General features: G+C 65.2%; 43 protein-coding genes and 2 pseudogenes. 17 read left to right on the forward strand and 28 right to left on the reverse strand.

The annotated features are described in order from the left end of the window. Positions 1–857: 857 nt before the first annotated feature. Positions 858–1,886 (forward strand): IS110 family RNA-guided transposase, encoded by a 1,029-nt coding sequence (locus BM397_RS26915; RefSeq protein ID WP_017466959.1) that lies wholly within the window; start codon positions 858–860, stop codon positions 1,884–1,886. Positions 1,887–2,752: 866 nt separating this feature from the next. Here the strand turns inward: BM397_RS26915 and BM397_RS29560 are convergent. The 18 genes from BM397_RS29560 to BM397_RS27005 form a co-directional block, all read right to left on the reverse strand. Next, on the reverse strand, positions 2,753–3,040 hold the full coding sequence (locus BM397_RS29560; protein ID WP_218124940.1) for a copper-binding protein: 288 nt from the start codon (positions 3,038–3,040) through the stop codon (positions 2,753–2,755). Between the two features lie 18 nt (positions 3,041–3,058). Then, complete coding sequence (locus BM397_RS29565; protein WP_218124941.1) at positions 3,059–3,559, reverse strand: cupredoxin domain-containing protein; 501 nt, start codon at positions 3,557–3,559, stop codon at positions 3,059–3,061. A 29-nt stretch (positions 3,560–3,588) separates the two neighbouring features. Next, positions 3,589–4,950 (reverse strand): multicopper oxidase family protein, encoded by a 1,362-nt coding sequence (locus BM397_RS26925; protein WP_092430901.1) that lies wholly within the window; start codon positions 4,948–4,950, stop codon positions 3,589–3,591. Next, a complete protein-coding gene (locus BM397_RS26930; protein ID WP_092430902.1) occupies positions 4,947–6,359 on the reverse strand; it encodes a TolC family protein in 1,413 nt (470 codons plus the stop codon). Before BM397_RS26930 ends, BM397_RS26925 begins: the two co-directional genes overlap by 4 nt. Further along, positions 6,356–6,571, reverse strand: a complete 216-nt coding sequence (locus BM397_RS26935; RefSeq protein WP_092430903.1) for a hypothetical protein — start codon at positions 6,569–6,571, stop codon at positions 6,356–6,358. Before BM397_RS26935 ends, BM397_RS26930 begins: the two co-directional genes overlap by 4 nt. Before the next feature lie 680 nt (positions 6,572–7,251). Further along, the gene (locus BM397_RS26945; RefSeq protein WP_092430954.1) at positions 7,252–8,091 is read right to left on the reverse strand and encodes a DUF6692 family protein; all 840 of its coding nucleotides are present in this window, start codon (positions 8,089–8,091) and stop codon (positions 7,252–7,254) included. 381 nt (positions 8,092–8,472) lie between these two features. Next, complete coding sequence (locus tag BM397_RS26950; RefSeq protein WP_092430906.1) at positions 8,473–9,129, reverse strand: EF-hand domain-containing protein; 657 nt, start codon at positions 9,127–9,129, stop codon at positions 8,473–8,475. A 397-nt stretch (positions 9,130–9,526) separates the two neighbouring features. Further along, complete coding sequence (locus tag BM397_RS26955; protein ID WP_092430907.1) at positions 9,527–9,994, reverse strand: DUF411 domain-containing protein; 468 nt, start codon at positions 9,992–9,994, stop codon at positions 9,527–9,529. A 403-nt stretch (positions 9,995–10,397) separates the two neighbouring features. Continuing rightward, positions 10,398–11,807, reverse strand: a complete 1,410-nt coding sequence (locus tag BM397_RS26960; RefSeq protein ID WP_245696258.1) for a fused MFS/spermidine synthase — start codon at positions 11,805–11,807, stop codon at positions 10,398–10,400. A gap of 80 nt (positions 11,808–11,887) precedes the next feature. Beyond that, positions 11,888–12,418 (reverse strand): DUF6064 family protein, encoded by a 531-nt coding sequence (locus tag BM397_RS26965; protein WP_092430910.1) that lies wholly within the window; start codon positions 12,416–12,418, stop codon positions 11,888–11,890. Positions 12,419–13,088: 670 nt separating this feature from the next. Continuing rightward, on the reverse strand, positions 13,089–13,763 hold the full coding sequence (locus BM397_RS26970) for a GntR family transcriptional regulator (protein WP_092430912.1): 675 nt from the start codon (positions 13,761–13,763) through the stop codon (positions 13,089–13,091). A 79-nt stretch (positions 13,764–13,842) separates the two neighbouring features. After that, positions 13,843–14,631 (reverse strand): HpcH/HpaI aldolase family protein, encoded by a 789-nt coding sequence (locus BM397_RS26975; protein WP_092430913.1) that lies wholly within the window; start codon positions 14,629–14,631, stop codon positions 13,843–13,845. Then, entirely contained in the window at positions 14,628–16,049 is a 1,422-nt protein-coding gene (locus tag BM397_RS26980; RefSeq protein ID WP_092430914.1) for an FAD-binding oxidoreductase, read from the reverse strand. Before BM397_RS26980 ends, BM397_RS26975 begins: the two co-directional genes overlap by 4 nt. Before the next feature lie 103 nt (positions 16,050–16,152). After that, on the reverse strand, positions 16,153–17,169 hold the full coding sequence (locus BM397_RS26985) for a DctP family TRAP transporter solute-binding subunit (protein WP_092430916.1): 1,017 nt from the start codon (positions 17,167–17,169) through the stop codon (positions 16,153–16,155). Between the two features lie 32 nt (positions 17,170–17,201). After that, on the reverse strand, positions 17,202–18,479 hold the full coding sequence (locus tag BM397_RS26990) for a TRAP transporter large permease (RefSeq protein ID WP_092430917.1): 1,278 nt from the start codon (positions 18,477–18,479) through the stop codon (positions 17,202–17,204). Further along, a complete protein-coding gene (locus BM397_RS26995) occupies positions 18,476–18,994 on the reverse strand; it encodes a TRAP transporter small permease (RefSeq protein WP_092430918.1) in 519 nt (172 codons plus the stop codon). Before BM397_RS26995 ends, BM397_RS26990 begins: the two co-directional genes overlap by 4 nt. Continuing rightward, positions 18,991–19,704, reverse strand: coding sequence for an SDR family NAD(P)-dependent oxidoreductase (locus tag BM397_RS27000; RefSeq protein WP_092430920.1), 714 nt, complete (start codon positions 19,702–19,704; stop codon positions 18,991–18,993). Before BM397_RS27000 ends, BM397_RS26995 begins: the two co-directional genes overlap by 4 nt. 10 nt (positions 19,705–19,714) lie before the next feature. Next, entirely contained in the window at positions 19,715–20,572 is an 858-nt protein-coding gene (locus BM397_RS27005; RefSeq protein WP_092430921.1) for an isocitrate lyase/PEP mutase family protein, read from the reverse strand. Between the two features lie 532 nt (positions 20,573–21,104). Here BM397_RS27005 and BM397_RS27010 point away from each other — a divergent pair. Genes BM397_RS27010 through BM397_RS27040 form a run of 7 tightly spaced genes read left to right on the forward strand, consistent with a single transcriptional unit; the run spans position 21,105 to position 27,210 of the window. After that, positions 21,105–21,869 carry a FadR/GntR family transcriptional regulator gene (locus BM397_RS27010; protein ID WP_176806953.1) on the forward strand — a complete coding sequence of 255 codons (765 nt, stop codon included), beginning with the start codon at positions 21,105–21,107 and terminating at the stop codon, positions 21,867–21,869. Positions 21,870–21,883: 14 nt separating this feature from the next. After that, complete coding sequence (locus BM397_RS27015; RefSeq protein WP_092430924.1) at positions 21,884–22,855, forward strand: tripartite tricarboxylate transporter substrate binding protein; 972 nt, start codon at positions 21,884–21,886, stop codon at positions 22,853–22,855. 11 nt (positions 22,856–22,866) lie between these two features. Beyond that, positions 22,867–23,349 (forward strand): tripartite tricarboxylate transporter TctB family protein, encoded by a 483-nt coding sequence (locus BM397_RS27020; RefSeq protein WP_092430925.1) that lies wholly within the window; start codon positions 22,867–22,869, stop codon positions 23,347–23,349. A 10-nt stretch (positions 23,350–23,359) separates the two neighbouring features. Next, positions 23,360–24,889, forward strand: a complete 1,530-nt coding sequence (locus tag BM397_RS27025; protein ID WP_092430926.1) for a tripartite tricarboxylate transporter permease — start codon at positions 23,360–23,362, stop codon at positions 24,887–24,889. After that, a complete protein-coding gene (locus BM397_RS27030) occupies positions 24,889–25,386 on the forward strand; it encodes a 2,4'-dihydroxyacetophenone dioxygenase family protein (RefSeq protein ID WP_245696259.1) in 498 nt (165 codons plus the stop codon). The genes BM397_RS27025 and BM397_RS27030 overlap by 1 nt, the downstream gene beginning before the upstream one ends. A 5-nt stretch (positions 25,387–25,391) precedes the next feature. After that, complete coding sequence (locus BM397_RS27035) at positions 25,392–26,171, forward strand: SDR family NAD(P)-dependent oxidoreductase (protein ID WP_092430928.1); 780 nt, start codon at positions 25,392–25,394, stop codon at positions 26,169–26,171. Between the two features lie 31 nt (positions 26,172–26,202). Then, entirely contained in the window at positions 26,203–27,210 is a 1,008-nt protein-coding gene (locus tag BM397_RS27040; protein WP_092430929.1) for a zinc-dependent alcohol dehydrogenase, read from the forward strand. A gap of 1,044 nt (positions 27,211–28,254) precedes the next feature. Here BM397_RS27040 and mprF read toward each other — a convergent pair. Further along, the gene (gene mprF / locus BM397_RS27045; RefSeq protein ID WP_092430931.1) at positions 28,255–30,870 is read right to left on the reverse strand and encodes a bifunctional lysylphosphatidylglycerol flippase/synthetase MprF; all 2,616 of its coding nucleotides are present in this window, start codon (positions 30,868–30,870) and stop codon (positions 28,255–28,257) included. Between the two features lie 186 nt (positions 30,871–31,056). On the opposite strand from mprF, the gene BM397_RS27050 reads away from it, so the two are divergent. Beyond that, positions 31,057–31,284, forward strand: a complete 228-nt coding sequence (locus BM397_RS27050) for a hypothetical protein (protein WP_092430933.1) — start codon at positions 31,057–31,059, stop codon at positions 31,282–31,284. A gap of 86 nt (positions 31,285–31,370) precedes the next feature. Here the strand turns inward: BM397_RS27050 and BM397_RS27055 are convergent, their stop codons facing one another. The 3 genes from BM397_RS27055 to BM397_RS27065 all read right to left on the reverse strand — a co-directional run bounded on the left by BM397_RS27055 (position 31,371) and on the right by BM397_RS27065 (position 33,796). Next, positions 31,371–32,675 (reverse strand): HAMP domain-containing sensor histidine kinase, encoded by a 1,305-nt coding sequence (locus BM397_RS27055; protein ID WP_092430934.1) that lies wholly within the window; start codon positions 32,673–32,675, stop codon positions 31,371–31,373. Beyond that, positions 32,672–33,343, reverse strand: a complete 672-nt coding sequence (locus BM397_RS27060) for a winged helix-turn-helix domain-containing protein (RefSeq protein WP_092430935.1) — start codon at positions 33,341–33,343, stop codon at positions 32,672–32,674. The genes BM397_RS27055 and BM397_RS27060 overlap by 4 nt, the downstream gene beginning before the upstream one ends. Positions 33,344–33,415: 72 nt before the next feature. Beyond that, the gene (locus tag BM397_RS27065; protein WP_092430937.1) at positions 33,416–33,796 is read right to left on the reverse strand and encodes a PepSY domain-containing protein; all 381 of its coding nucleotides are present in this window, start codon (positions 33,794–33,796) and stop codon (positions 33,416–33,418) included. Positions 33,797–33,849: 53 nt separating this feature from the next. On the opposite strand from BM397_RS27065, the gene BM397_RS27070 reads away from it, so the two are divergent. The 4 genes from BM397_RS27070 to BM397_RS27085 all read left to right on the forward strand — a co-directional run bounded on the left by BM397_RS27070 (position 33,850) and on the right by BM397_RS27085 (position 38,583). After that, on the forward strand, positions 33,850–34,662 hold the full coding sequence (locus tag BM397_RS27070) for a hypothetical protein (protein ID WP_143015453.1): 813 nt from the start codon (positions 33,850–33,852) through the stop codon (positions 34,660–34,662). Next, positions 34,659–35,441: a COG4705 family protein gene (locus BM397_RS27075; protein WP_092430940.1), complete on the forward strand. Its 783-nt coding sequence runs from the start codon at positions 34,659–34,661 to the stop codon at positions 35,439–35,441. The genes BM397_RS27070 and BM397_RS27075 overlap by 4 nt, the downstream gene beginning before the upstream one ends. A gap of 72 nt (positions 35,442–35,513) precedes the next feature. Then, complete coding sequence (locus tag BM397_RS27080) at positions 35,514–37,496, forward strand: bifunctional DedA family/phosphatase PAP2 family protein (RefSeq protein WP_092430942.1); 1,983 nt, start codon at positions 35,514–35,516, stop codon at positions 37,494–37,496. Between the two features lie 37 nt (positions 37,497–37,533). Then, positions 37,534–38,583, forward strand: a complete 1,050-nt coding sequence (locus BM397_RS27085) for a metallophosphoesterase family protein (protein WP_176806955.1) — start codon at positions 37,534–37,536, stop codon at positions 38,581–38,583. A gap of 176 nt (positions 38,584–38,759) precedes the next feature. On the opposite strand, the gene BM397_RS27090 is transcribed toward BM397_RS27085, so the two are convergent. Next, positions 38,760–39,083: a YnfA family protein gene (locus BM397_RS27090; protein ID WP_092430944.1), complete on the reverse strand. Its 324-nt coding sequence runs from the start codon at positions 39,081–39,083 to the stop codon at positions 38,760–38,762. After that, positions 39,083–39,511 carry a MerR family transcriptional regulator gene (locus BM397_RS27095; protein WP_092430945.1) on the reverse strand — a complete coding sequence of 143 codons (429 nt, stop codon included), beginning with the start codon at positions 39,509–39,511 and terminating at the stop codon, positions 39,083–39,085. Before BM397_RS27095 ends, BM397_RS27090 begins: the two co-directional genes overlap by 1 nt. 137 nt (positions 39,512–39,648) lie before the next feature. Between BM397_RS27095 and BM397_RS27100 the strand changes: the two genes are divergently transcribed. The 3 genes from BM397_RS27100 to BM397_RS27110 all read left to right on the forward strand — a co-directional run bounded on the left by BM397_RS27100 (position 39,649) and on the right by BM397_RS27110 (position 43,719). Continuing rightward, positions 39,649–41,934, forward strand: coding sequence for a heavy metal translocating P-type ATPase (locus BM397_RS27100; protein WP_092430947.1), 2,286 nt, complete (start codon positions 39,649–39,651; stop codon positions 41,932–41,934). A 13-nt stretch (positions 41,935–41,947) separates the two neighbouring features. Continuing rightward, complete coding sequence (locus tag BM397_RS27105; protein ID WP_092430948.1) at positions 41,948–42,415, forward strand: DUF411 domain-containing protein; 468 nt, start codon at positions 41,948–41,950, stop codon at positions 42,413–42,415. A 329-nt stretch (positions 42,416–42,744) separates the two neighbouring features. Then, positions 42,745–43,719 (forward strand): calcium/sodium antiporter, encoded by a 975-nt coding sequence (locus BM397_RS27110; protein ID WP_092430950.1) that lies wholly within the window; start codon positions 42,745–42,747, stop codon positions 43,717–43,719. A 4-nt stretch (positions 43,720–43,723) separates the two neighbouring features. Here the strand turns inward: BM397_RS27110 and BM397_RS27115 are convergent, their stop codons facing one another. From BM397_RS27115 to BM397_RS27130, 4 genes and pseudogenes are all read right to left on the reverse strand, one after another. Then, entirely contained in the window at positions 43,724–45,502 is a 1,779-nt protein-coding gene (locus BM397_RS27115; protein ID WP_092430951.1) for an SLC13 family permease, read from the reverse strand. Positions 45,503–45,893: 391 nt separating this feature from the next. Next, the gene (locus tag BM397_RS27120; protein WP_092430952.1) at positions 45,894–46,865 is read right to left on the reverse strand and encodes an HAD family hydrolase; all 972 of its coding nucleotides are present in this window, start codon (positions 46,863–46,865) and stop codon (positions 45,894–45,896) included. Positions 46,866–46,964: 99 nt separating this feature from the next. Further along, positions 46,965–47,477 (reverse strand): annotated as a pseudogene (locus BM397_RS27125) (arylsulfatase); the annotation flags it as partial. A gap of 73 nt (positions 47,478–47,550) precedes the next feature. After that, a pseudogene (locus tag BM397_RS27130) lies at positions 47,551–48,975 on the reverse strand (IS3 family transposase). Between BM397_RS27130 and istB the strand changes: the two are divergent. After that, positions 48,926–49,765 (forward strand): IS21-like element helper ATPase IstB, encoded by an 840-nt coding sequence (istB, locus tag BM397_RS27135; RefSeq protein WP_092430956.1) that lies wholly within the window; start codon positions 48,926–48,928, stop codon positions 49,763–49,765. The pseudogene BM397_RS27130 and the gene istB sit on opposite strands and share 50 nt — an antisense overlap. The last annotated feature ends 187 nt before the right edge of the window (positions 49,766–49,952 follow it).

The following is a 49,952-nucleotide window of genomic DNA, read 5'->3' on the forward strand; positions in this document are numbered from 1 at the left end:
CCCACGCGCTCGGTCCGGCGTTACCCCCCTACTCGCCCCGACGGCATCGCCATGCCATGGTGGGATCGTCGCCTGCTGATCGGATCGATGCCGCGGATGGTCGTTGGCGCCTTTCCTGGCCGCCTACCTAGCACGCAAGAGATCCTGAACGACCGAGGACTGCCTGGCTACCCGCCTGCGCGGGCAACCCGGCGGCCTCAGGCAAGCTAGTGACCCGCGCCCATCGTAGACATCGACATGGCATCAGAACCTGCGCAACATACCAACGAGCGCGGCTCGGAGCATGATCTCAAGGCGATCTTTGCACCCGTTGCCCGAGAAGAGGGGCCCCATACCTCATATGCCCGCGTCGCGCTCACCCTCGGATGCCAGCCGATGCCTGCCCCCGAGGCGAAGAGCTCTCCGTCGTTGCACGGCCCGGTGCGCTCGCACGCCCCAGGCATCGCCCCGCCACCAATTTTCAGATGTCCGGCGACCGAAAGGGTGCGGGGCATAGGGGAACGTCCTCAGCTCTTGCGCGCCATCCGCACCAGATCGGCGCGCTCAAGCTGGCCAAGAAGCCGCTGCCGCAGCGCGACTACGCCATCCTCTTGTAGGTCCGGAAACGCATGTTTTCGGCGGAACAGAGTGGGAGAGGGCGAAGCCCGACCCACGGGCCGGACACGGACAGTCAAAGGATCGAAGACGGGAGTGGTGCGGCCCGCAGCGCGCAGCGCGAGGACACGGCCCCGGCGCAGACGACGCCAAGGGCGGCGCTTGTCTTTTGACTTTCCGGGGCCGGTCTGATGGAGCGGATGCCCCCAACCGGGGGCCGATGTTACCTTGTGCCGGAGGCACTCAATCGGGAGGACATAAAAGTGGACGAACTACACATCGTTGGTATCGATTTGGCAAAACAGACATTCCACCTGCATGGCGCGAAGCAGGATGGAACCGTTCTGTTCCGCAAGAAACTGCCACGCGCTCAAATGACAAAATTTTTCGACCAGCTCGAACCATGCACGATTGCGATGGAAGCTTGTGCAACGGCTCATTTCTGGGGGAGGGAGATGGAGGAACTCGGACACGTAGTTCGATTGATCCCACCCCGCTATGTGAAACCATTTGTCAAACGGCAAAAGAATGATTCAAATGATGCAGAAGCAATCGTTGAGGCCGCCCTCCGCCCGACGATGCGATTTGTATCTGTAAAATCGCCAGATCAGCAATCCCTAGCCGTCGTCTACCGGAGCCGGGACCTTTTGGTTCGACAGAGGACTCAGCTTGTCAATGCGCTTCGTGCACATCTGGCAGAATTTGGCGTCGTGACGGGGAAGGGAATTATTCAAGTAAAAAAACTCGCTGCAATTATTGAAGGCGAGGATTGTCCGCTTCCCGATACTGTCCGGGGTGTAGGAGTGATCTATTTGGAGCAGATCGGTCAATTGACTGATCAAATTCAAGGGCTGGAGGTCACTATCCGAAAAAGCGCCAGACTAGATGCGGTTTCCGTTCAACTTCAAAAGATCCCGGGCGTCGGCCCCATCGGTGTCATGGCCTTAGAAGCCTTTGCTCCCCCAATGCAGTGCTTCCAATCTGGACGAAGTTTTGCAGCTTGGCTCGGGCTCGTCCCCCAACAACACTCTACTGGCGGCAAAGCAAAGTACGGAAGGGCTTCGAAAATGGGACAGGCGGATATACGTAGACATCTTGTGGCGGGCGCCATGTCCGTGATCCATTGGGCAAAGAGCAGGGGCTTTGCGGGAAACACCTGGCTTGAGCGGTTGGTTGGCCGAAAGCCTACCATGGTCGCCGCGATTGCTTTGGCCAACAAAATGGCAAGGACCATCTGGGCCATGCTGTCAACCGGAGAGGAATATCGGATGGGAGGGGTGGCGGCAGCCTAAGCTGCATTCAACACAATCATCCGATATGCAAGGAATGTTGCAGTAGAGTAAGGACAGCGATCAGAGATTGATCAGGGAAACCAGTGCCCAACAGCGAACAATCAAGTTCGAAGGTCTGATTTGGCCCCTGAAGCGTATCTCCATACCGGCCCGCGGACATGAACATAGCCGCATCAACGAGGCCTTACACATGACCGCAACAGATCCAGTTCCTGACCCTACCAAAACAGACCTTGCACCACAGGGGGCATCCACACATGTTGGGCGGACAAACGAACAGAATGATACCAGGGCGGGGGTGAGCGGGCGCCAGCCCGTCGAGCCCCTGCCCTGCCCTTCGGCCCCATGCGAGCCGCGCGCCCCGCGCGGCTCTCCTCAGATCAATCCGCCAGAGCTTTCCAGCCCGCCCCCGGCCGAGGGGACGGGGCGGGCCTTGCAGGCGGCGAGCGGGACGCGCACCCATATCGCGAAGGATGGCGAGCCGGCTTGTGGGAAGGTCTGGCTTGATGCCCGGCCGATGGCGGGGCGGGAGCGGTCAGGGGGCCTCAGGGCGGCGGTGCCATAGAGGCCGCAGAGCGCCGCCCAAGATCAATGCCTGATTTTTGGGCAGGTTAGGCCAGCGCCAATGCTGGAAGGGCCGAGGGAGCTTTTATCCACAGGGCTGCCCACTGCCGCTGCGGATGAAAACCCTGGCACGCCGCGCAACCTTGCCGATTGCGCTTTGATGACGTTCGCCGCGCCCTCGACGAAGGGGTAAAATGCGGACTTTTCCTGCCTTTCGCCGCGCTGCGGCGAATCTTTGTGACGGACCCGTTACATTCTGGCCGAGAATCCCGCGCCGACCAGAGTCGGCGCGGGAGCTATCATCACTGCTGCTCCATCTCGGTGACGGTGAGTTTGCCGTTGACCCGGTCAGCGGTGAACCGGACTTCACTGCCTTCCGCCAGCCCTTCCAACATCGCGGCATCCGCAACCACGAAGACCATCTTCATCGCGGGCATGTCGAGATTTTCCAGGGGACCGTGATCGATGGTCACCTTGCTCCACTTGGTGTCGACCTTGGTCACCGTGCCGGTGCTCATGCCATCGTCGCTCTGGGCGAACGCTGTGGTCGCCGAAAGGACGAGTGCAGCTGCAATCGAAAGAAGTTTCATGGGATGTCTCCGCTTGGATCAGTTGACTGTGAGGGGGCCATGCATGCCGGCTTCGTAATGGCCGGGCAGAAGGCATGCGAATTCGAAGGTGCCGGGTTCGCCGAAGGTCCAGAGGATCTCGGCCTCCTGGCCCGGCTCAAGGCGGACGGAGTTAGGATCGTCGTGCTCCATCTCCGGGAACTTCGCCATAAGTTCCTTGTGCTCAGCATTGGCTGCGGCGGTGTCCATGACGAACTCATGGACTTCTTCGCCGGCGTTGATGATGTGCAGACGCACGGTCTCGCCAGCGGCAAAGTCGAGTTCCTTCTTGTCGAAGACGTAGACGGAGTCCGCGTCGTAGTCCTCGTTCATCACGATCTCGACCGTGCGCGTGGGCTCGCCTTCGGCGGTCGAGCCAAGCGCCATGGCGTGGCCCTTCATCGGGCCATGATCGTCGTCGTGACCACCGGCGTGCTGCCCGGCAGCCGATACGAAGGTGGGCGCGAGCAGGGTCGCGAGTGTGAGTAGTGCTTTCTTCATGAGCTTTGGTCCTCCTGTGCTCGAATAAGTCAGCCCAGCCTCACGCCGCCGCGCGGCGTGAGAAGGGTTTTGGGGCTGGTGTTGGATGCGTGGTCCGGAAGTTCGCCGGTCCATTCGTAGGCCTGCGTGCCGGGGGGATTCTCGTACCAGCCGGGATCGCTGTAGTCGCCTGCCTCGATCCCCTCGCGCACCTTCATCACGGTGAACATGCCGCCCATCTCGAGCGGCCCGTGAGGCCCCCAACCGGTCATCATGGGGATGGTGTTTTCGGGAATTTCCATGGACATCTCGCCCATGTCCGCCATGCCCGCGGTGCCCATCGGCATGTAGCCGGGCTGCTGGCGGCGCACCATTTCCGTCAGCCGTCGCTTGTCGGCGCCGATGACGGTCGGAAGCTCATGGCCCATCGCATTCATAGTGTGGTGCGACTTGTGGCAATGCAGCGCCCAATCGCCCTCATGCACGGCGTCGAACTCATAGGCGCGCATGGCGCCGACGGGGATGTCGATGGTCACCTCGGGCCAGCGGGCTTCGGGGCGTACCCAACCGCCATCCGTACAGGTGACTTCGAAATCGTAGCCGTGCATGTGGACCGGGTGATTGGTCATCGTGAGGTTCCCCACGCGCACGCGCACCCGGTCGCCTTTCGCCGCGACCAGCGGGTCGATGTCGGGGAATATCCGGCTGTTGAAAGTCCAGAGATTGAAATCCGTCATCTCGGCCACGCGCGGGATATAGGTCCCGGGATCGATGTCGTAGGCCGCCAGAAGGAAGGCAAAATCCCTGTCGACAGGCATGAACTCGGGATCGCGCGGGTGGACGATGAAAAGCCCCATCATCCCCATCGCCATCTGCACCATCTCGTCGGCGTGAGGGTGGTACATGAAGGTGCCGGATTTCGTGAGATCGAACTCGTAGACGAAGGTCTTGCCCGGTGGAATCCCCGGGTGGCTGAGGCCGCCCACGCCATCCATGCCGGATGGCAGGATAAGCCCGTGCCAGTGGACCGAGGTGTGCTCGGGCAACCGGTTGGTCACGTAGATGCGGACACGCTCGCCCTCCACCGCCTCGATCGTTGGACCAGTGGACTGACCGTTATAGCCCCAGAGACGCGCGATCATCCCGTCGGCCATGATGCGTTCGACCGGTTCGGCAACCAGATGGAATTCCTTGACGTTGCCATTCATGCGGAAAGGCAGGGACCAGCCATTTAGGGTCACAACCGGATTGTAGTCCGGTCCGACACCCGGACGCTCTGGCACCTGCGTATAGGGGCTCTCGGTGCTCGCCGCCTCGGGCAGATCGCGAAAGCGGGTTTGGGCCATAGCTGCCGAGGCGAGGGTCGCCCCCGCGCCGATCCCGGCACCCAGAAGTTGTCTGCGGTTCATCATTCTTCGTCCTCCTCTTCGGAGGATGCGCCGACGTCGCCCCCCCAGATCGCGGCGGTGACATCAGTTTCGGCGAGCCAGTAGTCGCGCTTGGCCTCTGCGGTGGAAAGACGCGCATCGAGCCCCTCACGCGCGTCTTCGAGCAGCTCGAAGGTCGAGGTCAGCATCCCGTTATAGGACAGCAGAGCCTCTTCATCGATCTGCCTGCGGAGCGGCATGACCTCGTCCCGCCAATGGCGCGCGACGGCGTGGCGTCCGGTGACCGAGCGGTAGGCCATTCGTGCCTCGGCACGCGCATCGACAGCGGTCTGCGCAAGCATGCTGGCAGCCTGCAGGTAAGCCATCTGGCCGCGCTTCGAGACAAGACCGCCGGTGTCGTAGAGTGGGATCTCGAAGTCCACTTCCAGCACTGGGCTTCTTTCGGTCTCGTCGTCCGCGCGTTCGAGCTCGAGCCCGGCCGCAAGCGCGACATCGGAAATCATCCGCGTCTCGCCGGTCAGCTTGTAGTCGAGCGCAACGGCCTGCAGTTCGAGCTTGCCCGCCGCCAGATCAACGCGGTTCGCCAAGGCCATGCGTTCGATATCCGCCGAAGCACGGGGCCGGCCCGGCAGGGACGGCAGGGCGTCAGGCACATAGAAACTCGTGCCGCTGCCCCAGAGCCCCATAAGCCGCATGAGACGGTCCTTGGCGAGTTGTGCCTCGAGCCTGGCGGCGCTGCGCTCGCCCGCGAGTTCGGCGGTAAAGGCATGTTCGCGTGCCTGATCCGCCTTGCTCATCGCGCCAGTCCGGCCGAGTTGCGCGGCCAGCTCCGACCCGGCATCTGCGGTACCTTGCGCCTGACCGATCAGAGCGGCGGCTTCGAAAGCCCCCACAGCTTCGATCCAGGCACGCCGGGTCTCAATGGCGAGCGCGATGGTTTCGGAAAGCGCCGCGAGCTCTGCCTGTCGGAAACGGATCGCAGCGATCTCGGTCCGGGAGCGTGTGGTTGCGAGGTCGAGCAACGAGTTGATCAGCGTCGCTTCGAGAGACCGGGACACATCGCCGGCCAGCCCTGACACCGACACGCCCACCGAGGGGACCGGGCCCATCGCCGCTTCCCAGAGCTCGGCGGATGAAAGACCAAGGTCAGCGAAGTTGGCCTGCAGTGCCCGGTTGTTGATGAGTGCGACCTGTACTGCGGTGTCCGCGCTGATCGTCTTGCCGTTGATCAGCGCATGGACGCGCGACGCGTTTGCCTCGATCTCGGCGGCAGAGAGGTGCCATGCGGGAGCCGAGCCCAGAGCCTTGCGGCTCCCTGCCTCTACAGAGGCAAAGCCTGCACGGGGCGCGCTGGAGCTTTGTCTCAGGGCTGCGTCACCGCATGCCGCGAGAAGCAGGAGAGCTCCAAGAGCCGGAAGTGTCGCGCGCCTCATCGGCTTTCCTCCGACTGGGCGTCATTCAGGGCGCGCCAGTCGCCGGGCTCTTCGATGGCATGACGTGTGTAGGTGACAGTCGGACCCGCCTCGGCGAGTGCGGTCATGCCGGAATTGGTCGCCGCGACAAGCGTCGGCGAGGCATCAAGCTCGGCCACGGACGCGCAGCCCGCAGCGAGCAGCGGCAAGAAGGCCGCATGCAGAATTTTCATGGGATAGGTCCCGCGTTCAGAACATCTTCATTGCGCGGCCCAAGAGAGCCGCGGTGTCAGAAAGGATGTTCAGGCACGCGGAGGTCGGCGCAGTCCTTCGGGGCTGGCGAGGGGCACAAGCGAGGATGCAAAGGGGGCTCTGGCCAAGCGCTTCTCGACCAAGCCTTCCGACGGGGCGTAAGAACTTTCCGAGATCCCGAAGATGCACGCATGGCTCGAACAGTGCTCGGCCTGGTGACCCGTCGAAGACTCCGCCTCGTCGTGGACCTCGTGAGGCAACTGAGCATGCTGCTCTGCGTGAGGCTGCGAATGGTCTGACGCCGATGGAGTCTCCGCCTCACATGAGATCATCGCCGCCGCATTTGCCGGACCGAGAGTCATCCCGACCATGACGAGCGTCACGGCACAGAAGATGAAAATGACTCGAATCTTCTCCAGCATGGGCGAGAGTTACGCATCGCAGTACTCTCATAGCAAGTGCCGCGCGCTGTCAGCCTGAAACACTTTTCCGTCAGGCAATATTCTGCCGTCCGGTCGCCGGTTCGAGCTCTACGTTCCTGCGGACATATGAAAAGTGTGGGTGACCCCCACGCGATAGGAACCACCCCTTTGTCCTGCGGATGCTCCAGCTTACCAGTCCGATTAGGGAGCACCGCGATGGAAGGCGTGGCAACGAGACCTTAGCCGCTGCAGGACCAGAATCCGCGGTAGATCGCCTCCGGGCCAGGGGAGAGCCGGAAGGTCAGTTGGCTGTCCGAGCGCTGCGCATCGACCGGCTCGACCGCCATCTCGATCCCCTCGGTGCCGTAGGAGCGCTCGGCGTCGCCTGCATTCAACGAAAGGATGATGCCGTTGAGCTTGGTGACGGCTGCGCTGCCATCGGCGGCCGCGATCAGCACTGGGTCTTCGGTGCGGGTGCGGCGGAAGGCGCAGGTCTCGCCCTCGGGCATCGCGTCACCGGCCTCTTCGGGGGTCAGCGGTGCCGGATCGAGCGTCGACAGGAGCGTGTTGCTGAGCGCATCCTGCAGCGTGCCTTGCTGCGCGGGCGGGTCCTCGTAAACCTCGCGCACCACGTTGCCGGCGGCGACATCGGCGATCAGCGCGCGCATCTCGGCGATCTCCTTCTTCTGGGCTGTGGCAATGCCGTCGGCGAGTTTGCGCACTCTTGCGTCCTCGATTCCGGCCCGCTCGGAGGTCATGATGGCGATCGAATGGTGCGGGATCATCGCCCGCATGTAGCTTGCGCCATTCACTGTCACCTGGCTGCGCACCAGCCAGAGCGCGCCGGCGAAGACGACGATGCTGCCCGCGAAGATGGCGATATTGACTGCCCGACTGGGATACATTGCGGCCATGAAGGCGAGCATCACGAAGGCCATGGTCGCTCCCATGACGATCGCCATATAGACGCGGGTCTCGCTGAAGAAGACATGCTCGAAAGCGTAGGTGTTGAGATACATCAGCCCGAACATGATCACCGTCGAGGCGAGGATCATGAGGGCGAAACGGGAATAGGTCATCGGCACCTCCATGCTTGTCGCTTTCAGGCTCAACGGCCTTCCAGCGCTGGAGGGTTCCCGAAAAAGTGAACCTGCATGCGGGGGGTGCAGGAGTGGGCAGCCAATTTACGGCACACGCAGGCAACGCCGGCACGGAAGGCCTTCTGAAATTGATGCCATCAGTGTTCTTCGAGAAGGCCGCGAGCAGCCTGCTCGAATGTTCCGCCGTTCGCCGCGGCGGGCAGACGCGCATTTCGCCGGCGCCCGCCCGTCTTCGCACTGTACCAGCAACGGACCCATAAACTCCCCGAAATGCGAGAACCTGTCGCCTCCCGCGTCAACGTCAGCCAGCCCACCCACCTATCTGGGCCAGCAGCTTTTCAGGGGCAAAACAGCCTGAAGTCAGTTGTCTTGGCTCCCGCCCCAGAACCGGCGCATGCGCTCCATCATATGGCCGGGCGCGGCCATCTCGTCCGTGCTCAACGAACCACTCCCGTCTTCGTCGAGAGCCTGAAATCTGTCACTAAGAACGGGCCGGACCATGATGAGGTGGAGCTGTTCGAACTCTTCTGCTGAAAGCACGCCATCGCCGTCGGCGTCTGCGTCCGCAAAATTGCTCTCCATGCTTTGGAACATCTGTCCCAAGTCCATGTAGCCCTGCCCATCCCGAAATTGGCCGGGGTGCATCATCTCGCTCATCATGTCGCGGTCCATGTGGCTTGAACCGGGAAACATCGGGGGCTGGCCATTCATCATCCCGGGTCCGAAATTTCCATAATTCTGGTGAGGTGAGCGCTGCGGATACATGGGACGTTGTCCGCTCATCATGTCAGCCGGGCTGCCTTGCCCCTGCATCATGCCCTGTCCATAGCCGCCCTGTGGCATCTGCCCCTGCATCATGCCCTGGCCGTGACCATAGCCACCTCCGCCATACCCTCCGGAAGGGTTGCCCATCATGCCCTGGCCACCCCATCCCTGACCCGCTTCGTGAGCCCAAACAGCACCCGCAAGGGCGACGGTAGATGCCATTAGGAGCGCCGGAAATGTGCTGAGTTTCATTTTCATTCTCCTCGGCGGCGCAGTGAAGGCCGCTCTGATGTCATGTCTCCCGGGGCATTGATCCGCCGGGAGGCCAAGCATGCAGGATTCCAGCGCTGGAAGGTCCATGATCTGGATCAATCGGGCACCGCCGTGTTTGGTTCGGAAAAGGAGGGTCGTGAGCGCGACGTTTTGCGGGGTCAGGGCAACCAAGGCCCGACAAGGGTCGGTTCTGGCAGAAGGCTATGGCGCCGCAACACTGGCCGAAGATTAGCAGGGATGCGCGGAAGCACATGAGCCATCCGGGGAAGCGACATCGGCACGTGAGCTGTTTGACATTCGGCTACGGGTGCCGAACGCCGCCTTGGCTTAGGCACCAGCTACGACTGAGCGGGGACTGCAGAGGGGAGATACCTGCTCAGGCGGCCGGGTACCTGGTGAAGACCTCTGTGCTCCCATCCTTTCTGATCAGGATGACGTCATAGGCTTCGCGCTCGGTTTCGGGGCCCATGCCGGGCGATCCGTAAGGCATGCCGGGCACGGTGAGACCGATGGCCTCGGGGCGCTGCGCGATGAGCTTGCGGATGTCGGCCGCGGGCACGTGCCCTTCGATTATGTAGCCTTCGATCTCGCCGGTGTGGCAGGAGGTCATGTCCTGCGGGATGCCCTTGTCGAGCTTGTGGCGCATCAAAAGCGTGCCAAGGCTGTCCTCGGTGGTAACGGTGAACCCCTCACGGCGCAGGATTTCGATCCAACCCGTGCAACACCCGCAATTCGGGTCCTTGAGGACATGGATCGCCGGTGCGGCCTGCGCCCGAACTCCAAGCGGGACTGAAACCGTGAAGCTCGCGAGGGCGCTCATCATGCTGCGTCGTGTCAGGGTCATCGGTGGCTCCTTTCTGGTCCTTGCAGAGGCGTGCTTGCTGCCCTTGGCAAGGAGGGCTCGGTCTTTCTCGCTCAAGATGCCAGAGGCGGTTGAGCGACGGAAGGCCAACAGGCGCAACGCGTTCAGCGAACCGGCTGGGCGAATGCTGCCGCTACAGCTCAGCGTCCCTGGAACTCTCTGTTGGGCACAATGCAGCAGGCGCAGCGCCGGCCGGCCGGAAGGCGCAGCTTCAAGAACATAGCTGCGGCACAGAAACGTTTTGGCGTTTAGCGCAATATATCCGGCCCGGTCTCAACCGCGCACTCCCCGATGGACTGCGGAAAGGTAGGTCCGAACTGACCACCTTTGACCCCGTAAGCCATCGCCAATGGAGGCTGACCACCGGAGTACCCCACGGGTGCGCCTACCGATGCCCGACCCAGCCGCGATCATCGGTGAAGGCGCGGGCATCCGAGAGTTGGGTGTATTGGTAATCTTCCGGCAGACTGTCGAGTGCGGTCAGCGGTGTGCGCGACGCTGCGAGAAGGATGTTGCCACGCCCTCGGTCGCTGATCGGGCCGCGGATCGCCTCCACATGCGGGTAGAGCTCCCGCAGGATCGCATTGACGCCGCGCGCAAGCGGGCCGTCAGGCTTGTCGATCAGGTTCACATAGATCGGCCCATCCACGATGCCGCGCAGACGTTCGAAGGTCTCGAGCGTCACGAGGTGGGCCGGTACCGAGCCCGAGGAGAAGGCATCCATCACCGCGGCATCGAACCGACGGTCCGTTTCGTTCAGGTAAACCCGCCCATCCGCATGCACGAGGCCAAGCCGCCCGGCGGCGGCCTCGCTGGCTTCGTCGTACCCCGTGCGTGCAATCATCTGTCCAGCCCGCGGCAGGTTGTCCTGCACGACATGGGTCACGAGCGGGTCGATCTCGACGGCTGTCGCTCGGGCCTCGGGGCGCGAAGCGATAAGCTCGGTCGGCAGGGTGTAGCCGCCGCCACCGACAAAGAGCACCGACGGCGCCGGGCCCAAGTCATGATCGAGGCGGTTCCAGAGCCACTGCGTATAGGGCAGGACCAACTCACCCGCAGCCGCCTTCGGCTCAGCGGCAGACGCCCACTCGGCGGCCTGTATGGTTCCATCCGAGACGAGCAGGACCTCGGGACCGCTCTTCGCGACATGGAGGCACGAGAGGCCAGACTCGTACTCGCAGGCCGGCGCGCCAGCCAGACCCGCGAAGGCCACGAAGCCGCCCGCTGCCACAGACACGACTCTGTTCTGCTCCCCTCGGTCAGCGGGCCCGCTCCGCAGGAATGGCAAGCACAGTAGCGCCGCCGCGCCGCAGGCAGCGAAGGTCGCCGTCGATCCGATCAGCGGCAGCGTCACGAACCCGGCGAGGATGGCACCGAAGATCGCGCCCACTGACCCGGCGGCCAGCACGATCCCCAGCGACGAGCCCTCGCGGCCCGGTCGCGCTTCGATTGCCAGCTTGGCCAGCAGAGGCGACGGCAGTGTCACGAAGACCGAAGCCGGAAAGAAGACGAGGATCACGGTCAGCAGCATGCCGCCGGTGCCACGCGCGCCCCAGGCATGGAACAGCCCGAGCAATGTCGGCGAGACCGCCATGAGTACCGCCGTCGCCACCAGCGCGTTTCGGACGTTGCCGAGCGCCACCGCGCGCGGGCGTTCGGCGATGAAGCCCCCCAGCGCACTGCCGAGCGAAAACCCCCCAAGGACGGTTGCGATCACGCTGGTCCAGGTCAGCAGCGAGGTGCCAAAGAAGGGCGCGAGCACGCGGCCTGCCGCGATCTCGTAGGTCAGCCCCACCGCCGAGAGCAGCAGGATGAGGGCAATGGTGATGGAGAACCGAATGGTGCGTTCCTTTGCGTTAGCGGATCATACCCAGCTCACAGCCCTATCACCGGATTGCTTGTTACACACGTAGGGGAAAGCTGTCGGTGAAGTTGGCGTCGACCACGCTGCCTTCCGATCCAGCCGACCAGCGAGTAGAGCGCGAGCCCGTAGACCATGGTAGCGAGCGCCAGGGCCGTTCGCAGGTCCCGCCCAGCGTAGATGCGGACGTCCGTCGTGACTGCGAAGGCGATCAGCAAGGCTCCCTCGATGACGAAGGCCAGGGCAAAGCCCCGCGCCGCCGCATTGATCTGCGTGAAATAGGCCCAGTGATACGCCGCCCCGCAGACAATCCACATCAGCCCGAGCAGCGCCAGCATGACCCGGGGCGCGCGCACCGTGCCGCGCAGGAAGAGGACGATCATCATGAGCCCACGGGATAGGCGAGCGTCCAGTAGGGCCATGCCGCTGCGTTCCAGGCGGCGAAGATCGCGAAGAACTCTTCCCTCGAAAACGGCATCGCCCTTCTCCCCGGCGAGGCTGCTGCGCCCTCCGAAGAGGCGCCAATGCGGGAGGATCTCGGTCAATGCTGCATGCGCAAAACGAATTTCGATTTTCTACGACCTGAATGGCGTGAAAGGGCTCGGAGCGGCTATGCCGCGGCGCAGAACGATCCTCGATCTCGGTCCGCTCCGAATGTCGGCTTCCACCTTGTTGGGCGATCGGATCGTCGCCGCAGCAAATTTCGGCTCCCCGCCTTTCCTCCCCCTTGGCTTCGCAGTTGCAGCGCAAACTCAGCAGGTGCGGCGATCGGCAGAAAGATCCGACCTACCAACCTTCATCCTCCGAAAATGCTGCGTGATGGACGAATGGCCGGTCTGGTGAAGATGCACCGCGGCGATCCGCCAGGGCCTTAACGGCGGGTGAGGGCCGGGTCCGTCGACCGGTAGGGGCATAGTTCCTCAGCAAGTGTTGTCTGCTTCTTGCGCCTTGCCGCCGCCCGAGCCGAACACCGCATGCGACCGGCACCTTCTCTAAACCAACGCTCGCCAGGTTTCAGAACCCCGGCCGAACGAAGCTATTGGCGACCGCCCTACCCTGCCCTGGATTCGAATAAGCGCCAATCTGTACGAGACTTCGGTGCCCGGAGAAGCCCTTACCCGTATATGGCGTCAGCAGAAGCGCGACCCCCGCAGAAGGAGAAAAGAAGAGAAACCTCGCGAGACTTGAAAAGAGCAAACTTGGCGAAGGGGATGCTCACGCCCTCGACAGCTCATCGATTGCATCAGATCGGATCGAAGTAATGTGCTTGCTAAGCACCTCGTCCACCTGCTTCCAGTCGCCATTTCGCAAGCCTTCGACAATCGCGACGTGCTGGTCGAAGCTGTCCTCGCGCCGCTGCTTGAACCGCGCGTTGAGAGCCGTGCGGATGGTCGCGATGCGCGCCTCGACCAGATCGAAGGCGTTCTGCACGAGGCTGTTGCCGCAGAAGTCGAAAAACAGGTTGTGGAACTCGGTATCGATACGCACGTAGCCGATCTCGTCACCGGCCTGCATCCTTTCGCGCATCCTTTCCACCGCACCCGACAGCGCCGCGAGGAAGCCTTCGCGATCCGCGGCCATCGACAGCCGGAGAGCTTCGCGCTCCAGCATGAGACGATAGTCGCAAATCTCGGCCACATCGGCCGCCGTGGGCTGAAAGACGAAGCTGCCACGCTTCGGCTTGATCGAGACGAGACCGGTGAACTGCAGCGCGTTGAGCGCGTCGCGCACCGGCGAGCGGCTGACCCCGAAGGCGGTGGCCAGCTTGTCTTCCGAGATGTTCTCGCCGAACTTGTAGTGGCCATCGATGATCGCTTCGCGCAACCGTTCGACGACAATCTCGGTCAGCGTCTTTGGTTGTTCGATCTGCATCTTCCGGTTCACGCTCATTCGGGCCGCCTTGCTCTCGGGCGCCCCTCGGCGCGACCCCGACGTCTTAGCACGCGGGGCAATGTCTGGAAAACCGACCTTACGCGAGGTTCGCAAGCTGCGCATCGCGCGCCGCTGCGGCATCATGCGCCGCGCCAATGAGGAAGGACACGTCGTTGACGCCGGCCACGAGGGTGAACCCCCGCGCGCGGAGATCGGCCCAGTCCCGACCACCTCCACAGACGGTTGCCAGCAGCCCGCCGGCCTCGATCACAGCGCGTTCGACCTCGGCAAAGGCCGCCTGCGGGGTTGCATGCTCCATCTGCTCCATGTGGCCGAGGGTCGCTGCGAGGTCGTTGGGGCCGAGGAAGATCCCGTCCACCCCGTCCACCGCGCAGATGCCCGGCAGCGCGTCGATGCTCTCGCGGGTCTCGCATTGCACGAGGAGGAGCACGTCCTCGTTCGCCGTGCGCACCGCATAGTCAGGCCGAGTGCCGTAGTCCGAGCCGCGCACGATCGGTGCCGCATAGCCGCGGCCCACGCCGCCGATGCCCCGCACCGGGTAGCGGCAGGAGGCGGCAATGCAGCGCGCCTGCTCGACGCTGTTCACCATGGGCACGACGATCGAGCGGAAACCGCGGTCGAGCACCTTCTTGAGCGTGGTGTCGGACCCGTCTGGAACGCGCAGGATCACCTCGCCGCCCGCGGCCTCGACAGCGCGGGCCACAGCAACCCATGTCTCGAGGTCACCGATGCCATGCTCGCCGTCGATCAGCACCACCGGCCAGCCGTGGCGCACGAAGATCTCGGCGATGTCCGGGTGGCCCAGCTCGGCCCAGGCGGCGGCGACGAACTCGCCCTTCTGCAGGCGGGATTTCAGAGCGTTCATGTGTCGGTCTTTCCGGTTGCGGGCGCGTCGATGACCTTGCCCGGGTTGAGCAGCCCCTGCGGGTCGAGCGCGGCCTTGATGCGGGCCATCAGCGCAAGTTCCTTCTCGGAGCGGGTGTAGGAGAGATAGGGTTTCTTCAGCAGGCCGATCCCGTGCTCGGCCGAGATCGTGCCCCCGAAGTCGCGCACCGTGTCGTAGACGATCGCGCTGATGCGCTTCATCGGCGGCTGCGCCTGCGCGCGGTCCAGCGCCACGATGTGCAGGTTGCCGTCGCCGATATGGCCGTAGTAGACCGACAGCGCCTCGGGCATGTCCTCTTTCAGCCGCGCCCGGCAGGCATCTGCGAAATCGTTCATCCTCGTCTGCGGCAGGCCGATGTCGAAGGCGCAATGCGGGCCCAGCACGGTCTGGAACTCGGCGCAGGCGTCCCTCACGTCCCAGAAGGACTGCACGTCGCCGAGGCTCTGCGAAATGGCGGCATCGGCGATGATCCCCGCCTCGAACACCCCCTCGATCCACGACATGAATCGCGGCCCGTCGATATCCTCGTCGAGCCCCTGCGCTTCGAGCAGAACGTAGACCGCATGTGTGCCTACGAGCGGGCTGCGCGCGCCAACCTCCTCGGTGACCACCTGCCAGTAATCGGGCCACATCACCTCGAAGGCCGAAAGCATCGGGCCGAGACCTCGCCGGGCCGCCGCCAGCAGCTTCAGCACATCCTCGTAAGAGGACAGACCGCAGAGCGCCGCGTTCACGCAGCCCGGTTTCGGGTGCATCCGCAGCACCGCGCGGGTCACGATCCCCAGCGTGCCCTCGGAGCCGATGAACAGCTGCTTGAGATCATAACCGGCGTTGTTCTTCAGCATCTTGTTGAGGCCGTCGATCAGCGTGCCGTCCGGCAGCGCATATTCGAGGCCCAGAACCATCTCGCGGGTCATGCCATAGCGGATCACGCGGTTGCCGCCGGCGTTGGTGCCGATGTTGCCGCCAATCTGGCACGATCCGCGCGCGCCGAGGTCGAGCGGAATGAAGAAACCCGCCTCATCCGCCGCCTTCTGGATCACCTCGAGCGGCGTGCCGGCGCGCACCGTCATGGTCGCCGCCGCAGGGTCGATCTCTTCGATCCCGTTCAGCCTTTCGAGCGAGATGGCGACGCAGCCCGCCACCGGGTGCGCGCCACCGGCAAGACCCGTCAGCCCGCCCTGCGCCACCATCGGCACGCCGTGTCCGGCGCAGATCCTGACCGCTTCGGCGACGCCCTCGGGACTGTCGGGACGCACCACCGCCAGCGGCGAGACATCCGGCAGGAAACTGGTGTCATGCAGGTTCCGCGCAGGCACGTCCTCCCCGGTGAGCAGCGCGGCGCCGGGAAAGCCCTCGGCCAGGGCGGCAAGGCAGGAAGCTGTGTCGAGAGGCATGGTCGCTCCGGTCGATGGGATGGGGAAAGGGATCTTGGGAAACCGGCGCGCGCGCGGGAGGACGGCGCGCCGGTTTCATGTCCGGCCCGAAGGCCGGGCATATTCAGGAGCCGCCACGAACCTTGTCGAGTTCTGCCAGCAGTCGGTCGAGGTTTTCCTGTCCGACGGACTCGGCTGCCGCGTCATAGACGGGGCCGACCAGTTCCCGCAGCTTGTCCAGCTCGGCCGCGGGCATCTCGTTGATCTCCATACCCTCGGAGGTCAGCAGCTCCGCGGCCTCACCAACGGCAGCGCGCGAGCGGGCGATCTGGGTCTCCCGCGCCTCGGCAGCGCAGGAGGACACCAGCGCCTGCTCGTCGGCATTGAGCCCTTCCCAGACCTGAAGCGACATCAGCACCGGCGTCGGCGAATAGGCGTGGCGGGTCAGCGTAAGGTACTTCTGCACTTCGTAGAACTTGGTCGCCTCGATCAGCGGCAGCGGGTTCTCCTGGCCATCGACGGCGCCGGTCTCGAGCGCGGTGAAGACCTCGCCGAAGGCCATCGGCACCGGGTTCGCGCCGAGGCGCCGGAAGGTGTCGAGGAAGATCGGATTCTGCATCACGCGGAAGTTCAGGCCCTCGAAATCCGCGACGGAATTCAGCGGGCGCTTGGAGTTGGTGGCATTGCGGAAGCCGTTCTCCCAGATCGACAGCAGGACGAGGTCATGCGCGGGCATCTTCTCGGCGAGGTAATCGAAGTAGGGCCCGGTCATGATGGCATCCACTTCCTCGTCGTTGGCAAAGACAAAGGGCAGCGAGAAGGCCCCCATGGCGGGCTCGATGCCGGCGATCGCCGCGGCACCGGTCACCACCATCTCGATCGAGCCGGAGCGCACCGACTGCGTGGCCTCGGCGTCATCGCCGAGCTGGCCGGAATAAAAGCCGCGCAGCTTCATCGATCCGTCCGAGCCATCGGCGAGGCATTCGGACATGGCATCAACACCGGCTGCCACGGGGTGATCCTTGGACGCGCCGTTGGACACCTTGAAGGTGTGGCGTCCGTAGTCTGCCGCCAGCGCGGGGCTGGTCAGCGCCGTCGCCGTGAGAATGACGGCCGCGAGGGTCTTGAACTTGAGCTTCATGGTAGGTCTCCTCCTGGGTGAAACGGGGTCGGTCAGCGCAGCCAGTTCAGCGGCGTCAGCACGAGTTGCGGGAACAGCACGAGTAGGATCAGCACGGTGATCTGCGCGACGAGGAAGGGCGCGGCACCCTTGGCCACCTTGTGCAGGGGCACGCCGGACACGCCCGCAGAGACGCTCAGCACGATGCCAACGGGTGGCGTGACGAGGCCGATGGCGCAATTGATGACGAAGAGCACGCCGAAGTAGATCGGGTCGATGCCAGCCTCCTCGACCACCGGCAGGAGCACCGGGGCGAGGATCAGGATGGTCGGCCCCATGTCCAGCATCGTGCCGATCATCAGCACCAGCGCCATGATCACGATCAGCAGCAGCGTCGGGCTGTCCACCAGCGGGCCGACGAGGTCCAGCACGATGCCCGACAGGTCGGCAATGGTGATGAACCACGCGGTCGCCAGCGCCGCGGCCGCCAGCATCATGACCACGGCGGTGGTCAGCGCGGCATCGCGGAAGACCCCGAAGAGATCACTTGGCTTGAGCTCGCGATGCACGACCATGCCAACGAAGATCGCGTACATCGCGGCGATCACCGCGGCCTCGGTCGGGGTGACCACGCCGAAGCGGATGCCGCCGAGGATGATCACCGGCATGCCCAGCGACCACAGCGCCTTGCGCGTTTCCTTCAGGCGCACGTCCCAGCCCTGCCGCGGCTGCGGCTGAACGTTATCCCGGCGCGCCACGATCAGCCAGGCGACGATGGCACCGATCCCCATCATCACGCCGGGCACGATGCCGGCCATGAAAAGCTGGGTGATCGACAGGTTGGTCGCCACCGCGAAGATGATGTAGGCGATTGACGGCGGGATGATCGGGGCAATCACGCCGCCCGAGGCCATGAGCCCGACCGAGCGCGCCTCGTCGTGGCCCGACTGCTTCATCATCGGCAGCATGATCGCGATCAACGCCGCGCTGTCCGCCGCCGCCGAGCCCGACAGCGAGGCGAGGATGATCGCCGCGAAGATCGCCACCACGCCGAGCCCGCCGCGCACGTGACCGACAAAGGCCATGGCAAAGCCGATGATCCGTCGGGACATGCCGCCCGCGTTCATCAACTCGCCCGCGAGCAGGAAGAACGGGATCGCCAGAAGCGAGAAGTTGTTGGCCCCCACAACCATCCGCTGCGAGATCACCTGCGGGTCGAAGAGGTCCATCTGCAACCCCATGGCCGCCGCGCAGATGATCAGCGCGAAGGCGACGGGCACGCCGATGACAAGGCTGACGCCGAGCGTCACGATGAACAGGACAAGGGTCATTTGTGCACCTCGATCTCGCTGTCGGCGACTGTCGGTTGACCCGGCGCTTCCGTCAGGCGGCCGGTGGCGTAGCCCAGCATCCTCAGCCCGGCCATCAGCCCCACCAGCAAGGACATCGGGATCAGCACGCCGAAGACCCAGATCATCGGCATGCGGGTGACGGGAGCGATGTTCGTCGCATTGACGTGGAATTGCTGGATGGTGCCCAAGAGGATCAGCACGCAGACCCCCATCACCGCGCCATTGGCAAGCGTCAGAAGCACCCGTCGCACCGGCGGGCTGACGGTGGCCACCACCAGGTCGAAGCCCATGTGCATGTTGCGCCGCATCGCCACGATCGCACCGAGGAAGATCAGCCAGACGAAGAAGAAGCGCGACAGCTCCTCGCTGACGTCGATGCCCGAGCCGAAGCCGTAGCGCAGCACGACATTGGCGAAGACCATCAGCGTCATGCCCGCCAGCAGGAACACCAGCACCCATTCGAGCGCCCGGAAGAAACAGTCGATCAGTCTCACCGCCGGCCTCCTGCAATCCGGATGATTTCACCCGTGGTGTAGGCCGCGTCGAAAAGCAGCCACTCCGTCGCCGCAGCCACTTCGTCCGGACTGCCCATGCGTTGCATCGGAATGCCTTCGGCGGCCCTGGCGCGCGCCGCAGCGTCGGTCATCACCGCGTCCTGGATTGGCGTGTCGATGATGCCGGGCGCCAATGCGTTCACACGCACCTCCGGCGCGAAATCCCGAGCCATGGCACGGGTCAGCGCTATGATCGCCCCCTTCGAGGCCCCGTAGCTGGCGAAGCCCGGCGCACCGCCGTTCTCTCCGGCGATCGAGGCCATGTTGACGATGGCGGCCGTGGAATGGGGGCGGCGCGCCTTAATGAAGCACGAGGCCACCTGCATGAACCCGGTGACGTTGATTGACAGCACCCGCGCAATCTCGGCCGGGTCGAGCGCGCGCCAATCCATCTGCTGCCCGAGAATGCCCGCGTTGTTGACGAGATGGGTGACCCCCTCGAGCGACGCCGCCGCCCCGGTCACCGCCTGCACGTCGGAAACATCCACCTGCCGGACCTCGGCGCTGTCGCCAAGCTCGGCCTGCGCGGCTTCCAGCGCCGCGGCCGAGATGTCCCACAGGATTGCCCGCATGCCGCGGGCCACCACCCGCCTTGCCACGGCGAGGCCGATGCCCGAGCCTGCACCGGTGATGAGCACTTTTGCAGTCATGTCGCCTCTTTCATTCGCCGTGGCGGTGGGCAAAGGCCTGATGCGCCTGCAGGTCCACCACGTCGCAGAACCCCGCGTAGCTGAGCGCCGCGCCGCCGCCGGGCCGACCGTCGGACTTCAGCCGTGCCATCGCGTCCGCCGTCGCCCGCGCTGCGGCAAACAGGCCGGTCACTGCATACATGACCACGGAAAAGCCCATCTCGCGCACCTCGTCGACGGTCAGCTCCGCCGCATCGGTGCCATCCACGAGGCTCAGAACCTTCGGCCCCTCGACGCGGGCGGCGATCTGCTCGACCTCGGCGCGGGTCTTGACCCCGTCGACGAAGACGAGATCGACACCCGCGTCACGGTAGCGCGCGGCGCGGCGCACCGCCTCGTCCATCCCCTGCCCCGGCAGCGCGTCGGTGCGCCCGATCAGGACGATATCCTCCGAACCGCGTGCCTCGACGGCGGCACTGAGCCGGGCCGCGGCCTCCTCGGCCGGCACGAGCCGGATGCCAGACAGCTGGCCGCAGCGTTTCGGGCTGACCTGATCCTCGATGTGCATGGCCGCGACGCCACCCTGCAGGTATTCGCGCACCGTGCGGGCCACGTTGAGCGCCCCGCCGTAGCCGGTGTCGGCATCGGCGATCACCGGGATGTCGACCGCCCGCACCATGGCGCGTGCATGGTCGGCCATCTCGGTCTGCGTCATCAGCCCAAGATCGGGCTTGCCAAGCCGCATCGCCGTTGCCCCGAGCCCGGTCATGTAGACCGCGTCGAACCCATGGGCCTGGACGATACGGGCCGTAAGGGCGTCGGCGGCGCCGGGCGCCACGGTGAAGAGGCCCTGCTCAAGGCGGGCACGCAACGGGTTTTCGCGGGTCATCTTTCCTCCTCGGGCTCAGGCTCTGCCTCCTCAGGCGCCTGACCGTCTCCGACTGATGTGTAACATGTTACATGTAAGATTTGTCAAGCAGGCAGACTGTGTCGAGCGCTTCCAAGTTTTCGCACCCAGCTTTAGGGGCATAAATTTGGCAGAAGTTGACGCATTCGCTGCGCATCGCCATGGCCGAAACCACCGGCGCGCTTGTCCTGGAAAGGTTGCTGAGTCTTGGAGGTATCCTGACGACATGAGCCGTCTCCCACCGGTGCCGGTTCGGTGTGCGTGTTCATCCGGCCCCCATGGTGCGGCCCATGCGCTTCGTTCCGATCCCACGTCAGTTACGGGTGAAAATCAACGGATAGAGCTCTCTACACCCACGCTATAACATTGATTTTCATACGTTTTTTGTGAATCTACCTTTCATACTATCATTAGATTTGATTCATCGTATTATAACTTTTATGACTGATTCATGTTGGACCGGGGCTGGAGGCGCTACGGTCGGCCGACCACTGGTCGGTATGGAGGAGACAGCGTGAGCGAATTCGAACTGCCAGAAAGCCTGGGAACCGACGGCGCCGCCGCGCGTCCGGCGAAAGCATCCGAAGCGCTCGACACCCTCGGGCGCCGCATCGTCACCGGCGAATACACCGTCGGGGAAACCCTGCCGGTCGAAGCGAGCCTCATGGACGATCTGGGGGTCAGCCGCACCACCCTGCGCGAGTCGATCCGCACCCTGGTCGCGCTCGGGCTGGTCGAGGTTCGGACCCGGATCGGAACGCGGGTGCTGCCGAGGAAGCACTGGAACCTGCTGAACCGCGACGTGCTGCGCTGGATGATGCCGCTGGACGGCTTCAACGTCGAGCTGATGGGCTCCATTGACGAGGCCCGGGAGGTCTTCGAGCCCGCGGCAGCGGCCTTTGCAGCCGAGCGCGCAAGTCGCAGCGCCGTGACCTCGATCCGTGTCGCCTACGACAAGATGGCGGCGGCAGCCGAAAGCGGCGACGTCGTGGCGGCGATCCGCGCCGACCGCGAATTTCACCTCGCCATTCTCTCCTCGACCGGCAATCCGATCATCGAGGCCTTCGACACCGCTCTCGACGCGGTCCTGGGACAGTTGTTCCGGGTCGCCATCGAGATGCACATGGAAAATTTTCGCAACAACCTGATCAACCACCGCAACGTCCTTGACGCCATCGAGCGCAAGGACGCGGCGGCTGCCCGACAGGCGATGCTCGATACCATCTGGTTCACGCGTCGCCATCTCGAAAGGCACAATCTAACCAAGCCATTCAGCTAACCGGAGGAGACCCCATGCTGAAGAAAATGACGTTCGCGAGCCTTGCACTGCTCGCGGCGGCCGGCACCGCCCTGGCCGAATATCCCGACAAGCCGATCACCATGATCGTGCCGTGGAACGCCGGCGGCGGCACCGATGCCGTGGCACGCATGCTCGCCAAGGGCCTCGAGGCCGAACTCGGCACCAATGTCGCCGTGGTCAACCGTTCGGGCGGCGCCGGCGTCGTCGGCCACAATGCCATGGTGACCGCGCCGACCGATGGCTACACCATCGGCTTCGCCACCGCCGAGATGGTCACCTACTACTGGACCGGCAACGCCGAGTTCACCGACGAGGACTTCACCCCCATCGGGCTGGTGAACTTCGACAGCGGCGCCTTCCATGTGGCCGCGGGCAGCGACTGGGAGACCGTCGGCGACGCCGTCGAGGCGATCAGGACCGAGCCCGCCGGCACCTTCAAGATGTCCGGCACCGCCGTCGGTGCGGCCTACCACCTGGCCTTCGCCGGCTTCCTGCAGCAGCAGGGCGTCGACCCGCTGAAGGTCACCATGGTGCCGTCGCAGGGCGCGGCGCCGGGCTTCCAGGAACTGGCCGCCGGCGGCGTGCAGATCATCCCGTCGTCGCTGCCCGAGGGCAAGACGATGATGGACGCGGGCCGTTCCAACGCGCTTGCCGTCTTCGCAGAAGAGCGCAACCCGGCCTTCCCCGACGTGCCGACCGCCGCCGAGCAGACCGGCACGCCCTACTCGGGCGGCACCTGGCGCGGCGTCGTCGGCCCAAAGGACATGGACCCCGAGGCCGCCGCCAAGCTCGAGGCCGCAGTGAAGACCGTCTTCGACAGCGAGGAGTTCCAGTCCTTCATGGCGCAGCAGGGCTTCGGCGCCCGCTACCTAGACGCCGCCGAGTTCACTGATTTCCTCGACGAGACGCAGAAGAGCGTCGGCGAGGTGATGAACGCCATCGGCCTCGCGCAGCGCGGCAGCTGAGGAGAATAGGGATGCGGCTTCCGGATATCTGGACCGGGCTCGGCTTCGCGCTGCTGGGGATCTTCGTGATCCTGCAGGCGCAAGGCTTTCCCGAACCTGCGGGGGCCGCATCTCCGCGGCTCTTCCCGCGGATCATCGGCTGCGGCTTCGTGCTCTTCGGCCTGATGATCGCGGGGCGCAGCCTCGCGGCGCGGATGCAGGGCGCCGAGGTGCGGCTCCTGCCTCCCGTCGAGGACTGGATGCGCAGCTCCAAACGGCTGACGCGGATCGTCTTCGTGCCGCTGTCGATCGTGCTCTACGGCCTGCTGGCGCCGGTGCTCGGCTCGCTGCCGGTCTCGGTGGTGCTGGTCTTCGTCAGCGCGCTGCTCTGGGACGAACGCCCGGTCGCGGCGGCCATCGTCGCCGTCTGCGTCTGCCTCGTCGTCACGCTGTTCTTCATGGAAGTGATGCGCGTGCCCCTGCCCACCGGGCCCTTCCCCGGCTCCCTGTTCTGAGGCGCCCCGCATGGATGTCCTGATTTCAGCCTTTCACATGGTCTTCAGCCTAGACGTGCTGGGGGTGATCCTGCTCGGCTCGGCCTTCGGCCTCTTCGTCGGCGCGACCCCGGGCCTCAGCGCGACCATGGCGGTGGCGCTCCTGGTGCCGGTGACCTTCTTCCTCTCGCCGGTGGCGGCCATCGGCGCCATCGTCTCGTGCTCGGCCATGTCAATCTTTGCCGGCGACATTCCGGGCGCGCTGCTGCGCATCCCCGGCACCCCGGCCTCGGCGGCCTACATGCGTGAGCTCGATGCGCTCAATCGCATGGGCCGGCTCGACCTCGCGCTCGGCACCTCAATGATGGTGGCGGTGATCGGCGGGCTGATCGGCACGGCGATCCTCGTGCTGGCCGCGCCGCAGCTGGCCGAGGTGGCGCTGCTCTTCTCGACCTACGAGTATTTCTGGCTGGCCCTGCTTGGCCTCTCCTGCGCCACGCTGGTGGCCGGGCGTGACCGGCTCAAGGGCACGGTGTCGCTGCTGCTGGGGCTGTTTCTGACGATGATCGGCCTCGACGTGACCACCGGCCTGCCACGCTACACCTTCGGGAGCATCGACCTGCAGGCCGGGGTGTCGCTGATCGCGGTGATGATCGGGGCCTTCGCGGTCGCCGAGATCCTGCGCTCGGCGCAATATCCGCTCATCACGCCGCAGAAGCCCGCCAGGGCCGGTCTGTCGATCCTGCGCGGTCAGGGCCGCAACATCTGGACCCACAAGGGTGCCGTGGTGCGCGGCAGCCTGATCGGCACGCTCATCGGCGCACTGCCGGGCGCCGGGGCCGACATTGCCGCCTGGATCGCCTACGCGATCAGCCAGAAGTTCTCGAAAAAGGCCGACAACTACGGCAAGGGCGAGCCAGAGGCGATCGCCGGCGCGGCTTCCGCCAACAACGCGGCGCTCTCGGGCAGCTACGTCCCGGCGCTGGTCTTCGGCATCCCCGGCGACTCGATCACCGCCATCGTGGTCGGCGTGCTGGTGCTCAAGGGCATCCAGCCCGGACCGATGGTGTTCATCACCTCGCCCGATCTGGTCAACGCGATCTACATCGTCTTCGTGCTGGCGAACCTGCTCATCATCCCGCTTGGCCTGCTGGCCATCATCGGCGGGCGGCAGCTGCTGGGCATGCGCATGGGCAAGCTCTACCCGTCGATCCTGCTGCTGTGCATCCTTGGCACCTTCGCCACCAACAACGCGCTTTTCGATCTGTGGACGCTCGCCGCCGTCGGCGTGCTGGTGTGGATCCTCGAAGCGAACGACTATCCCGCCGCGCCGCTGGTGCTGGGCCTCGTCCTGGGCCGCGTCGTGGAGGAGAACTTCATGTCCAGCATGATCAAGGCGGACGGCAATCTGCTCGCCTTCTTCGAGCGCCCCATCGCCGGGGTGCTGGGCGTGATTACCCTGCTGGTCTGGCTCGCGCCGCCGGCGCTGGTGCTGCTGCGCCGCCTCTCCGGGCGCGGCAGCGCCAATCCAAACACTATCGCAAACGAAGGGAAATCCTGATGTACGACTCCATGAAAGGATCGACCCATTCGCTCGCCCCGCCCGAGATCGCCGAAATGGCGATCCCCGAGGACGAGCGGGTCTGGGTCCCGCAGGCACCGGGCGTATGGTTCCGCCCGCTGCTACTCAACACGATGGCCGGGCAATGGTGCAACCTGCTGCGCGTGCGCAAGTCCGGCGTGCTCAGCAAGCACCTGCACCCCGCCCCCGTGGTCGGCTACGTAATCAAGGGCCGCTGGCACTACCTCGAGCATGACTGGGTTGCCGAGACCGGCTCCTTCGTCTTCGAACCGCCGGGCGAGATCCACACGCTGACCGTCCCCGAGGATTGCGAAGAGATGATCACCTTCTTCAACATCCAGGGCTGCATGTACTACGTCGACGAGGACAACAAGCACACCGGTTTCGAGGATGTGTTCACCAAGATCGACATGTGCCGGCGCCACTACGAGGAAGTCGGGCTGGGCGCGAGCTACCTCGACCAATTCATCAGATGAGCATCATGGAAAGAAGCGACATCACCGCCGCAACCGGCGGATGGGCCGCGCCTTTCCTCGAAGGCCGCTCGGTCCTAGTGACCGGCGGCACCTCGGGGATCGGCTTCGGCATCGCGCTCGGCTTCGCCCGGGCCGGGGCCAGGGTCACCGCGACGGGCCTCACCGAAGCCGAAGCCGCGACCGCCACGGCAAAGGCGCAAGAGCTGGGGCTGGACAAGCTGCTTGGCTTCGATGTGCTCGACGTGCGCGACGCCGCGGCGGTGGACAGGGTGATCGGCGGGCAGAGCGATCTCTATACGCTGGTCAACTGCGCCGGGCTGATCCGCCGCGGCGCCGAGCTCGAGCCGGCGGTCTTTGAACAGGTCGTCGACGTCAATCTTAACGGCTCGATGCGCTGCGCCCATGCCGCGCATGACGCGCTGGCCCGCAGTGGCGGCAGCGTGATCAACACTGCCTCGATGCTGTCGTTCTTCGGCGGCGGACTTGTGCCGGGCTATTCGGCCTCGAAGGGCGGGATCGCGCAGCTGACCAAGTCGCTTGCCATCGCCTGGGCCAAGGACGGCATCCGGGTGAACGCAATCGCGCCGGGCTGGATCCGCACGCCGCTGACTGCCGATCTGCAGGGCGACGAGGCGCGCGCGGCCACCATTCTCGGACGCACGCCCATGGGCCGCTGGGGCGAGCCGGGCGATCTGGCGGGCCCCGCCATGTTCCTCGCCACACCGCTGGCGGGCTTCATGACCGGCACCGTCATCCCCATCGACGGCGGCTACGCGATCGCCTGATCGCGATCAAGAAACTGAGCAGGAGGAAGACATGAAAGCGTTGGTCTACGAAGGGCCGCGGACAGTCGCCGTGCGCGATGTGCCCACCCCCCAAGGCGAGGGCGTCCGCCTGCGGCTGCACTATTGCGGCGTCTGCGGCACGGACATCGGCATCTACGCGGGCAGCCATCCGCGCGCGCAGGCGCCGTTGATCCTCGGTCACGAGTTCATCGGCGAGGTGATCGAGGATGCTGCCGGGTTCACCGCTGGGCAGCGGGTCACCGCCTTTCCGCTGCTGTCCTGCGGTAGCTGCCATCCCTGCCGCGACGGCAACCCGCATATCTGCGCCAGCCTGCGCCTCCTTGGCATCGACACCGATGGCGGCATGGCCGAGGAAATGACCGTCGCGCCCGAACTGCTGGTTCCGGTTCCGGACCACGTTTCGGACGAGCTTGCTGCGCTGATCGAGCCGGTGGCGGTCTGCCTGCGGGTGGCGGATCGCGCCGGGGTCACAATGGGCGACACCTGCGTGGTCACCGGGGCGGGGCCGATCGGGCTGATCACCGCGCTGATGCTGCGCCACGCCGGGGCGGGGCGCATCCTCGTGTCGGACATCGCGCCGGGCCGTCTGAAACTTGCACGCGATCTTGGGTTTGAGACGGTGAACGTCAGCAGCGAGAGCCTCGCCGATGCGGTGGCCGAGGCCACTGGCGGCGATGGTGCGGATGCGCTGGTGGAATGCTCGGGCGCGGCGCCTGTGGCGCTCGAGATGACCCGGCTCGTCCGCACCGGGGGCACACTGTGCCTGGCGTCGCTCTATAAGGCGCCTGTGCCAGTGCCGCTGCTCGACATGAGTTTCAAGGAACTGCGGCTGATCGGCTCGCGCGTTTACACCCGCGAAGAGTTCCGCCGCGCGGTCGATCTGGTCGCCAAGCTCGAAGAGCCGCTGCTGCGGCTGGTGACGCAGGTAGTGCCGCTGAGCGGGGCCGGAGATGTGTTCGATCTGGTCACCGACCCGACCTCCGACGCAGTGAAAGTGCTGGTCGACTGTCAGGGCTGACGAATATTGAGGCCGAATGGCGAACGGAAAGGGTTCTGCTCCGTTTCGCTGAGTATTGCATTCATTGAGACAGGGGTAGGCAACTGCGTTTTCACTGAGGCTTGGGAGGGTGGTCGGCTCCGAGGCGCGAAATCGGCGACCCTCAAAGTTTCCTTCCGAATTTGCCGTGGGCACAGTCTTCCGATTTGCGGAATTTCCTTGGCGGTTCTACCCGCCAAGGAAGATCATGCTTAAATGCAAGGCGGCACCACCACTCACGGAAGAAGCCGAGATGATGCTATCATTGGAACGTGGCAAAACCACGACTTTATCATTTTGATAGTCTTAGACCCTCTCTCCCGGAGAAGTGTCGCGTGTTTTGGAAGCCTTGAAGGGCATTGAACGGCTCTGAACTCCAAGCCAGGACCGATAGGCGTTTGAAAACGCCCGAACACAGCCTGCAAGGGTTTGAAGCGCGGTCAGGAGAAAGTCTCAACAGTAGCATTCCAACGTGCATAGACTGGAAGATTATCGCTTTTTGCCAGTACGTTCCGAGATGTGTTGCGCGGCTAGCCGGCAAAAAATTATCGTGAATCTTGAACGTGTCTTCTCCACTCACAGAACGTTCGGCACCCGCAGCAGTATTTGCGGCCAGCTAAATTCTGTCCGCCACGGCGGCGCCCTGCGCATGGCAGGAATCGAGCTGGATCAGTCTCCCCTCTCGCGCCGCCAGCCCTGGCGGCAATCGACGAAAGCGGCCCATTGGCCGGCGGCTACTGCGAGCTTCTGGAGTTTCAGATGATGCTCAGGCGACTGCCCTACCCTGCGCTGGATTCGCATAAGCGCCATTCCGTCGCCGCACAAACTCTGCAGGTGCGGCGAACGGCGGAAGGGTCCCGCGCTGCTGACCTCCATGCCGTGCGCGGCGAACGGCAGTCCGGAGCCCTTTTGCGACGTTCAGCGCGTCTTGGTTCGGCCAGTCTTTTCGCGACTGCGGCGCTTCGCGGGAGCCCGTGGACAGGATGTCGCGGCTTTGGAGCGTGTCATCGCTGGCGGCAGTCCCTCTTATCCGGAAACACCTGCGGACCGGACATCATCTCCCTTCCGCGCGCCGCCGCCGATCAGTGCCACGACGTCCGCCGCGATGCTCAGAAGATTGGCCCGCGGCGGCACCGCGACGTAGATCGGGCGCCAGTCGGGACCGAATTTCTCCTTGAACGCGCGCAGGCCTTCGAAGTTGTAGAACTGTTGGCCATGACGATAGACCAGCGCTCCGAGCCGGGTCGAAAGCGCTGCACCACGGCGGGCCTCAAGCCCGGAGAGGGGCGCATTGCCCAGCGAGAACTCATCATAGCCCTCGGCAGCGAAGTGCAGCAGCAGCTCGGTGAAAAGGAACTCCATCAGCCCGCCCGGGGCATTCTCGACATGGCGCATCAGGTCGATGGTGGCGGAGGTCTTCGTCTCGGTCAGCCAAAGGTTCGCAAAGGCCACGGTCCGCCCCTCGTGGCGCACGACGGCGATCGGGGCCTGCGACAGGACATCGGGATCAAAAGCGCCGACTGAGAAGCCTTTCTCCGCCCCCGCCTTGGTGGCGAGCCAGCTGTCCGAGATCGCGCGAAGCTCCTCCATGAAACCCGGAGCGAAGGGCGGCTTCAGCACCTCAAAGGACAGCCCGTCGCGCAGCGCCCGGTTGTGCGCGGTGCGCAGGCGCTTGCGCTCTGGACCCTGCAACGAAAAGCCCGGCAGAGGCACCACCGCCTCTTCACCCAATTTCACCAACCCCAGCCCCATCTCGAGCCAGAGCGGGATCAGGTCGGCGCCCACGGAATAGAAGACCGGGCGCGCATTGGCGGCGTAGGCGGCATCGTGGAAATCCCAGGCGAGAGGGGCAAGCTCCGAAGGCTCTCCGAAGGGCTCGTGCAGGGCAATCCAGCTGCGCCCCCGGATGCGGTACATGAGCGCGGCGCGGCCGCTTTCCGAGACCATCAGGCACTTGTCGCCGGTCAGCGCGATATTCGCCTCGGGGTCCGGTTGGGCGGCGACGATGGCCCGCACCTGCGCAAGCTCCTCGGCCGTCGGCAGGGCGTGGGTCAGCCGCCCCGGTCGCAGGGCGAAGACGAGGAGCGACAGGACCAGCACGACCATGCCGACAAGCGCGGCGCGCAGGGCGCGCGGCGCACTCGCATCGGTGGCGAACTGCCACCACAGCTCATGCGCGTAGGGCGTCGCCTTGTGGGCGAAGAACAGCACCGCGACGACCGAGGCGCCAAGCGCCGTGATCAGCAGCAGCCAGCGCAGGCCGAAGGCCTGGCGGGTCAAGCGGGTGGTGCGGAAGAACTCACGCCGCGTCGGCCAGAGGATGAGCAGCGCGGCGCCAAGAAACACCGCGCGCTCTATGTCCAGCGCATTGGCGACGCTGGCGACGATGCCGCCCGCAAGCGCCAGCACCGCCAGCCACCACGCCCCCTGCACCCGGCGCAGCAGGCCGTGCGCGATCACCAGCATCATCGCCCCGAAGATGCTGGCCAGCAACGCGCCACCTTCGGCGATGGCCAGCGGCGTCAGCACCTCCAACTCCTCGGCGAGATCGGAGGTCGGCGGCAGCAGGCTCGAGACCATGAGCAGCAGACCCGAGCCGAGCATCATCGCGGCCATCGCCAGCGGCACCAAAGCGCTGACCGAGCGGGCCAGCGGCGCAAGGCTCTGCACCAGCGGCCCGGCGGCGCGGCTCGAGGCCATGCGCGCCTCGGTAAGGGCCAGCAGCACCAACGCGACGGCGAAGGGCAGGAGGTAGTAGATAATCCGGTAAAGCAGCAGCCCGGTGGCGGCCTGTTCGACCGGGACCGAGGCGGGCAGCGCGGCGATGACCACCGTCTCGAGCACGCCGACGCCGCCGGGCACGTGGCTGAGAACGCCGGCCATCACCGCTGCGGCATAGACGGCGAGGAACGTCGCGAAGCCGAGCTCGGAGGGCGGCAGCAACAGGTAGAGCGTCGTGGCCGCCAGCAGCATGTCGACCGCGGTGAAGACGAACTGCGCCGCCATGAGACCTGGCGTCGGCGCGCGCAGCGTAACGCCCCGCACGGTGATCTCGGTCCTGCGAAAGGCGATCCAGAACAGCAGGCCGGTGACGACGATCACGACGGCCAGTGAAACATTGCGGATCGGCCCCGACCCGAACGGCAGCAGGTGTCCAAGCGCCAGCGGATGAATGGCCAGCGCGCCGAAGCCGATGATCGTCGCCCCGAAGCCGAAGGCCACCGAGGCGAATGCGGCAATCGCGGCGATGTCCTGTGTGGAAAGTCCAAGCGCGGAATACACCCGGTAGCGCACCGCCCCGCCGGTGATCGGCCCCGCGCCGATGGTGTTGCCGAAGGCATAGCCAAGGAAGCTGCCGAGGGCGACCACCGGGCCCGGCAGGTCCTTTCCGATGTAGCGCAGCGCCGAGCGATCGTAGCCGATGAGCGCGGCGTAGCTGGCAAAAGTCGTGAGCACCGCCAGCGCGAGGATATGCCACGGCGTCGCCCTTGCCTGCGTCAGCACGCTGCGCAGGTCGACCGGGGCCAGCAGGCGGTAGAGGGCAAAGGCACCCGCCCCGAAGAGCGCCGCCGTCACGATGTAGGGCAGCAGCGGTTTCACCCGCTGCCAAGGTGTGAGGTGGGCGGTGCTGGCGTCTGTCATGGTCTGTCCCCGATGTCTTTCTGCTGGGAATGGCCAAGGCGGCTTTTCGCAAGCTGTCCGAAAGATTGGAATTTCGCAATCTTCAGTCCGGCCGGCAAAGATTACCGATACCCAATGCGAGCATCATGCGCGCGCAAGCTCCCATGCCCAGATTTCAGGAAACCCGGAAGCAAAGGAGACTTCGGTATGGAACGGATGAAGGCATTGATCGCGCAGGCGCTGGTCGCAGTTGTGGTCGCTGTGGGTATGGGGCTTGGGCTTGTGGTCATGGGCGTTGCCATGATCGTCGGCCTTGTCATCACGCTTGCCGTTCGGCTCGCAGGCCCGCAGATCCTCGCTGAGGCCGAGCGCCGCGCCACCGACCTGAGAGCCGAGGCCGCGCATCCCGTCAATGCCGAAGCCGCGCCCGTCTGAAACTGCCAGGACGCCGCGCGTACCGTCCCCCTTGTTTCGGCGTCCCAACTGGGCCCGGTGGTGTCCCTCCCGCCGGGCCTTTCTGGTCAGCCCGGGAAGGTGACGGTGACCAACAGCCCCGGCTGCGCGTCGCCAAGTGTCAGCTCTGCGCCATGGAGGTCGGCGATGGCCTTGACCAGCGCCAGCCCCAACCCTGAGCCCGGCGTTGACCGGCTGGCCTCCAGCCGCGCGAGGCGGCGCAGCACATAATCGCGCTGGCCTGCGGGAATGCCGGGACCGCCGTCTCTGACGGTGAGCATCCGACCGGTGAGCGAGAGCGCGATCTCGGTGCCCGGCGCGTGGCGCAGGGCGTTCTCGATGAGGTTCGCGACCAGGCGCGACAGCAGATGACGATCGCCGCTCACCGGGAACGGCCCCGACACCGAGCAGGTCAGCGTAGCGCCCGCATCTTCGGCAGAGGGGCCATAAATCTCTGCCATGTCTTCAAGCAATGCACCAAGGTCCACGCTGGTGAACGCCTCGCGCCCCTGGCCGCCCTCGAGTTGCGCGATCTGCAGCAGCGACTGGAAGGTCGCGATGATCTGCGCGGTCTCGGTGCTGGCCTGATCGAGGTGCTGCCGTGCCGGCTCCGGCAGGTCACTCTCGCCAAGCCGCTCGAGCCGCACAGCGACGCGCTGGATCGGAGTCTTGAGATCATGGGCAATGTCTGCGCCGATCTGGCGCAAGGCCCCAACCGCGGCTTCCTGCGCCTCGGCCATGCGGTCGAGGTCACGCGAGATGTCGCCAAAGTCCGTGTCCGGATGCGGTGCCCCGACCCGTGCCGCGAGGGTCCCCTCGCTCAGTTCGTGCAGCGTACTGCGGATCGCCTCCACGCGCGCCGTCGTCCGGCGTACCACGACGATGCCGATGGCCGAGGTCAGCATGAGCGCCGGGAGAAGGGCAAAGCCAAGGATGGCGACGAAGGTTTCTTGCAACTCGGAGACGCTGTCGCGCCCAACCGCCACCGTCAGCCTGCCAGGCTCGAGGTCCGTGTGCCGCACCAGGTAGCTGTCGGCAACCGGCTCGGGCAGGTCGATGTCGTCGTCCCCGACGATCCCTTCGGGCAAGTCTCCGCCAATGTTGGCAATTGTCTCGCCGTCCAGCTCGAGCCGGATCAGCAGAGCGCGCGTATCGGCTGCGGCAGCGATTTCGCCAGCCCGTTCGAGACGCTCTTCGGTCTCGGGGATCGCCCGGATCTCCTCGATGGTCTGGTCGGCGCGCAAAGCGATCTCGGCGCCGAGCGCCTGATGCATGATCACATAGGCAATGCCGAGCCCGACCGAGATGAAGACGGTGAACACCGCGATGAGCACCACCGAGAGCCGCAGCGGCGTCGACCGGAACCGTGTCATTCCGCGATCCGGTAGCCCGAGCCGCGCACGGTTTCGATCAACGTCACCTCAAAGGGCTTGTCGACCTTGCTCCGGAGCCGGCTCATGTGGCTTTCGACGACGTTGGTCTGCGGATCGAAATGGATGTCCCAGACACCCTCGAGCAGCATGGTCCGCGTCTGCACCCGGCCCTTGCGGCGCAGCAGGTGTTCGAGCAGCGCAAACTCGCGCGGCTGCAGGTCGATCGGCTGGCCGCCCCGGGTGACCTTGCGGGTCAGCAGGTTCATCTCAAGATCGCGCGCCCGCAGCACCGTCGGTTCGTCCGAGGGCGGCGGTCGGCGCGCCAGCGCGGCAAGGCGGGCGGAAAGCTCGCCGAAGGCGAAGGGCTTGGTCAGGTAGTCGTCGGCCCCGGCATTCAGCCCGTCGATACGATCCTCGATGCCACCAAGCGCGGTCAGCAACAGCACCGGCACCGGGTTCCTCGACGCGCGCAGAGTGCGCAGGATCGACATGCCGTCGACATCCGGCACCATCCGGTCGAGCACCATCACGTCGTAGCTGCCCGTCATCGCCTGCATCAGCCCGTCGCGGCCATTGTCCAGCAGGTCAACCACATGGCCCTCGGCGCGCAGGCCGGTGGCGACATAGTCTCCGGTCGTGGGATCGTCTTCGATGACGAGGATATGCATTGGGTCTCCCAAAGATAGGGGCGGCAGGGAAACCTGCCGCCCAAGCGGTTGTAGCGGACTGGAATGCGGCTGTCAGTCGTTGTCCTCGCCGTCCTCGCCCTGCTCGTGATCATCATCGTCATGGGTTTCCGTCACCTTGGTCACCGCGCCACTGGAGGGATCGACGAACCAGGTCTGCATCGCGCTGGAGGCGTCGGCGATCTCGACCTCGTAACCCCAGCTGCCCTGGTCGTTGTCCTCCCAGCCCGCCGAGACCGCGATGCCGCCGGTCTCATTCTGCGCGGCATCGACCGCCTGCGTCAGGGTCATGCCGCTCGCCTGGACCGCCTGGATTTCCTCGGCATCCGTCATCTCCGCGGTCGTCTCGGTGCCCGCCCATGCGGCACCGGCTACGCCGGCGGCGAGGGTCACGGGGATCAGGGGGATCAGGCTCTGGGGGATGATGCGTTTCATGGGTCTTTCTCCTCTGCGGGCCCGGCGGCGTGCCGTGACCTCGTGACAGAGAGATGGACGGCGGCCTGTGGCGGCGCATGACGATGGGATTGATAATCCGTAATGCCGAACCCCGTCACATTACGGTTTCCCAACCTTCCGGTCAGACGGGCGCAGACCCCGGGCCCCAGAACGACCTCATCGACCATTTCGGTGAGGATTTCGCCATGAAACAACTCCTGCTCGCCACGGCGCTGATTGCCTTTCCCGTGGCGGTCTTCTCCGGCGTGGAGCATTTCGTCATCGGCGCCGCGGCGGCTCCGGCGCAGCAGAGCGCCGTACCGTCGCTTGGCGATCTGTCGAAATTCGCGGCGATCGTGAGCGACACGCAGAAGATCGCGGCGACCGGCGATCTCGTCGCTGCCGAGACGCGGATCACCGACCTCGAAACCGCCTGGGATGACGCTGAGGAGGAGCTGCGCGCAAAGGCTCCGGAGGCCTGGGGCACTGTCGATGCCAGCGCCGACGCGGCATTTTCGGCGCTGCGCACAAACTCCCCGGATCCGGCACGAGTCGAAACCGCGCTGAGCGATCTTCAGGCCACGCTGGCCGATCCGACCCCGCCCGACGCGGCGGGGGGTTCAGCACAGACCCTGAACGGCATCGCCGTGACCGACGCCTCGGGGCATCCGCTGCCCTGCGAGGTAATGCTGTCCGATCTTCGCGACGCGCTGTCCGCCGGGCGCGCATCCGACACGGCCAGACCGCAGATCACCGATCTTCAGTCGAAAGCCACCGAGCGCTGCAACGCCGACGATGACCGCCGGGCGGATGCCTTCTCTGCCCAGGCTCTTGCCCTTCTCATCCCCGCGCAGGTGACGAAATGACCTCTCTCGACACAGGCATCGAGCTTCTCGACGGCCACCAGACCAACCCCCGCAACAAGGTGCCCGACGTGACCGCCGCTTTCTGGCTCATCAAGCTGATGGCGGTCACCATGGGCGAGACCGCGGCGGATTATCTCAGCGTCAATCTCGGGATGGGGCTGACCACCACCTCGCTGATGATGACGGCGCTGCTGGTCGGAACGCTGGCCCTGCAGTTCTCGCGCGACCGCTACGTGCCCTGGACCTACTGGCTGAACGTGGTGTTGATTTCCGTCGTCGGCACGCTGATCACCGACAACCTCGTGGACAATCTCGGCATCAGCCTCGTGACCTGTACTGCGGTCTTCAGCGTCGCGCTCGCCGCCTGTTTCGCGCTCTGGTACGGCGAGGAAGGCACGCTGTCGATCCATGACGTCGACAACCCGGTGCGCGAGGCCTTCTACTGGGTCGCGATCCTCTTCACCTTCGCGCTCGGCACCGCCGCGGGAGACCTCGTCGCCGAGCAGTTCGGGCTTGGCTATCTCGCCTCGGGCATCCTCTTCGGATCGGTCATCGCGAGCCTTGCCTTCGGCTACTTGGCACTTGGCCTCGACGGCATCCTCGCCTTCTGGCTGGTCTACATCCTGACCCGGCCGCTCGGCGCGTCTTTCGGAGACCTGCTGTCACAGCCGGTGGACTATGGCGGGCTCGGCTTTGGCACCGTGACCACCAGCCTCGGCTTCCTTGCAGTCATCATCGCCACCGTCGCGGCCATGAGCCTCGGCCTGCGGCGGCGCTGACCCCTCCTTCTAAAACTGCCGGGGGCGGTCCCGAGAGACCGCCCACCATGCTGCTGATCTTTAAGGACCCCCATGAGTTCGCTGACCTCGCAAATACTGCCGACCCTCGATGCCTTCGGCTTCTGGTCCTACTGGATCATCGGCCTCTCCAGCCTGCTCGAGGGATGGTGGCTCACCTCGGTCATCGTGCCTGGCACACTGGTGGTCGACGCGGGCGGCGCCCTGGTGCGTCTCGGGCATATGGATTTCATCGACCTTGCGTGGTTCGTCGGCATCGGTGCCATCCTTGGCGGCGAGCTGAGCTGGCACAGCGGCCGCTGGCTGGGCGAGCGGGTGCGGCTGCCCCAATCAGCCGCCTTCCGCCGGGCGCAGGAGCTCATCCGCAGCCGCGGCGGGCTGGCATTGGTGATCGGCAGGTTCTTCGGCCCTGTCGCCGGTTTCGTGCCCCTCGCCGCCGCCCTGGCCGGCATGGAGCGCAAACGGTTCCATGCCTGGAACATCGCCAGCGGCATCGCCTACGCCTTGGGCCATGTCACCATCGGTTACGCCGCGGGCGACATCATGGCCCGCCTCGGACCCTACCTTCCGCGCCTCCTCCTGCCGCTGGCTCTGGTGGCGGTCCTCGCGCTGGTGACATGGGCCGTCACCCACCACCTGCGCCGCGGCCTTCCGGCGCTGCGGGTCTGGGGCCGCGCGATCCGCGGGCGACTGGAAACCTGGCCGCCGCTTCTGCGCTTCACCGCCCGCCACCCGCGCGCCGTGAAGGTCATCGCGCGGCGCCTCGACCCGGAGCGCGGCCTGCTGACCACGGCGGTGACCGCCCTGCTGCTCTATCTCTGCGCCGTGTTCATCGACGGCGCTTTCGACCTTGCCTTCGTGCCGGGCACAGACGCGCTCGACCAGCGCATCGCCAATCTCGCGCATGCCTTCTGGACGCCCGGTGGGCTGAGCCTCGCGGCTTGGGTAACGCAGGCGGGGCATGTGCCGGTCGCGGCGCTGGTCGCGCTCGGCGCGGTGCTCGGACTCGCCTTCTGGGGACGCAGGGCCGCCGCCCTTGGGCTCGCCACCGCCGTCGCGGGAAACGCGCTGACGGTGACCCTGCTGAAGCTCGCCTTCGGCCGGGCGCGGCCCTCGCTGGCGTATTTCCTCGAAAGCTCGAACAGTTTCCCCTCGGGGCATGCGGCGATTTCGGTGGCGCTCTACGGCACGCTGGCCATGATGCTCTGGCGCGAAAAGCTCATCGGCCCGACCCTCGCCATCACGGCGGGGGTGACAATGGCGGCGGCGCTGGGGCTCACGCGGATCTATCTCGTCGAGCACTTCCTGTCGGACGTTCTGAACGGCTGGGTGGTCGGTGCGATCTGGATGGTGATCGGCTTTGCCGTGAGCGAAATGGCCCGGCGGAGGTCCCGCGATCCGGGCAGGCGCCGCCCGGCACTGAGCCTTTCCGCCACCTGCGCCTGTTGCGCGGCAGCGCTGGTCATCGCGATCCAAGACAATCCGACAGTGGCGCCAAGGGTCCCAAGCACAGTGACCGTGTTCGACAACCTGCCCGACGCCATCACCGGCGATGGGTTCCCGCTCGACGTGGTGACGCTGTCGGGCGAGACGCTGCCGCCAGTGAGCGTCGCGTCCACCGGGCTTTCGGTCGGCGAGATCGTGGGGCGCCTCGCCAAAGGCGGCTGGACAGAGGCGGCACGACCCGACGTGCGTTCCGGCATTGCTGCGCTCCGGCAGGACATCACCGACCACCCACAAGACAGAGCCATGGTTCTCCCCGCCTTCCTTGATGCCCGCCCGGCCACTGCGACGCTGCACAGCCCCGCGCAGGACGCCGTGCTTCGGCTTTGGGGCGTGGGGCACGAGCGAACCGGCGCGCCGGTGGTCGGCTGGGCGCTCGATGCGGCGGAGGGCGCCGCCGCGGCGGCACTTCTTCCAGCGGAAGCCGCGGCGCTCTCGCTGGTCGGGGCGCAGGGCAGTCGCACCCTCGCGACCGAAGCACGCGGCACCGCCGTCCGGCTGACCGAGCTGTCGCCCAACCCACTCACCAAATGAGCCGCACTTCGCCAAGAAAGACATGAGGCACGAACACATGAGAAAAACAGCAATCCTTGCGGCGATCCTCGCGCCGCTCCTCGTCATCGCAGCAGTTGAAACACAGTGGCCCGCCTATGCCGCCTACGAACTTACCGGCATGGGCAACGCCAGCGAGACGAGAAGTGCTGCAGCACCGCAGAAGGTGATCGATGCGGTCGGAGACGCCGAAGGCGATCCCCTGACTTTGCTTGCGGTGGGCGACATCGCCAACTGCCCCGAAGCGCCGGGCCTTGCCAGCGCCTTTCCCGTCAGCGCCGATTTGATCGGCCTCGCCTCCGCCTTCGATCCGGCGACGGCCCCAGCGGTGCCAACCGTGCAGCTCACGGCGCAATGGCCGAACGCGCCGATCCTCGCGCTTGGCGATCTGGTCTACAGTTCGGGCAAGCCGGTGGAATTCTCCGACTGTTTTGACCCGCTCTGGAAGGACAATCGCGCACGCACGCTCCCCACGCCGGGCAACCACGAGTACAATACGCCCGATGCCTTTGGGTACTACCAGTACTGGGGCGAGCGCGCGGGCCCGGATGATCTGGGCTACTACGCCACGCATCACGGCAACTGGCTGATCCTCTCGCTGAACAGCGAAACCGACGCCAGCCCAGGATCGCCGCAGGCGCTCTGGCTGAACAAGACCTTGGCTGCGTCTCCCGAGGCCTGTGTTCTCGCCTTCTATCACCGGCCTGCTTATTCGTTGAAAGAGCGGGGCGGACGCGACAACGCCGTGGCGCTGTTCAAGCAACTGGAGCAGGCCGGGGCGAGCGTCGTTCTCAACGGGCACAACCATTTCTACGAGCGCACCCTGCCGCTCGGCGCAGACGGTACGCCGGATACCACGAACGGGACGGTGTCCTTTACCGTTGGCACGGGCGGCGATAAATCGCGCGAGTTACCCACGCTGGATACCACCGCCAAGGCCATCTTCGGTCATCTGGGTGTCCTGCGCCTCGAACTCGGACAACATGAGTTCCAGTGGGGGTTCGTGGATGCGGAAAGCGGCGAAACGCTGGATGCCGGGCAGGCTCCATGCAATCTCCGCCCGTCATGACCGGGAGGGCTGCGAGCACCCTCAACCTTCTCCCCTCGTTGATGGAGACTTCGCTCTTGCAGCGGATGGCAGAAATGTCCGCAGTTGGTGAGTGCAGCCTCGGCTTGGCGAACGGCCAGGTTTCTCGAACTGGGCGTCGGTGCTGACCGGAGCGATCGGCTTCGCCGAACCCTTCGTCACGCTGTGCGTGGCCCGAAAAGGATCACTGCTGCGCCGATCAAGCTCAGGCAAGCACCGGCGGCATCCCAGATGTCTGGGCGCTGGCCTTCAGCGCCCCACATCCAGAACAGCGACGCGGCGATATAGACGCCGCCATAGGCGGCATAGGCTCGACCGGCGAAACCTGCTTCGACCTGTGCCAGAAGCCAGCCGAAAAGCACAAGGCTCGCGATCCCTGGCAGCAGCCAGAAAATCGACGCGCCCCGCCACCAGGCCCAGATTGCAAAGCAGCCGGCGATCTCGGCCAGGGCCGCGAGCGGATAGATCAACACGGTCGGCATCAGGAACCGGGCCGGTCGTGATCAGAGAGGCACTCTTCGTGGTCGCGTAGCACCTCAAGGATGCGGCAGTTCGCAACCCGATCGGCCCTGCACTCGCCGATCATCCTTTTCAGTTCGACGCGGAGCGCTTCAAGACGGGCGATGCGCGCCTCAACCTCATGGAGGTGCTTCTGAGCAACCGCATCGACCTGCGCACAGGACCTTTCTGGGCTGTCCGAGAGGTCCAGGAGTTCCCGTATGGACTCGAGCGAAAAGCCGAGTTGTCGAGAGTGCCGGATAAACGCGAGCCGGTCGAGTTCCAGCGGCCCGTATCGGCGCTGCCCCCCCTCGCTGCGCCCGGGCTCGGGCATCAAACCGATCTGTTCGTAATAGCGGATCGTCTGCACCTTGGTGCCCGTCCGCTTTGCCAGTGTTCCGATAGCCAGCATAAGCGTCTCCTTCCCTCGTTAGCGCGTCGTGTCCCCCGCAGCCAAAGATACGGAAAACCTTCCTCGCGAGGCTTGAACCTACAGTGGCTGTAGCTCGTATAGCTAAGTTCAACCGAGAATCACAACGGAGGTTCGATATGGCCGATGGCAGCACACGACAACGCGAATGGCGCGTTACAGGCATGGATTGCGGTTCATGCGCCGCCAAGGTGCGCGGCGCAGTCGAGCGCCTGCCTGGCGTCGAGCGTGTTGATGTCGCCCTGATGGCCGAGCGGTTGCGACTGACGCTCGATGAGACACAGACCCCGCCAGAGCACATCGAGAAGGCAGTGCGCGGAGTCGGCTTCGGGATCGCGCCAAAGGGCGCGCGGCCAGAGAAGCCCAAGGGCGGCTTTGTCCTGCCGGATGGCGCCTTTCCGGATGCGGCGGAGGCCGTGGAAATCGACAGCGAACTGGAGGAGATCACTGGGCCCACCGATGACGCGCCGACCTCCTGGTTAAAGACATCCAAGGGTCGCCTCGTGCTCGGCACCGGCGTATTGCTCGCGGCGGCTTGGGCGTCAAGGCTCGTCCTGCCGGCTGAGATCGCGCATTGGGCGTTCGTGCTGGCGACACTGGTTGGGATTTTGCCCGTGGCGCAGCGCGCCTTGGCCATGACGCGGGCCGGCATGCCCTTCACCATCGAGATGTTGATGACCATCGCCGCTGGTGGCGCGCTGATCATCGGTGAGCCGGAAGAGGCGGCGCTCGTCGTTTTCCTCTTCGCCGTGGGCGAACTCCTGGAAGGAGTCTCTGCGAGCAAGGCGCGCGACAGTATTCGCGCCCTCTCGAAGCTCGTGCCGAAGACGGCACGTCTCGAAGTGGGAGGCAAGACACGAGAGATCGCGGCCGAGAAGCTCCAGTTAGGTCAGCTCGTGCAAGTCCGGCCCGGTGACCGCGTGCCCTGCGACGGCGAGGTGATCGAGGGCACGTCGGGTGTCGACGAGAGCCCAGTGACCGGCGAGAGCGTCCCGAGCCTCAAGGAGCCGGGCGCGGAGGTCTTCGCGGGGTCGATCAACACCGAAGCTCTGCTGCGCGTGCGGGTGCTGAGGTCGGCCGAGGACAACACCATCTCCCGCATTGTCCGCCTCGTGGAAGAGGCCGAGAGCGCCCGCGCACCCACCGAGCGCTTCATCGACATGTTCAGCCGGGTCTACATGCCCGCTGTGGTCGGAGTCGCTGTTCTCGTCGCTATCGTTCCGCCGCTGGCCTTCGGGCTGGCTTGGGGTGACTGGATCTACCGGGCGCTTGCGCTGCTGCTGATCGGCTGCCCCTGTGCGCTGGTGATCTCGGTGCCAGCCTCGATTGCCTCGGCCCTGTCCACGGGAGCGCGCAATGGCCTGCTGATGAAGGGCGGCTCGGTGATCGAGGCGGCGGCCCGCACGACCCATGTCGCCTTCGACAAGACCGGGACGCTCACACATGGCAGGCCCCGCGTGACAGATGTCTCTGTGTTGATTGGAAGCGACGACGACCTCATGGCGCTTGCCGCCGGGGTCGAGAGCGGGGCGAGCCACCCGCTCGGACAGGCGATCTGCGCTGAAGCCGAGCGGCGAGGCGTGGGCGCGGCGACGGCCACCGGCTGCCGCGCGCTTCCCGGCAAGGGGGCGGAAGCCTCCCTCGACGGCGTGACCGTCAGCGTGGGCTCCCCACGGCTGGCGAACGAGCGCGGTGCCCTCACGGACGACCTGCGGACCCGCGTGGCGGCGCTGGAAGCTGAGGGCAAGACGGTGGTCATCGTGTTGCGCGAAGACGTGCCTCAGGGCCTCATCGCGCTCAGGGACGAGCCGCGCGCCGACGCGGCGAACGCTATCGCGCAACTGCGCGGGCTCGGCATATCTTCGGTCATGCTGACGGGGGACAACCCGCGCACGGCCCAAGCCATCGCTGAAGGGCTCGGGATCGAACATCGTTCGGAACTGATGCCGGAGGACAAGGTGACGGCGATCCGCGACCTGAGGGCGGAGGCCCGCGTGATGATGATCGGCGACGGGATCAACGATGCGCCGGCGCTCGCCGCCGCGCATGTTGGCGTTGCCATGGGCTCGGGCACCGACGTGGCGCTCGAAACGGCCGACGCGGCGATCCTGCGCAACCGCGTGACCGATGTGCCGGGCAAGATCCGCCTCTCCCGGGCCACCATGTCGAACATCCGCCAGAACATCGCGATTGCGCTCGGCCTCAAGGCGATATTCCTCGTGACTACCGTGCTCGGGATCACCGGCCTTTGGATCGCAATCCTCGCGGATACCGGTGCCACCGTGCTGGTGACGATGAACGCCCTGCGGCTGCTGTTCTTCCGTCCCACCCGCACGCCTGAACCTGCGGGGCACGTCGGTCTGACCGCTGAGACACGCCCCGATCACGCAACCGCAACGACCTGAAAGGGAGACACCGATGATCCTCACCCGCCGCGCCATGATGGCTTCCGCCGCGTGCTTCGCCGCGACAGGGCCGACCGCCGGTCTGTCCCAAAGCTCTCCGGCAATCCACGTCCTGAAAGATCCCAATTGTGGCTGCTGCACCGCTTGGATCGAGATCCTGAAGGATGACGGCTTCGCGGTCACCACCGAGCGCAGCTTCGGCACCCTCCTGATCCGGCACAAGCTCGAGAACGGCATCCCCCAGAACATGACCTCCTGCCACACCGGCGAAATCGAGGGCTACATGATCGAAGGACACGTGCCGACGGCCGACATTCGACGACTGCTATCCGAGCGCCCCGATGCCGTCGGTCTCGCCGTGCCCGGGATGCCTTACGGATCACCGGGCATGGGGCCAGAGGATGAGCGGGAAGCCTACGATGTGTTCCTGATCCTCGGAGATGGCAGGACGGAAATCTTCTCCAGCTATGAGGCTGCCTGACGGCACCGATCTCAGGATCGCCGTGGGGCCACTGCACAAATCTCACACCGCGCAGTCACAGCGAAAGTCAGGAAAGTCCGCGAAGCCGCGGCTCTCTCTGCGCCGTCGCACGACGGCTCAGCGCCCTTTCGCGAAGTTCAGGCGATCAGGGAGTTCGCGTATGCTGCAAGAGTAGACCTTCTGGGCCGAAGCTTTCTTGATTGCCTCAGCTCGGCAATCCCGTGAGGCAGTGAATTCCTCAACGAGCTGACTTCCCGGCCCTTGAAGGCCATCACATGCATCGCCACTTGCATCCGCGATGCGCCGGCTGATCGGCGTCGGAGTTCAACATGTTCGAGACTTGGCTGCCGCTTATCGCGGGGTTTGTGTTGCTGGTTGCTGGCGGTGAGTTGCTGGTGCGAGGCGCGGTGCAGGCCGCGGAGCGGCTGGGTGTCTCACCTCTGGTCATCGGCCTCACGCTCGTCGGCTTTGGAACCTCGATGCCGGAGCTTGTGACCTCGGTGCAGGCCGGGCTCAGCGGCTCGCCCGGCATTGCCTATGGCAATATCGTCGGCTCCAACATTGCCAACATCCTGCTGATCGGCGGCATCTCGGCGTTGATCTGCCCGGTGATCGTCGCCGAGGCCGCGCTCCGGCGTGATGCGGCGCTGATGCTCGGGGTGGCGGCGCTCTTCGCGGCGCTGGCGCTCGCGCTGCCCATGGGCCGCCTTCTGGGCGCGGGTTTTGTCGCGGGTCTCGTCGCCTATATCGTCATGGTCATCCGGCAGGAGCGCACAACGGGCGAGCATGGCGCGATCCACGATAAGAGCGCTGCGCTGCTACAGGCCGATCCGGGCCTTGGCGCCCCCTCACGTCGCCGGGGGCTGATCCTGCCGCTGCTGCTTGCTCTTGCTGGGCTTGGCCTCGTGGTGCTCGGCGGCGCGTTGCTGGTCGATGGGGCCGTCGCGCTGGCGCGTGCCTTTGGCATCGGCGAGACGGTGATCGGCCTGACCATCGTTGCGGTCGGCACGTCGATGCCAGAGCTTGTGACCTCGGTGATCGCCGCGCTGAAGCGGCAGGGGGATGTGGCCTTCGGCAATATCGTCGGCTCCAACATGTACAACATCCTCGGCATCGGGGGCACCACGGCGCTGATCGCGCCGGGAGCGGTGCCGTCCGAGATCACCGCCTTCGATGCGCCGCTGATGGTGGGCGTAAGCGCCTTGCTCGTGGTCTTCGCAGCGACCGCGCGCCGCATCGACCGCTGGGAAGGGCTGGCGCTGCTCGCCGGCTACGGCGCCTATCTCTACCTGCTCTGGCCCTGAGCCCCTACGGCTGCAGCGGCCAGAACACCGGGGCCAGCAGCACCGTCACCACGCCGGCCATGATGTTCATCGGCAGGCCCAGACGCAGGAAGTCGGTGAAGCGGTAGCCGCCGGCGTTGTAGACCATCGTGTTGGTCTGATAGCCGATCGGGGTCGCGAAGCTGGCGCTGGCGCCGAACATGACGACCACGACGAAGGCCCGCGGGTCGAGGCCGAGCGCCTGTGCCACACCGACGGCAATCGGGGTCATGATCACCGCGACAGCGTTGTTGGTCACCACCTCGGTCAGCGCCGAGGTCACCGCGTAGATCAGTGCGAGCGCGAGGATTGGGCTGAGCTGCGCCAGCGGCCCCGACAGCCCGCTCACGATCAGCGTCATGGCCCCGCTGCGCTCCATCGCGGTGCCCAGCACCAGCATGCTGACGATCAGCAGCAGCAGGCGGCCGTCGATGGCTCCGATGCCCTCGTCCGGCTCGACGCAGCGGGTCAGCAGTACGATGGCCGCGCCGATGATCGCCAGCGGCAATATCGGCGCAAGCTCCAGCGCCGCGCCCAGCACGACCATGGCCAGCACCGCCAGCGCGATAGGCGCCTTGCTGCGCCGGAACGCGCGGGCCTGCAGCGGCGCCAGCAGGATCAGATCCTCGTCCCGCGCGAGCCGCGCGATGTCCTCGGCGGGCCCATCCAGAAGCACCGTATCGCCCGGGTTCAGCTGCAGCCGGTCCTCCATCAGGTCTCGCGCGCTGCCCTTGCGGTGCAGGGCGATGGGGTAAACGCCGTGGCTGCGCCGCCAGCCAAGTTCCGCGACCGCGCCCTTGCGGTCCTTCACCAATGCTTCGACCACTTGATGACGCCGTGCGTTTGCCCGCTCGAGACCGGGAATGGCAAGGCTGCGCGAGCTCTCGCCCCGGTAGCCCGCAACCTCCGCGTCGGAGGTATGCAGCACCACCCGGTCGCCGGGGTGCAGCACCTCCGCCTGAAGGTTGTGCCGCAGCGAGACATCTTCGCGGATCAGGTCCACCAGCCGGGTGGCGCTGCGCCGGAAATCGGAAATGTCACTCACCTTCCGGCCGATCAGCGGCGAGGTCGCGGGCACGAAAAGCTCGACCCGCCATGACCTTCCGCTACGCGGCGCTTGCATCTCGGCCAGCGCCAACCGCTCGGGCAGCAGGCGCGGCGCGGCCACGGCGAGAAAGAGGCTGCCCAGCAAAGCCAGCGCGATGCCGAGGGGGGCAATCTCGAACAGCGAGAAAGGCGCGAGATCGAGATCGCGCGCGACCCCGTCCACAAGGATGTTTGTCGAGGTGCCGATGAGCGTGCAGGTGCCTCCCATGATCACCACGAAGCTGAGCGGCATGAGGAACCGCGAGGCGCTGGTGCCAAGCTGGCGGGCCAGTCCGAAGACCACCGGGATCAGGATCATCACCACCGGCGTGTTGTTCATGAAAGCCGAGGCAATCGCCGCCAGCGCAAAGAAGAGCAGGATCGTGCGCCGCGGATGCCGTAGCATGCCGCGCCCCAGCCATTCGGCCACCGCCTCGAGCACCCCGGTGCGCACCAGCGCGGCGCTCAGCACGAACATCGCGCCGATGGTGGCCGGGGCGGAGTTGCTCAACGCCTTGACCACATCGTCGGTGCTCACGAGGCCGAGCAGCAGCGCCACGGCCACACCGCCAAGGGCGGTGACTTCGGCAGCGAAGCGCTCGGTCAGGAACAGGGCAAAGACGGCAGCCACCAGAAGAAGGGCGCCCTGAGGCGCGTAGGAGCCGAGATCGAAAAGCATGGGAGGCACCCGGATAAACGCCGCGCTGGAAAGGCGCCGTCGGCAAGGCGCAGGTGGCGCGGGCTCTCGGCCCGCCGCACCCTCTCAGTGACGATCGAGCATGCCATCGAATGAGGTGCGCGAGAATAGGGATTCTCAGCGCGCGCTGCCGGATCGCAAGCCTCCCTTTTGCGGGAGTATATGCCCTTTGCAACGCGAGGGCTTGGAGCGATAGGGCACAAGGCCTACGATGGCATTTTCAGCGATACGGAGGGGGGCAGAATCCGCCCACCCGGTCCCCCATTTCACTCCAGTCGAAGGCCTGGGAATGAACGAGAGTTGACAGGGCTTTCCGCCAAAGCCGAGATCACCAGACAAAGTCCTATCGCGGCCAGAAGCGTGGCGCCCAGGATCACTTCCCGGGCCATACCTTGCTCCAATCCTGTGCCATGTCGACGATCAGCCAACCGCGGTCTTCTCCCTCGTCGAGGCCGCGCGCGAGTTGGCCGACATGGCTGTCCCGGTCATAAGCAAACTCCCGATCCGCGTCGGTGTGATGGACCAGCATTCCGAACCGGGCACCATCGCCTGCCGTGGTGTATTCGAGCATCTGGAAGTCGCCATCCGAGTTGCCCGCCGCGAAGATCGGGCGCTGCCCGATGTGGCGCACAATCCCGACCGGCTTGCCTTCCTTGTCATCGAGGAACGTGATGCCGCCGTTCTTGATCAGTGTCGGCGCGTCGCCGTCGGCCGCGTAAGTGGTGTCGCCCTCGGTCCCGACCACCTGCCACGGCGGGATGCCGTAGGTGTCCTCGGCAAAGGCTCGGATGAAGTCGATGCCGCCGCCCGAGACGATGTAGGTCGCAAAACCCTCGTCGCGCAGGTAGGCCAGCAGCTCGAGCATTGGTTGGTAGATCATCTCGCCGAAGGGCATTTCCGTCGATGGGTGTACGGCGCTTTCCAGCCACGCGCCTGCGCTGGACTGGAAGTCTTCGACGGTGACGCCCGAGTGAGAGACGTTGATCACCTCGAGAAGCCCCTCCATGCCGCCCGCAAGGATGCCTTCGAGGTCGCCCTCTGCGCCTGCCTTCAGGGCATCCGAGGTCAGGATCGAAGGGTCGCTCCCGGCCTTCTCCTTCAGCACGTCGATGGCGTAGAGGAGTTGGAAGTAGACCGGCTGTTCAGCCCAGAGGCAGCCGTCGTTGTCGAAAGTGGCAATGCGGTCTGCTTGAGGAACGAAGTCCTCTGAGGCCGGGTCGGTGACCGTCTCCACAAACTCAATGATCGCCGACTTCGCCTCGGTATCATTCCAGGACGGTAGTGGGTCGGCGTACGCAGCAACGGCCAGAAGCGTTAGGCAGGTGGTAGCGGTCAACAGGCGCATGAGAAACGACCTTTCGGAATAATTCGGGGTGGTGGAATTGGGGGCCGGCCCTGCGCTTGCGGTACAGGGCCGACGTTCTCAAACATCACGAGCCAGCGGTCATTGCGTGCCGCCTGCTTGCGAGAGCTTCTCCATAACCTTGTCGAGGCTGAAGGAGGCCGCTTCTTGACGCGGCGGGAATTCCTGGAAGGTTTCGAGGAAGTTCGCCACGTAGGACTGTGCCGGCACCAGCATGTAGGCGCGGTCGAGCATCCAGTCGTAGTAGGTGTTCGAGGTCCGGTAGCCACGCTCGTAGGGATCGCGGCGCAGGTTGAAGATCAGCGGCGTGCGCAGGGGCGTCAGCGGCTCGATCCAGGCGCGGAACGTGCTCCAAGCCTTTTGCTCCAGGAAGGTGATCTTCCAATCGGCATAGCGCAGAGCCATCAGATCGCCATCGTCGGAGAAATAGAAGATCTCCTTTCGCGGGCTCTCCTCAGTTTCACCGGTCAGCAATGGCAGGATGTTGTAGCCATCAAGGTGCACCTTGTAGTCGCGACCCTCGCCCACTTCAGCGACAGTGATGCCGTCGAGCAGGTCATCCTTGATCGTCTCGTTCCCGGCAGCGGCCAGGAAGTGTCCGTCATCAAATAATTTGGGACCGGGAATGCTCTGCCGGTCAGGAGGGTCTGGCTCGTTCAGTTCGAGGTTATGCCGCCTGGGTTCGGTTGAGCAAGCGGCGCTGGCGGATGGTGTCGGACTTGATCCTCCTTCGTTCGGCTAAGATGGCTTTGGCGCGACCGAAGTAGACGTCGGCTGGGGTGACGTTTCCGAGGCTCTCATGGACGCGTTGATGGTTGTAGTGGTCGACGAAGGTCTCGATCGCGGCCTCGAGTGCGCCGGGGAGGTAGTGGTTCTCCAGCAGGATGCGGTTCTTCAGGGTCTGGTGCCAGCGTTCGATCTTGCCCTGCGTCTGCGGATGGTTGGGGGCCCCGCGCACATGCTCCATCTGCTTGTCCTCCAGCCAGATTGCGAGATCACCTGCGATGTAGGACGAGCCGTTGTCGCTGAGAAGTCGTGGTCGGTGTAGCACGGTCGGCTGGTCGCAACCGGACGCCTCCAGCGCGAGCTGGAGTGTGTCACTCGACCATTGTTCTTGAACCAATGGCGAACAAGGTCTCGTCATCTTCGGCCCGCATGGTCGTGCAGAGCTTCCAGGCGATTACATATCGGCTGAAGTCATCCAGGATGGTGCTCAGATAGTACCAACCCCAACCGATCACCTTCAGGTACGTGAAGTCGGTCTGCCATAGCTGGTTTGGCCGGCTCGTCTTATCGCGGAACTCGTCCGCAGCCTTGACCACGATGAAGGCAGGGCTCGGGATCAGGTCGTGCGCCTTGAGGATGCGATACCCGTTCGGCAGGACAACCATCCACTGGATCGTTCTCTGGTCTGCCTCACCCTCTGAGACAAAGTACTTCTTCGTATCTGTGAAGCGCACCGCAAGCTCCCGTGGAGAGAGTTCGGGCTCCTCCAGCGCCAAGCCGACCACATCCTGCCGGACATCATCAGGGATGCGGTTCCAGACCCGACCCGGATGGGGTCGGCGATCCTCGAGACCTGCCTCGCCAAGGGATCGGTATCGGTCGTACCAACGATAGAAGGTTGTCTTCGGAATACCGAACATCTCCAGCGTGCGCGCCGCCGGCAGATGTGATCTCTCGACGAGCCGGATAATCTCGAGCTTTTCGGATGCAGGGTACCTCATTCGTGGTCTCCCCCATCCCCGATCATACTTTTTTTGAGCAGCCGGTTCTCAAGGGTGGCCTCTGCCAAGGCCTCCTTCAGCGCGCTGGCCTCAGCCCGCAGGACCTTCACTTCCGGGCTGCTCGCCTGGCGCGCCGTGTCACCAGCAAGCCGCTTCTTGCCAGCCTCGAGAAACTCTTTGGACTAACTGTAGTACAGGCTCGTCGCAATCCCCTCGCGCCGGCAAAGCTCGGCTATGCTCTCCTCGCCGCGAAGCCCCTCAAGCACGATGCGGATCTTTTCCTCCGCCGAATGCTGTTTGCGGGTGCGTCGGCGGATGACCGTGCCCGTGCCACGCCCCGTCGACGTGCATGCGCTGCCCGCCATGCTCACTGCGCTGCGCCTCCCCAGCATCCAGCGGCACTGGCCCGCGCTGGCCGGGCGTGCCGATGCCGAGGGTTGGCCCGCGTCCCGCTTCCTTGCTGCCTTGGCCGAAATCGAGCTCGCCGACCGTGACGCACGGCGCATCCAGCGCCACCTGCGCGAGTCCGGGCTGCCCGGGGGAAAGACGCTCGCAACCTTCGACTTCAAGGCCTTGGCAGGCGTCCCAAGGGCACGCATCGAGGCGCTCGCCGCCGGAGACTGGGTCGAGACCGGCGCCAACCTGATCGCCATCGGCAATTCCGGCGCCGGGAAGACCCATGTCCTCTGCGCCATCGGACATGCCCTGGTCGAAGCCGGGCGGCGGGTCCTCTACACCCGCACCACTGATATGGTGCAGCGGCTCCAGGCCGCCCGACGCGACCTCGCCCTCGAGGCTGCTCTGGCAAAGCTCGACAAGTTCGACCTGATCATTCTCGACGACATCACCTACGCGCAGAAGGATCAGGCCGAGAGCTCCGTGCTCTTCGAACTCATCGCCCGGCGCTACGAGACCAAGAGCCTCGCGATCGCCGCCAATCAGCCCTTCAGTGCCTGGGGCAGCGTCTTTCCTGATCAGGCTGTCACTGTTGCCGCGATCGACAGGCTGGTCCACCACGCGACCATCCTGGAGATGAATGGGGACAGCTACCGCCGGCGAGCTGCAGTCACCCGACAATCACCCGAGACTGTCGCTCCGCCGACAGCCTCCAGCGACAACATCAGCGACAAGCTCGAGGAGGAAACCGCACAGTAACATCAACGAAGAACGCAGCGGTCAAAACCGGCCAATTTGGTTGTCGGTAGCGGCCAAGGAGGTTGACGCTCTACAATCAAGCGCTCCACGGGCTGAAGAACGGCCTGTGCGGCGCGTTAGCTCTAAAATATCAGCAACTCGGGATCGTGCAGCGCCGCGCGAGACAGCAGGTAACGCGCGAAGGTAC

Origin of the sequence: Alloyangia pacifica, assembly GCF_900116195.1 — a bacterium.
Lineage (GTDB): Bacteria > Pseudomonadota > Alphaproteobacteria > Rhodobacterales > Rhodobacteraceae > Salipiger > Salipiger pacificus.

Bases quoted from the DNA above. Each gene is read 5' to 3' on its own strand.
- BM397_RS27110 (WP_092430950.1), top strand. From the start codon at position 42,745: ATGTTCGAGACTTGGCTGCCGCTTATCGCGGGGTTTGTGTTGCTGGTT.
- BM397_RS26930 (WP_092430902.1), bottom strand. From the start codon at position 6,359: ATGAGGCGCGCGACACTTCCGGCTCTTGGAGCTCTCCTGCTTCTCGCG.
- BM397_RS26935 (WP_092430903.1), bottom strand. From the start codon at position 6,571: ATGAAAATTCTGCATGCGGCCTTCTTGCCGCTGCTCGCTGCGGGCTGC.
- mprF (WP_092430931.1), bottom strand. From the start codon at position 30,870: ATGACAGACGCCAGCACCGCCCACCTCACACCTTGGCAGCGGGTGAAA.
- BM397_RS27105 (WP_092430948.1), top strand. From the start codon at position 41,948: ATGATCCTCACCCGCCGCGCCATGATGGCTTCCGCCGCGTGCTTCGCC.
- BM397_RS27120 (WP_092430952.1), bottom strand. From the start codon at position 46,865: ATGCGCCTGTTGACCGCTACCACCTGCCTAACGCTTCTGGCCGTTGCT.
- BM397_RS26975 (WP_092430913.1), bottom strand. From the start codon at position 14,631: ATGAACGCTCTGAAATCCCGCCTGCAGAAGGGCGAGTTCGTCGCCGCC.
- istB (WP_092430956.1), top strand. From the start codon at position 48,926: ATGACCGTGCCCGTGCCACGCCCCGTCGACGTGCATGCGCTGCCCGCC.
- BM397_RS27085 (WP_176806955.1), top strand. From the start codon at position 37,534: ATGAGAAAAACAGCAATCCTTGCGGCGATCCTCGCGCCGCTCCTCGTC.
- BM397_RS27020 (WP_092430925.1), top strand. From the start codon at position 22,867: ATGCGGCTTCCGGATATCTGGACCGGGCTCGGCTTCGCGCTGCTGGGG.
- BM397_RS27060 (WP_092430935.1), bottom strand. From the start codon at position 33,343: ATGCATATCCTCGTCATCGAAGACGATCCCACGACCGGAGACTATGTC.
- BM397_RS27040 (WP_092430929.1), top strand. From the start codon at position 26,203: ATGAAAGCGTTGGTCTACGAAGGGCCGCGGACAGTCGCCGTGCGCGAT.
- BM397_RS27055 (WP_092430934.1), bottom strand. From the start codon at position 32,675: ATGACACGGTTCCGGTCGACGCCGCTGCGGCTCTCGGTGGTGCTCATC.
- BM397_RS27005 (WP_092430921.1), bottom strand. From the start codon at position 20,572: ATGACCCGCGAAAACCCGTTGCGTGCCCGCCTTGAGCAGGGCCTCTTC.
- BM397_RS27080 (WP_092430942.1), top strand. From the start codon at position 35,514: ATGAGTTCGCTGACCTCGCAAATACTGCCGACCCTCGATGCCTTCGGC.
- BM397_RS27065 (WP_092430937.1), bottom strand. From the start codon at position 33,796: ATGAAACGCATCATCCCCCAGAGCCTGATCCCCCTGATCCCCGTGACC.
- BM397_RS27115 (WP_092430951.1), bottom strand. From the start codon at position 45,502: ATGCTTTTCGATCTCGGCTCCTACGCGCCTCAGGGCGCCCTTCTTCTG.
- BM397_RS27075 (WP_092430940.1), top strand. From the start codon at position 34,659: ATGACCTCTCTCGACACAGGCATCGAGCTTCTCGACGGCCACCAGACC.
- BM397_RS27030 (WP_245696259.1), top strand. From the start codon at position 24,889: ATGTACGACTCCATGAAAGGATCGACCCATTCGCTCGCCCCGCCCGAG.
- BM397_RS27070 (WP_143015453.1), top strand. From the start codon at position 33,850: ATGGACGGCGGCCTGTGGCGGCGCATGACGATGGGATTGATAATCCGT.
- BM397_RS26990 (WP_092430917.1), bottom strand. From the start codon at position 18,479: ATGACCCTTGTCCTGTTCATCGTGACGCTCGGCGTCAGCCTTGTCATC.
- BM397_RS29560 (WP_218124940.1), bottom strand. From the start codon at position 3,040: ATGAAACTTCTTTCGATTGCAGCTGCACTCGTCCTTTCGGCGACCACA.
- BM397_RS27015 (WP_092430924.1), top strand. From the start codon at position 21,884: ATGCTGAAGAAAATGACGTTCGCGAGCCTTGCACTGCTCGCGGCGGCC.
- BM397_RS26950 (WP_092430906.1), bottom strand. From the start codon at position 9,129: ATGAAACTCAGCACATTTCCGGCGCTCCTAATGGCATCTACCGTCGCC.
- BM397_RS26985 (WP_092430916.1), bottom strand. From the start codon at position 17,169: ATGAAGCTCAAGTTCAAGACCCTCGCGGCCGTCATTCTCACGGCGACG.
- BM397_RS27035 (WP_092430928.1), top strand. From the start codon at position 25,392: ATGGAAAGAAGCGACATCACCGCCGCAACCGGCGGATGGGCCGCGCCT.
- BM397_RS26955 (WP_092430907.1), bottom strand. From the start codon at position 9,994: ATGACCCTGACACGACGCAGCATGATGAGCGCCCTCGCGAGCTTCACG.
- BM397_RS29565 (WP_218124941.1), bottom strand. From the start codon at position 3,559: ATGAAGAAAGCACTACTCACACTCGCGACCCTGCTCGCGCCCACCTTC.
- BM397_RS27050 (WP_092430933.1), top strand. From the start codon at position 31,057: ATGGAACGGATGAAGGCATTGATCGCGCAGGCGCTGGTCGCAGTTGTG.
- BM397_RS26980 (WP_092430914.1), bottom strand. From the start codon at position 16,049: ATGCCTCTCGACACAGCTTCCTGCCTTGCCGCCCTGGCCGAGGGCTTT.
- BM397_RS26970 (WP_092430912.1), bottom strand. From the start codon at position 13,763: ATGAGCGTGAACCGGAAGATGCAGATCGAACAACCAAAGACGCTGACC.
- BM397_RS27090 (WP_092430944.1), bottom strand. From the start codon at position 39,083: ATGCCGACCGTGTTGATCTATCCGCTCGCGGCCCTGGCCGAGATCGCC.
- BM397_RS26945 (WP_092430954.1), bottom strand. From the start codon at position 8,091: ATGACCTATTCCCGTTTCGCCCTCATGATCCTCGCCTCGACGGTGATC.
- BM397_RS26925 (WP_092430901.1), bottom strand. From the start codon at position 4,950: ATGATGAACCGCAGACAACTTCTGGGTGCCGGGATCGGCGCGGGGGCG.
- BM397_RS27000 (WP_092430920.1), bottom strand. From the start codon at position 19,704: ATGACTGCAAAAGTGCTCATCACCGGTGCAGGCTCGGGCATCGGCCTC.
- BM397_RS27095 (WP_092430945.1), bottom strand. From the start codon at position 39,511: ATGCTGGCTATCGGAACACTGGCAAAGCGGACGGGCACCAAGGTGCAG.
- BM397_RS27025 (WP_092430926.1), top strand. From the start codon at position 23,360: ATGGATGTCCTGATTTCAGCCTTTCACATGGTCTTCAGCCTAGACGTG.
- BM397_RS27100 (WP_092430947.1), top strand. From the start codon at position 39,649: ATGGCCGATGGCAGCACACGACAACGCGAATGGCGCGTTACAGGCATG.